The sequence below is a fragment of the Thalassotalea sp. HSM 43 genome, from assembly GCF_004752005.1.
GTDB lineage: Bacteria > Pseudomonadota > Gammaproteobacteria > Enterobacterales > Alteromonadaceae > Thalassotalea_A.
The window spans coordinates 2,189,712-2,247,382 of record NZ_CP038493.1 but is presented as its reverse complement, the minus strand read 5'-3'; the positions used below and the strand labels follow the sequence as shown (position 1 = coordinate 2,247,382).

The following is a 57,671-nucleotide window of genomic DNA, read 5'->3' as shown; positions in this document are numbered from 1 at the left end:
AAGCAGAATGCCAAACTCTACCAATGTTCAACTTATCCGTACCAACAGCATTACACGATGTAGATAGCAATATTCTAGATCCTCGTGATACATACCAAGATGCTGCTGACTGGGATAGTAAAGCGGCAGACCTTGCTGCTCGGTTTATCGCTAACTTTGACAAGTTCACCGATACAGAACATGGTCAAAACTTAGTAGCCGCAGGCCCTACATTGTAAGCGCAGCTTACAACAATAAAACGCCGCGCAATTGCGCGGCGTTTTTGTTTGTGCGTGATTGCAAACGCGCTGTGCCATAATTAAGTGGCTATGGTCAATATTCGGATAAGCAATTGCTCAGTTGTGACTTACACGATTACCTAGAAATCATTTGCCTGTACCAAACCGAGGTTAAGTTAACCTTGCAAGATGGCAATAAAATAATTGCCGTCGCCGACAAGGTAGTGATTAACAAAGATCACCATGGCAATAAACAAGAACATCTCCAAATAACACTTAAAAACAGAACCTTAAGTAGCATTAACGTTGAGCTAATCAAGCTAATTGAGTGCCCACAACAGCCGCGCCCTTTTAGCTACTTAAACCTAAAAACCGGTGAGCGACGTTAGCGCTTGATAAATTCTCAACTACACTAAATTTTACCCCCACAACAATAACAGGAGTTTATGGCGATCATCAGCAAAGGGAGATAAGAATAACGATATGACAGTTGCGCTGCTGTCTGGATTTTGATTAACCATCAAAACATATATGACCATTCTTGATCAGCAAGTATCAGTAAAAAATAATCTGGTATACGCGTTGCAAACACATCGTCTGCTTTGGTTGCTATTATGCCTTACTGCAACATTAGACTACGTTTCAACAATTAATTTTATGACCACTGGAGGAATACAACTGGAAGGAAACTGGGTTATACGACTATTGGCTCAGCAATTTGGTATTTTTAGTGGTGTCGCGTTCGGTAAAATATTACAGATTTTTGCTGCAATGGCGTTTTGCTCATTATCAAAAGAGATGTCACGACCGATACTTTGTATCATTATCATCTTAAACGCTAGTGCATATTACATTAATACCATGTATTAATTTTCAGTTTTATTCGGCAACTGGAAGTTCGACTCGAGCTTCCAGGCCACCACCTCGTCGATTGCTTAATGACACTCGCCCGCCATGACCATCAACAATACGCTTAATGATCGCCAACCCTAGTCCACTGCCTTTGGTACCACGTGCGGTATCGCCTTGAGTGAATGGCTGAAATAATCGTTCAACGTCTTTTTCACTGATACCAGGACCTCGATCCGATACCGTAAAATAAACAACACCACGCTGTTTATCATGGCCTGAGCGCACTTCAACGTCTTTTTCTGAGTACTTATAGGCATTTTGAATCAAGTTAGTTAATACCCTTTTTATCGCTGGGTAAACCATCGGCACTTTAGGCAGTTCACGCAAATCGAGATGCAATTGATGTTGATCGGATTTTTCTAACTCCACCACTTCGCGAATCAGGGTATTCATTTGACAGATGCGTGATTTTTCCATCATGTCATGACGAATGTAATCAATAAATTGGTCGATGATCGAGTTCATATCATCGATGTCTTTCTCGATACCTTCTTTGAGGTAATCTTCATCTTCACTCATCATTTCAGAGGCGAGACGAATACGGGTTAATGGGGTGCGCAAATCGTGTGAAATACCGGCCATTAACAAGCTACGGTCAGACTCCAATTGCTTGATACCCGTCGACATGCGATTAAACGCTTGGGTTACCGACACTATCTCACTAGAACCTTGCTCTTTAAGTGGCTCTGGAAATTTACCTCGACTTACGTCGATAGCGGCTTTTTGTAATGCCTTTAATGGTCTATTTAATTGTCGAACAAACAAATACCCACCAGCGACACTTAATCCACCAATAACCACGAGGTAGAAAATAAGCGGATAAAAGCTCGCCTCTTCTAGCCCATGCAATGGTATTTTCACCCACAATTGCGGCGCTTGTGGTGGCCTGATCCAAAATAAATACTCTTCACCTTGCGAGATACGAACTTCGGCTTCGCCTTCTAGCAATTCGGTCATTTGCATTGAAAGGTATGGATAATAGGCAGCATCCGCCAAGCCAAGCATTAACGCATCTTGTTCGCGGTAAACACCAATTCCGGTTTCACGATGAAACGCCTCTGCCAATTGCGGATTAAAATTCGCGTCACCACCATCGATAAACACCACTTTGACTTGTTTTGCCAATAGTTGGTTGATTTGTTCTAGGTTTGGTTTGATAACATAGATAGCGACACTTAGGTAAGAGACCACCTGATTGATCAGCAATAAAAAGCCGATCAATAACACGGTTTGGCCAAACGCACTTCGCGGAAACAGTTTCATTTAAGGTTTCAATTAACCAGTCATTGGATTAGGCCGGTGAGCCATCAGGAACAAACACATAGCCTAAGCCCCAAACCGTTTGGATATAACGAGGATTCGCTGGGTCTTGTTCCAACATACGGCGTAATCTTGACACCTGTACATCAATGCTTCGCTCTAATGCCGAGTAATCACGGCCGCGTGCAAGGTTCATTAACTTATCTCGAGACAATGGCTCTCTCGGGTGAGTAATTAAAGCTTTGAGTACCGCAAATTCGCCACTGGTTAGCGGCATGGCAAGATCGCCTTTGCGCATTTCACGGGTCGCAAGGTTTAAGCTAAAGTCACCGAATTCGATGACTTCTTCAGCCAACGATGGTGCGCCTGGCGCTTCATTGGTTTTGCGTCGTAATACCGCTTTAATGCGGGCAAGTAACTCACGCGGGTTAAATGGCTTAGGCATATAGTCATCAGCACCCAGTTCGAGGCCGATAATGCGGTCAACTTCATCACCTTTGGCCGTCAACATGATAATAGGTATTTCATTATCGTCTTGACGCAAGCGACGACAGATAGAAAGTCCGTCCTCACCCGGCAACATCAAATCAAGTACAATTAGGTGGAAATTTTCGCGTTCTAATAAGCGATCCATTTGCTCGGAATTGGCAGCACTGCGCACTACATATCCCTGTTCTACTAGATAACGTTCAAGCAACGCTCGTAAACGCATATCATCATCTACCACCAAAACTTTCGGTGTTTCATGTCCCATAGCTGCCTCTCGAAAACCCTATCCCATTGTTTTTATACTTTACTTTATTGAATTTTGGTGATGATTAACAGTTAATTAAGCGTATATTTGTTACAAACTATTAACGCTTATAGCGAATCTCGGTTATTTCCAAATAACGCTCACCATCCGGGGTTTGAACCATCACTTCATCTTCAACCTGCTTACCTAGCAACGCTCGGGCTACCGGTGAATCAATACTGATTTCGCCTTTTTTCACATCCCACTCGTCGGGCCCGACCACACGATATTCAAATTGCTGCTCATTTTCATCAATCACTTTTACCCAGGCACCAAAAAACACTTTGCCTTCTTGCTGTTTTTCTGGGTAAACAATGTTTAATTGATCCAGTCGTTTACTCAGAAAGCGAACTCGGCGATCGATCTCTCGCAAACGTTTTTTACCATAAATATACTCGGCATTTTCACTGCGATCGCCAAGGGCTGCCGCCTCAGATACCGCTTTGGTTACCTTAGGGCGTTCATCTTTCCACAAAAATTTCAACTCTTCATCAAGACGCTGCCAACCTTCACGGGTAATGTAATTTGATTTACTCATAAACCTAAAAATATTGTAATTTAACTGGAATTATTGTCGTCCTAAAGGTATATACTCTGCAACTCCTAATTTTATATTATTAGCGACAACTCATATGCTAAATATCTCGCAAACGATTGCCAACGAGTTAAATGTTAAAGCAGCGCAAATTGATGCTGCGGTAAGATTACTCGATGACGGCGCCGCTGTTCCTTTTATAGCACGCTATCGAAAAGAAATGACCTCCGGTTTAGACGATGGTCATCTGCGTCACCTTGAACAACGTCTAGGTTATTTACGTGAACTGGACGAACGTAAACAACTGGTGCTTAAAAATATAGCTGATCAGGGCAAACTTTCTGATTCTTTACGTCAACAAATTACCAAGGTTGATAATAAAACCGAATTAGAAGACTTGTATCTGCCTTATCGCCCAAAGCGTCGTACCAAAGGACAAATGGCCATCGAAGCGGGTTTACAACCATTAGCCGATGCCTTATTCAATGACTGGCAACTGCACCCTGAGGTCGTAAGTAAAGATTATATCGACAGCCAAAAAGGCGTTGACGACAGCAAAGCGGCGCTTGAAGGCGCGACTTATATCCTAATGGAACGCTTTAGCGAAGATGCGGTTTTGATTCAAAAGCTGCGCCGCCATCTAATCAATAAAGGCCATATAGAGAGTCAACTGGTTAAAGGCAAAGAAGCGCAGGCAAGTAAATACAAAGATTATTTTCAACACAGCGAAAAGCTTAGTAAAGTGCCTTCGCATCGTGCCCTTGCTATGCTGCGCGGTCGCAATGAAGGCGTGTTGCAGTTATCGCTAAATGCCGATCCTGGACAAGAGTTAGCAGAGCCTAGTGCGCAAGCAATGATTCGTGAACACCTGCACTTAAACGTTAATAATCAACCTGCGGCGGACTGGATAAATCGTCTCGTACGTTTAACTTGGCGCGTTAAGCTATCGATGTCTCTGGAAACAGAATTACTTTCACAAATGCGTGAAAAAGCCGAAAGTGAAGCGATTAACGTGTTCGCCCAAAATCTTAAAGATTTATTGATGGCCGCACCTGGTGGTGCCAAAGTCACCTTAGGCATTGATCCAGGCATACGAACCGGCTGTAAATTGGCCATCGTCGATGCCACCGCTAAACTGCTATATACCACCACCATTTACCCTCATGAGCCACAAAAGCATTGGGATAAATCAATTCGTACCCTAACCAACCTCATCAATCAATACAAAATAGAGTTGGTGGCCATTGGTAATGGTACAGGGTCACGTGAAACCGATCGCTTATGTACTGAAGCGTTTGCCAAGCTGGATAAAGCACCCGCAAAACTCATCGTTAGTGAAGCTGGTGCCAGTGTTTATTCCGCCTCAGAATTTGCTGCCAATGAATTTCCCGAGTTGGATGTATCGCTGCGTGGCGCGGTGTCCATTGCAAGACGCTTACAAGATCCATTAGCAGAATTAGTCAAAATCGAACCTAAAGCCATCGGTGTAGGCCAGTATCAACACGACGTTAGCCAAAGCCAATTAAGTCGCACCTTGGATGCTGTGGTCGAAGACTGTGTTAACGCCGTTGGCGTCGATGTCAACAGCGCCTCAATGCCGTTGCTAAACCGCGTTGCCGGTTTAAGCAAAACCATGGCGCAAAATATTGTCGCCTATCGCGATCAGTACGGTCGTTTCGATAATCGCAAGCAACTTAAAAAAGTATCTCGCCTTGGTCCGAAAGCGTTCGAACAAGCCGCAGGTTTTTTGCGCATTACGCAAGGCGATAACCCTCTTGATGCGTCCGCCGTGCATCCAGAAAGTTATAGCGTGGTCGCAGCGATGGCCAAAGATGCAGAGTGTCAAATTGACCAATTGATGACAGATCAACAGCGTTTAAAACAAATCAACGCAAGTGACTTTGTTAGCGATCTATTTGGTTTGCCAACGGTGCAAGATATTATTGCCGAACTGGATAAGCCAGGTCGAGATCCACGACCACAATTTAAAACCGCCAGCTTTAAAGATGGCGTCGAAACCATCAAGGACCTAGAAGAGAACATGATTCTCGAAGGGGTAATCTCCAACGTTACCAACTTTGGTGCCTTTGTCGATATTGGCGTGCATCAAGATGGTTTGGTGCATATCTCTGCTTTAACGAACAAATTTATCAACGACCCACGTGATGTGGTTAAAGCCGGTGACATTGTCAAAGTTAAAGTGTTGGAAGTCGATGCGCCACGCAAGCGCATTAGTTTGACCATGCGTCTTGAAGACGATGCCAACAGTAATCAAGCGCACAGTAAGAAAAGCGCGCCGAAGACAAAAGCCAAGCCTAACCACAAAAATCAAACGAAAAAGCAAAAAGCACCTGCCAATAATATGATGGGTAACGCCTTTGCCGAAGCATTTGCTAAAGCCAAGAAACCTTAATTGAATTAATTTCAACTACAAAAGGGGCGACTATTGTTGCCCCTTTTCATTTTCACAGATACTCTTTAACTGGTAAATCTTATTGATTTAAATCGGGAATTAACGTGAAAGTGATCATCGCTCCAGACTCATTTAAAGAAAGCTTATCAGCCTATCAAGTATGCTGCGCAATTAAACAAGGCATGCAACGGGTATTTTGCGATGCTGAGTTTGAGTTAGTTCCTATGGCTGATGGCGGTGAAGGAAGTGTTGATGCCATGCTCGCAGCAACCGCTGGCAACAAACGATTTGTGCAGGTCCAAGGCCCGGCAGGGGAACCGGTTGAGGCTTTTTATGGCCTAATCGATGCAGGCAAAACCGCTATTGTCGAAATGGCTGCGGCGTCTGGATTACACTTGCTCGGACCACAACAACGTGACGCTCGTTACAGTTGCAGTTTTGGCACCGGTGAATTAATTAATGATGCCCTGCAACAAGGTGTTGAACATATCATTGTCTGTTTGGGCGGCAGCGCCACCAATGATGCCGGAGCCGGTATGTTGCGTGCGCTTGGTTTTAAATTACTTGACGCTAAGCATGACGATGTTGCTCCTGGCGGTATACATTTGTCTGACGTAGTGGCTATCGATGACAGTCATGTTAACCCCCTTTTAGCACAGACAAATATCACCTTAGCCTGTGATGTCGATAACCCATTGTGTGGTCCACAGGGCGCTTCACATATTTTTGGCCCACAAAAAGGTGCAACAGCTGAGGTGATTGAGCAACTCGATGGTGCACTAAAACACTTTGCCGAGCTATTGCAGCAAACATTTCATTGTCAGATTATTGACCGTCCAGGTAGTGGCGCCGCCGGCGGTACAGCAGCGGCATTAATGGCGACAGCGAATGCGCAAATGCAACCTGGTATTGACATGCTAATTGAGCAATTACAACTCGCCGATAGGATCGCAACGAGCGATCTTGTGATCACCGGTGAAGGGCGAATAGATGGTCAAAGTGTGCATGGAAAAACGCCTATCGGTGTAAGCCGAGTAAGTCGTCACTATCATGTGCCCACCATAGCAGTATGTGGTTCAATCGGTGACGACTACGAAAAAGTATATGCTCATGGCATTGACGCGGTATTCAGTATCCTCGACAAGCCGCAATCGTTAGCAGACGCACTAATCGACGCCGAGCAAAACCTCGCCAATACCAGTGAAAACATCGCTAGAGCCCTGAAATTAGCTGGCTTTAAGCGCTAAACCGTTACTTTCAGCTGCATACTGCGAGTTGTTCTTAGTCGCTAAAAATGCGCAAAACGGGCTGGCAATAGGCGAAATCTTGTTCTATTGTAGTTTTTATATTTTTAATTAAATACAAACGCTTATGAGTAAAATACTGGCATTTTCTGGTAGCGCTCGAGATGGCAGCTTCAACCAACAGCTGGTGTCTATTGCGGCCTGCGGAGCACTGAGTGAAGGTAGTGAAGTAACGGTTATCAATTTGGCTGACTATGACATGCCTATCTTTAGCGAAGACTTACAATCGCGATACGGTATGCCAGAAAAGGCTTTGCAGTTTAAGCAGCTCATTGAAGACCATCATGGCATGCTCATCGCATCACCAGAATACAACAGTGCGTGTAGCCCATTATTACTTAACGCCTTAACCTGGGCATCACGAGCTACCAGTGCCGATGAAGTCCCTTTGGCAACCTATCAAGGTAAATTTGCCACCCTAATGTCGGCATCTCCCGGCCCGCAAGGTGGTATTCGAGGCTTGGTTGCTTTACGTATGTTGCTTTCCAATTTAGGCGTTACAGTAACGGCTGAGCAAATTACCGTGGCGAAATCATTTGAGGCGTTTGCCCAAGGTAAATTAAAAGATGTGATGCGCCATAGTGAGGTTCGTAGTTTAGGCGTCAGCTTACATCGAATGTTGGTGAAAATTTGCGCGACGTAAACAGCCAACTAAATAACTAAATAACTAAATAACTAAATAACTAAATAACTAAATAACTAAATAACTAACAATAACCGCTAAACAGCCGTTATTTATAACGATAAAAACAACAATAATGACAAATAACGTACTGGCAAAAATAAAGCTCCCAACAGATACCGAGTTGGAACTTCTCAACATTCTTTGGCAACTTGGTCCGGCAACGGTACGACAGGTGCACGAGAATCTTAGCGACTATCACCCCATGGGTTACACCTCAGTACTTAAATTGCTGCAAATAATGCATACCAAAGGGTTGGTATTGCGTGATGAAGATAATCGAGCCCATGTCTATATGACGGTAGCGAGTCGCGCACAGATTCAAGCGCAGGTTATTGCTGATGTCACCAGCAAAGCCTTTGCAGGTTGTCATAAACAACTCATTTTACAAACGCTTTCACAAATAGATTGCGAGCAAAGCAAAGCCGATATCGTCGATATATTGCGTCAGCAATTGACAGAACCGGCCTAGGATTATTATTCAGGTTCCTGCATTTGCTGCAGGCGCTGCAAATAGACCCGTTTTTTCTGTTGCTGTTTTGCCCGATACCACTGCCCTGCAGCCACGACTACCGTGCTATAAATTGCCAACCAACTGACTATTTTGCTTATTCTCGTCTCTGGAAAGGGATAAAACTGGTGCAGTACGACAAAGCCGATAACAACAAGCGCAGTAAACATATAGGTTACCGCCACCATTTGTATCGCCCCATCGCAACGCATTATCGCTAATTTGAGAATGCTCTTCACATCAAGAGCGTCACTGCCCCACGTCGAGGTTCGCAACCACAGCAAATAGCCGGTGGCGACACTGACGGCGATAATGGTGAACACCCCAACGGCAAAACTTTCCGGTTGCTCATTATCGCGGATCATCAAGCTCGCCCAGATCACCATCACCAACCAAACCAAAAAATCGATACTCATTAACACCAGCATACGCAGCTGGGCGCGTTTAGCCTGCTTAAGCAACTCACCAGCGCTAGTATGTGGCTGTTGGTCACTTTGCCACAATCTTTGTAAATCCTGGTCTTTCATTATTGCTCCTGTTGAAACTTAACCGAAAACTGTTTTTTAAGACGATTCAAAATAACCCCGACATTACTGCTACCCGTACCACATATATCGGCAATTTGTTGATAGCTAAAGCCTTCAAGAAACAGCGTAAAAACCTGACGCTGCAGCAGTGGTAAATCATAAATTAATTTATCAAGCTGTTGTTTACGCATATCATGCTCAATCAAGGTGTGCTTGTCGGTGGTGTGTTGTTGCTCAGAGTAGCCATCATCTATCGTTTGCGTCGCGACTTGCTTAACCGCTTTATCAACGTGACTAATGCAGCGGTTATGAGCTATACGAGCAAAGTAGGTTTTGCTACTCGACTGCCCTTGAAATTTATCAAAGGCGTTAAATATGGCTAAAACCACTTCCTGCATGATCTCTTCGGCGATAGCTGGGTTTGCTTCATAGGAAGCGACAATACGTTCCAGCATTGGTAAGTGTTGCTGTAACTCTTGCTCCAATTTGTTGTTGGTTCGCCATCGTTTAAAGAACAAAAAGTGCCCCTGAATCAATTAAATACATACAATTTATTGTTGTTTTATAACAACTAACGACATTTAGCACCAGTACTAAGTCGCCTCTGTTGTGCATCCGTTTATAACAAAAAAAATGCAACCCTAAACTAGGGTTGCATTAATAGTCATAACACGAGCGGATTTATTACAAATTATTTTCTATTGTTCTGCGCTATCGCGTTTTTGTTTGTGCTTTTGCTTGCGCATTTTGCGTTTCTCTTTGTGCTTTTGCATCATCTGTTCAAGTTCTGCACGCTGCTGCTCATTAAGTAGCTGATACATTTGATGCATAGATTGCGCACGAATCAGCGCCACCTGCTTCTTTTTAGCCGATTTTTCATCGTATAGTTGTTCAAATTTGCCTTGATCAAATGTTTCTTGTTTCATTAGTTCGGCTAATTGCTCACCCGACGCCGACTCACCTTGTTCGTCTTTCAACGCTTTGTAACGTTGCTTCGCATCGGCTTGTATTGCTTTAATATCGGTACGTTGTTGCTCACTCAAATCGAGTTTCTCGACAAAGCGGCCGAGTTCCATACCACGATGTTGACCGTTATGTGGTTTAGCGATTGCGGTAACTGAAACAAACATACATAGTAGTGATACGATCACAGTTTTCTTGTTAACGAGCGCCATAAATGACTCCTATAAACGTTATTAGTTGGGTTAAGCTAATCATAGTCAATCCAACTGCAAGCTTGTGCAAAGGCCATGTAAAGATTTGGTAAATATTAAAGAACAAGGCATTATTGCGGTTAAAATAGGCATATAGACAACCTACAGGCATAGCATATGACACCCAAACATTTGTTGCTTATTGATGACGATCGTGAATTGGTCGAACTATTATCTGAACTATTACAAGCCGAAGGGTTTACCATTAGCACCGCATTTGATGGTGAGCAAGGCCTACAACAGATTCAACAACAACAGTTTGACTTAATACTGCTCGATATTATGATGCCAAAAGTTAATGGTCTTGACGTGTTGCGCGCTCTTGGTGGTCGTCATCAAACGCCCATCTTAATGCTAACCGCCAAAGGCGATGATACCGACCGCGTATTAGGCCTTGAATTAGGCGCTGATGACTATCTAGCTAAACCATACAATCCAAATGAATTACTAGCACGCATTCGAGCCATTTTGCGCCGCGTCGACATTATTAACAATAAAAACAAACAGCTTAATATTGAATTAAATCAGGTGCAGATCAAAGGTGCCAGCCGTGAAGTGTTATGCCAACAACAACAGGTTGTGCTGACCGGTACCGAATATGAAATATTGCATCTGCTGATGTCTTCACCTGACAGCATTATTTCCAAAGAGCAAATTAGTGAACAAATTTTAGGCCGCCCCCTAGCGGCATTCGATCGCAGCATCGATATGCATTTATCCAATATTCGTCGCAAGCTACAGCAATTTGCTGACGATGAAAAAATTAAAACCATACGCGGTGTTGGCTATGTATTTATAAGCGGTGACCAATGAAACGCCTAATCAGTTATTTTTCCATGTTCAGTGTCAAAATGTTCCTTGGCTTTTGGATCATTGCCATCTGCGCCATTTTTGCCACACGCTGGGTGTCGGTAAAGTTTACCGAAATGGAAGAAGTCAGACCGATCCCAAGAGGTGCGATGCACCACTTGAAAAAGGTTAACGATCGACTTATTCAAACCGGAGAGCGTCACGGCGACAAGATTTGGCGTTTAATAGACAACCGTGACAAACGAGTGCCGAAAGAAATCTGGTTAAAATCCGTCGATTCGCACCGAATCGCCAGCAACGCCCGCAAACAAAAAGCGGAAATCAAAGAATATATATTAAACTCACAATTTGACCATCCTGTGGTTCGTGTTTTTGGCAACAGCCAACTACTTGGACCAATCGATTTGGAGTTTAACGACCAACCTTATCAACTGTTTGTATCCCGTCCATTGCATGGCAAGGATTTTGTTGGCCGTATTCATGCCATCCCATTTTGGCTGCGCATTGTCACCACACTATTGGTTACCGGTCTGCTCTCTTGGCTGTTGGCACGATTGTTTATGCGACCAATGAATGTGTTAAAACAAGCCAGTGAAAAATTTGGTGAGGGTGAGTTAAATACGCGTATCCCACAGTTTGATCAACGCATTGATGAATTTGGTCAGCTCGGTCAGGCGTTTAATACAATGGCTGAACGCATCCAAGAATCAGTTAGTTCGCAACAGCGCCTGTTAGGTGATATTTCCCACGAATTACGGTCGCCATTAACCCGCTTACAACTGGCGTTATCACTGGCAAATCGAGTCGATGACCGTTCTGATGAAATGCAACGTTACTTGCAACGCTGCGAAACTGAAGTGGCACGTCTTGATGACATGATAAGCCAAGCATTGCAATTATCTCGACTTGAAAACCAGCTTGTTCACATGAGCTCTGAGCCTGTAAATATTGGCAATCTATGCGGCAAGTTAGTCAATGACTATGAGTTGGTGCTAGCGGAAAAACAACTGCAATTGCACAGCGACATTGCGCAAAACCTTATTATCGAGGGCGATGCGGCAATGCTATCTTCTGCCATCGAAAACTTACTGAGTAATGCGATTCGATACAGCCCAGAACAAGCGCAAATTCAGTTGTCGTGCCAAGTTAATGACGGCTTTATTCATATCGTGATTACCGATCAAGGACAAGGCGTTGAAGTGAGTCAGTTGCAACAAATATTCAAACCATTTTATCGCACCAGTGAAGCGCGGGATCGAATCAGTGGCGGCACAGGTCTCGGCCTTGCCATAGCCAGTCGTGCGATTGCCGCCCATGGCGGTGATATTTATGCGCAACTTGCCAGTAAAAATAAAACCAATCCTGGTTTGCAAGTAACGATAAAATTACCTTATGATGCTACACTAAATAGCTAGATACCTTTATTTATTAGCAATTTACACAAAAAGTTGTGTTGCACATCATGACTCGTTTTCTGACTCTAATAATTTTTATTAAAACCATAATGATAACAGCCCCGACATTAGCAACGACCTACTCATTTAGCCAAGAAGCAAACTTGATCGCCGCTCAACCCAGCATTGGTCAGCTTTGGCAAAAAGGTGTGTTCGCGCACTTTAAATCAGGCGACGGCTTAGATATTCATTATGCTTTATTCAATGTCCATGATGGTGCTGCGACAATCGTAGTTTCACCTGGTCGCTCAGAAAGCTACCTAAAATACAAAGAAGTGGCGTATGACCTGATAAATCAAGGTTATAACGTTGCAATGATAGATCATCGTGGCCAAGGGTTGTCATCACGTGAGCTGGAAGACAGAGAGAAAGGCTATGTTGCTGATTTCCAAAATTATGTCGATGATTTTCATGTTTTTATTAAACAAATAGTAAAACCACAGCTTGGTCAGCGATTATATCTATTGGCCCACTCAATGGGCGGTAATATCGGTATTCTGTACATGCAACAACAGCCGAATACATTTCAAGCCGCCAGTTTATCATCACCGATGATTGCCATTAATGCAGATCCTGCTCCGGCATGGTTAGCCGCGCCGCTGATTCAAAGCTCGCACTTTTTTAATGCTCTGTTTAGCGACCAATCCAGTTATTTTATTGGTCATGGTGGTTTCAAAGAAAAGCAGTTTAGCGACAATGATTTGATGCACTCGAAAGTGCGCTTTGAGATTTTCCAAACACTTTATAAACAGACTAAAAACATCCAATTAGGCGGCGTTACTTTGGCTTGGCTCGATGCTGCCATTGCCAGTGATAAAGCCATTTTTGCCAATATTAAACAACTTAGCACGCCAATCATGGTCATGCAGGCGGAGTTGGACACTGTGGTAAGTAATGAAAAACAAGATGAGTTTTGCCAACAATTGCATCAGCACCATGCCGACTCCTGCATCAATGGCAAGGCGGTGGTCATTAAAGGGGCAAAACATGAATTATTGTTTGAGTCTGATGCGATGCGCAATCAATCGCTGACAACGACGTTAGATTGGTTCAACAAACACTAACCTTGTCTTTACCCTTCCCCTTAACCTTTTAACTAGCGTTGTTGTTCACCTGACAACTCCTGCTTCACCACTGATTGCGGGTCTTGATGAATAAGCACTTGCGCATTAGGAAACTCTTTAACAATGGCTTGCTCAATGTTATCGGCGATACTGTGTGCTTGGTATAATGTAAGGTCGTCCTTGAGCTCAAGGTGGAATTGAATAAACGCAATTTTTCCAGATTGGCGGGTGCGCAGTTCGTGAAAACCTAGCGACTGTTCATTGACACGTATGAGCTCGGTGATGCGCTCGACCTGCTGCTCACTTAATTCATGATCCATTAAGTCATGCACAGCGCGGATGCTAATTTTGATCGCCCCAACCCCTAAGAAAACACCAACCAAAACCGCAAATGCACCATCGGCATAAATAAAGCCGTATTGGCTTAACAGCAAGGCGATAATCACCCCAAGGTTTAGTAATAAATCACTTTGATAATGCAATGAGTCTGCGGAAATGGCGATTGAGCGCGTTTTGTTTATCACGTGGCGTTGAATAGCGACCAAGCCTAAAGTCAGTAAAATGGCGACAATGCTTACCATGATGGCGGCAAAGTTGTGGCTAACAGGTTGCGGTGACACAGTGCGCTCGACACCATGCAGTATAAGCAAAATCGCCGAGCCTAAGACAAAAGAAGCTTGCATCAACGCCGCTAAGTTTTCCGCCTTGCCATGACCAAAGCGATGTTCATCATCTGCTGGTGCCAGCGAATAACGCAAAATAATAAAGCTGGTTAATGAGGCAAAGACGTCGAGCAAGGAATCGGTACTTGAAGCCAACATTGATGCTGAACCCGATAACCACCAAGCCCACACTTTACTGAGTACCAATACCACGGCAACAAAGACCGCCGAGCCGCTAGCAAAGCGCACTAAACTTTCATAACTGTCTTTGTTGTTTACACTCATACCGACCTTGCATCTACTATATAGCTATCATCCATAGTATAATCGCTTTTATTTTTCGCTGTATTTCACTATGTTAGACATTGTTTTATTTGAACCGGAAATCCCACCCAACACCGGTAATATCATTCGCTTATGTGCCAACAGTGGTTTTCGTTTGCACCTTATCGAACCATTAGGGTTTGATATTGACGACAAACGTCTGCGCCGCGCGGGGCTCGACTATCACGAGTTCGCTAATTTAAAACGTCACAAAAGCTTCGATGATTTCATTAACAGCGAACAACCTAAGCGTATTATTGCCTCAACCACTCGCGGTAGCCAACCACACACCGACATCACGTTTGGCGAAGGTGACTACATACTCTTTGGCTCAGAAACTCGCGGGTTACCTGACGACGTTCATGCGCAAATACCACAACAACACAAAGTGCGTATCCCTATGGTACAAGACTCACGCAGCATGAATCTATCTAACTCGGTTGCTGTCCTTGTGTACGAAGCATGGCGCCAATTAGGTTACCCTGGCGCCGACTTGTAAACTCTAGATATTAAGAACTAAGGGCCAAGCAGCGGCTTTGCCTTTGTTAGTTATTGATCCTCAAAGTTATATCGCCAATTTGTAAATCACTGTACTCTGGCACCACCAAACTGACCTGATTATCGTCCAATAATGATTTAATAAAATGATTATCCCTTGGGTTTTTAATGGTGACATAATCCGAATGCCATGCATCGTCCCGCATGCGCCAGAGCTTAGCACTGGTATAACTATTGCGCTCTGTTATTACAAACAACTCCATACTGTCATCGCCATTTAAATCTTTGGCAATAAAGTAAAAATCTTGGATTTCAAATTGGCGAAATTTGTTTTTCTCATATATTTCGTCAATCAAATCATCGGGAAAATATTGTTTTGATGGCCAAAATATAGCGTTAGAAACAAATAATTCCTTATCAAGTGCTTGCTTTTCAAGCTTCTCGGAATACCGATCACGACGGACATCATACTGGGGATACACCCGTTCAAGTTTTGCGACAAAGCTTGGATGTTGTTTAGCCATAGATTGGCGCAATTTCTGGATATGCAAATAGCCAGCACGGCCTAAATGCCGAGCAAAATATTGGTAATCAAAGTCTTCAACGCTGATTCTTCCGTCGTGCAAACGCTCTATTTGACTGTTAGCTGACAGCGATTGGAAGTTTAATAAAGGAGAGTTAACCAATAACATAAACACTAAAACGGTTAATCCCATACGAATATTGACGGTACTTAATGTCTCGAGCCATTGGTCTTTACGTTTGATAATGGCGGCTAAGTAACCGAACGTGAATATCGTCAGTAGCAACCATATTAATACCCCCCAACAGCGCGCTACAGTTAATCCATATTGGTCGATTCTCAGCCACAGACCGTAACAAGCGATTAAACTGTAAACAGGCAAAAAGGCAACGCTGATGTAAATAGCCCTATGCAACATTGCGCCATAAGGACGTTGCTGATTCGCTCCTTGGTATACCGCATTGACAAAAAATAAGGTTAACGCCTGCAACCAAAGGACCAAGCTACTACCTGAACCGGTTGCCCATAGTTTTTGTAAGCCGGTAAACGGTAACGTAGCTAAAAATGCTAATGAGACTAGGCTAATAGCCGGTAATAAGAACTTAAATAAGGTTTGTAATATTTTTGCGATCGTATCGGCGGTATAGGTAATGTTGCGAAAGATAATAACAGCGAAGCCAAAAGCCAGATTTAGGACGGGAATGACAAACCAGTCTTTTTGCAGCAATTCGCGAAAAACATTGATATCCAACACCGCAAATAATGCTGCGCCTAACTGTAAAATCGCGAAGAAGATGCCAGTAAATAGCAGGCTTTCAGAAAAAATAATGAAATTTCGCCAAGAATGGCTAAACAAAGCACTATAGACAATTTTCTCGCCAGCTATCAATTGCTGTAAATACATCAATGCCTTAAAACAAGCTATCGCGCCGGTAAAGCATAAAATGAATATCACATAACCGTTAGTGAATTGTTCTTTAGGTTGCTGTTGCCAGCCAATATAAAACCCTAAGGCTGACATCAACAAGGCGAAGGGCAATATGAAGGCTATCGTTCTCTGTATTTTGTCACGTTCGACGCTGAGCAACAGCATAGGCCCTAAGCAAACCGCAAAAGTGGTAAGCCCGGTTAACCAAACCAGATTCGTGCCAGGCCAAAAATTGTGTTCAGCGCTTTGATATAACAATGTCAGTACAATGCCCTGAATAACAGAGACAATAACCATAAAGCGTTTGGGTAAAAGATTTTCCATAATCATCCAATATTTTTTTTATTATATGCTGCATAAAATACACAGCGGATATTGCCAGTGTATGTAGGATAATTAAGGCAAGTCAATCGTTAAAAACAAAAAGCGCGAGCTATCAAATTGATAACTCGCGCTTTTTTACAAGCTTACAACAATAAACTACGGTCGTGTATATTGCTGAGGCTTTTCTTTATCAAGGTTAAGGTAACGATCACGCAACTTGGTTTGACGAGACTCAAGTTCGATTTCTTCACCATTAATGATGACATTGGTCGGTGCTTCCATCACTTCCAGTGGGTCGCCAGACCAGACCACGACATCCGCTTGCATGCCGGCCTTAATTTGGCCTAGCTTGTCAGCCATACCATAAATCTCAGCAGGTACGGTGGTCAGTGAAGCAAGGCCAGCTTGATATGGCAAACCATTAGCAACCGCATTACCCGCATGTTGCGGGGCAAGGCGAATATTATGGGTATTCATGCCAACAGCAACTTTCACACCCGCTTTGTGCAAGCGAGCAGCGTTTTCCATGGTTGCGCCGTTTTGTTCAAACGCATAAGGTAAATTCGATTCTGGGTTAAGAATCACTTCAATGCCAGCAGCGGCCAATTCATCTGCCACTCGCCACGCTTCTGCGGCACCGACTAAGGTGACGTTTAGGCGCTTAAAGTTTTGCATCATATGCAAAATGCGACGAATATCAGCGGCACGGTGGACTTTAAACAGTACCGGCACATCGCCTTGTACAACCGGAACCATAGCTTCTACGTCGGCCTTAGATAACGTACCGTGCCATTCGGTTTGTGGTGTAAAGGTAATCGTTTGAGCGTATAAGGCTTCGTTAAACGCATCGCGTAAACTTAACCACATAGCCGCTCGTGTGCCGCCCATTTTGTTGGCACCTGAATTCGATACGTCGATGGCCATAAAGGCACGTTTCTTCAATAGTGGATCAACATCGTCACCTAAAGTGATAATCGCACCACGACCATGAAACATGGTATCTGAACTGCTTAATGCTGTTGCTGCGCTGGTAATACCTTCGATACGTGAAATATTACGTAACGTGGTATCTGGGCTGATGGCAACGGTTGCGTCTAACGAGGCTTGGTAGCTGCTTTTCGCTGCCGTTGCATCGACTGTATTAGCCCAAGATGGTACTTCGACTAAACCTAACGATGTGTACGCACCTATAAAGCCAGGGGTGATGATTTTACCTTTGGCGTCAATTACGCGGTAGCTTTCATCGGTGCTCACTGTTTGGTCGATTACTTGAGTAATTTTACCATCCTCAATTAACACCGTACCGTTTTCAATGGTGCCTTTTGTGCCCATGGTATGAATCGTACCACCAACAAGAGCGATTTTTTCAGCGTTTGCGCTAAACGATAATGCGGTTACTGCGGCAAGTGCCGTTAATGTCAAAGTTCTCATTTGCGATCTCCCTCACCTACTTGTCCTAACTCGTAATCGGCAATCGCCCAGGTTTCAGGCTTACTACGATCAAACGCTAAACCACCGTCGATAAACACTAACTCAGCTTGTGCATAAGTAGAAAATGGCTCAGCACTCCATAACACCACGTCTGCATTTTTGCCCGCTTCTAAAGAACCGGTTTGTTCAAAAATACCGAGAGATTTTGCCGCATTTGAGGTTAACCAAGTCCAAGCATCGGCTTTAGAAATGTCGATACCAGCACGACGCCCATCAGACAAGGCTTTCGCCGCCTCTTGGTTTAGACGCTGAATACCTTGGTCAGAATCCGAATGAACGATGGCACATGCTTTCGCTTGGTGAACCATAGGAATATTTTCACGGATACCATCGTACGCTTCCATTTTGAAGCCCCACCAATCTGCCCACATTGCAGAACAGATATTATTTTCCGCCAGTTTGTCGGCAATTTTGTATGATTCAACCGCATGTTGGAACGACGCGATGTGATAATCAAACTCTTTCATCACATCCATCATGGTGCCCATATCATCGGCACGGTAACAATGCATGTGCACTAAGATTTCACCATCAAGCACACCCATTAACGTTTCTTTGTTCAAATCACGTTTAGGTGGCTTAGCATTCTTACCTGCGTTGTAATCTGTTTCATATTTTTCCCAAGCGAGCTTGTAATCCTGTGCATCAGACCACGCTTGGCGGTAACCAGCAACGTTACCCATACGGGTCATTGGCCCGCCTTTTTTACCGTATACACGTTTTGGGTTTTCACCACAGGCCATCTTCAAACCGTAAGGCGCATCTGGGAATTTCATATCCTGGATAACTCGACCTGGTAGGTTTTTAACGGTCACACTGCGACCACCCACTAAGTTAGCGGAACCCGGTAAGATTTGCATTGAGGTTACACCACCTGCAAGGGCACGACGAAAACCAGGGTCTTGCGGCCAAATTGAATGCTCAGCCCAAACCGCAGCAGTCACAGGCTTGGTCATTTCATTACCGTCGGCATGGGATTCTGCGTCTGGCGTCGCGTAAACACCAAGATGACTATGCACATCAATAATACCTGGCGTTAACCATTTACCTGTGCCATCGATGACGTTAACGGCACTGGCTTCGTCCACGTCCTTACCAACGGCAACAATCTTGCCATTTTCCATTAATACCGAAACGTTTTCTGCCATGCCACCAAGGCCATCGTAGATATTTACGTTTGTGATTACGGTTGCCTGACTTGGCATTGGTTTGTAGGTACTTGGGAATGGGTCTTTGTTGATTTCAACAAAGGCAGCCTGCTTTTTATCAACTTTAGTCTCGTTACCACCACAACCACTTAAAATGGCCGCGCTTAGTAAGGAAACTGAAGTCAATAAGACTTTATTGACTGTTTTCATAGTTTTCCATCTTTATGTGTTATTAGAACCAATTACTGTAACAAGTACGATCGCTAAAGTCATCGCAACTTGTCGTAAAAATTACGTTAATCATCGGCAAATCAATGACCATTACTGTTTGATTTTTCTATACATACCGTCAAATAGCGTCGCCCATGTTTTACCGTCATCAAGGCTTTGTTGCCAATGCTGGCGCACGCTACCATCACTATTTGGGGTCCAGCTGATTTTATGCCACAGCAAGGCGCCTTGGGCACTCTTACCACGACCTTTTAGTACCATAGACTGACCTTCTAAGGTGCCCTCAAGTTGCAATAATAAACCGCTGTTATCCGTCCATGTTTGGTGCCAAACCTTGCGCTGTTTATCATACATATTGAGGCTCTTGCCTTTAAACCCGTTTGGCGTTTGATATTCTTCAAGAATGACGCATGAATCGAGAATCGAGCTGATTTTACTGGCCGAGACATTATCATTTTGCTTGTTAGTGACTTGCCACTGCCCTAACCAAAAATCAAATTGTCGGTATTCAGCTTCGCTGCAATTGCCGTTAGCCCATGCATTATTGCTGAGTGTTAACAAGGTACTGATTAATATTATGATTTTTTTCATGACGGTGCCTTAAACGAGTTGCTCATTGCGGTATATACTGTAATCACGTTAAACCGCTTTTGAGCACAAGGCAATCACAATTACCGCCGTCCGTATACGGTTATTGGCGAAGATAAAATACATTGCTTTGCGACGATTGCCGATTGGTATTATAGCCTTTACTGGTTATAATGCCCGCAAATCAATGCAAGATAGATACTATGAAATATAAGGACTTGCGCGACTTTCTCGACCAATTGGAACAAGTCGGTCAGTTAAAGCGCATCACACAACCTATATCGACCGAATTGGCGATGACAGAGATCAGTGATCGTACCCTGCGTGCTGGTGGACCGGCTTTGTTATTCGAAAACCCGATTGGTTTCGATATGCCAGTATTGACCAATTTATTTGGTACGCCTGATCGGGTTGCGATGGCCATGGGCCAGCAAGATGTCGCTGCCTTGCGTGACGTAGGCAAACTGTTGGCCACCTTAAAAGAACCTGAGCCACCAAAAGGGTTTAAGGATGCGCTGGATAAATTGCCGGTATTTAAGCAAGTATTGAATATGCCGACTAAGCGTTTGAAAAAAGCGCCATGTCAGGAAATTATCTATCAAGGCGATGAAGTAGACTTAACCAAGTTGCCAATTCAAAAATGCTGGCCAGGCGACGTTGCTCCACTGATCACTTGGGGCTTAACGGTCACTCGCGGTCCTGAGAAAGAACGTCAAAACCTTGGCATTTATCGTCAACAGTTGTTGGGCAAAAACAAAATCATTATGCGTTGGTTATCGCATCGTGGTGGTGCCTTGGACTTTCAAGAATTTAAAAAGCGTCACCCTGGCGAAAAATATCCGGTATCGGTTGCCTTAGGTGCCGACCCTGCGACCATATTAGGCGCGGTTACACCGGTACCAGACACCTTATCTGAATATGCTTTTGCCGGTTTATTGCGTGGCAGTAAAACCGAGGTGGTAAAAAGTCTGAGTAACGACTTAGAAGTGCCAGCATCAGCTGAAATCATTCTTGAAGGTTATTTAGATCCTGAAGAAATGGCACCGGAAGGCCCTTACGGTGATCATACCGGCTATTATAATGAGGTCGATGACTTCCCCGTGATGACCGTCACGCACGTTAGTATGCGCCAAGACCCGATTTATCACAGCACCTATACTGGTCGTCCGCCAGATGAGCCAGCGATTTTAGGGGTGGCACTTAACGAAGTGTTTGTGCCAATTATTCAAAAGCAATTTCCTGAAATTGTCGACTTTTATCTGCCACCGGAGGGGTGTTCATATCGCCTTGCCGTGGTGACCATGAAAAAGCAATATCCAGGACACGCCAAGCGGGTAATGATGGGAGTATGGTCATTCCTGCGCCAGTTTATGTACACCAAATTTGTCATCGTCTGTGATGACGACGTCAATGCCAGAGATTGGAAAGACGTTATTTGGGCGATGACGACGCGCATGGACCCAGCACGAGATACCGTTATGGTAGAAAATACACCCATTGATTATCTCGACTTTGCCTCTCCGGTATCCGGACTCGGCTCAAAAATGGGCCTTGATGCCACTAATAAGTGGCCGGGAGAAACCGACAGGGAGTGGGGCGAACCAATTACCATGGATGACGAAATCAAGCAGTATGTTGATGGTATATGGGATGAATTAGACATTCTCAATACACCGCCGTCACAAGATTAATTATTAGTAAGAAACAATATGAACAGAATCCGTTGTCAGGTTGCCTCGCTACAACCACTGACAAACACCGTTTTTCAGGTATTACTAAAACCTGAACAGGCTGTCTCGTTTGAGGCTGGCCAGTACTTAAACTTTGTCATGAGTGACGAAGATAAACGTCCATTTTCAATCGCATCAAGCCCGAGCGATGCGCTTATTGAATTGCAAATTGGTGCGTTTGCCGCCGACAGTTGGGCGATGCAAGTTATTGAACGCATCAAAGACAATGACTATGTTGAGGTAGAAATGCCTGGTGGTGTGGCGCAACTGCGCCAAGACAGTAACCGCCCTATCGTACTATTAGCTGGTGGCACCGGTTTTTCTTACATTAAGTCGATTCTCGGTGAATTGGTTGCGCGTAATTATCAACAACCTGTATTGGTATACTGGGGCTTGCGGGAGCCTGCGGCCTGTTATCAATTAGCAGAAACGCAAGCAATGACCGACAAATTGGCACATGGTCAATTTATCCCTGTGGTCGAGAGCGCCGATGAACACTGGCAAGGTCGTGTCGGCAAGGTACACGAACCGCTGTTAAAAGACGTGGTCTCGTTAGAGCCTTATGATCTTTATATGGCCGGTAGATTCGATATGGTCGGTTTTTTACGCAACGAATTTATCAATCATGGCGCGCTATCCGAGCACATGTTTGCCGATGCTTTCGCGTTTATTTAAACGCCTTAAAAAGCTTAAATAACTTGTATAAAAAACGGGGTCATTACGACCCCGTTTTGTGTTTTGGCGTTAAACGCGTTTAGTTTTCTTTAGCTATCGTCCATAGGTAATCGCTGTGCGACTTACACATCTTACTGAATTCTTGCGCCGGCTTTTCATTGGCTTTGTCTGAATAAAGCTGCTCTAAAATGACTTCTCGAGCCGCTAACAAATCTTTGTAACTGGCCGCCGTCATGGTTGCTAATTTACGATACTTGCCACCGACAACATGGGTATTCCAACCCCAAGACGTTAGTTTACCCTCGCCGACATTGGCATTATAGACTTTGGCAAACGTGGTTTTGACGATCTCATCAATTTTCTCATCTGCGGTAATATCACAGTAGAAATACACCGACATTGACGCTGTACCGCGATCAGCAGGACCTTCTGGGTTAGAGCCTGTGACATATTGCCAAATATAATCTTCATGGGTTGTACAACCTTTAGATAAAGCATCGGGTCCATCGCCTATGGCCTTAGTGAGCTTCTCACCAATGACCTCTTGCGCGTCCAGCAAAGCGTTTACATCGGCTGCTGTGTGGTACAAAATCCGACGCCATTTACCACCGGTATGGTGTTGTAACCACCCCCAGCCTAAAATCGCGCCCTCTTTTTTGGCTTCATCATATGCTTTGGCATACGTGGTGGTCACCAATTCATCAACATCAGCTTCACTGGCAGGTGAACATTGAAAATAACTGGCGTATGAATACGGCATGCTTTTTTCTTCTTCTGCGGCATGTGCTGTGGAAAAGCAAAAAGCGAGACAACTAAATAGGTAGAATATGGACTGCTTGTTCATCGTGTGCTCCTTTATTTTTTGTTAGGACACCCGGATACAAAGGCTGAATATACTGCGAAATATTCTTGTACAAAGGTCAAATTTACACGCTAAGCATAGTCTATTTCAAAGATGCCACAACTTTTCTCTGCCACCTATCCTTCTATTAAATTCAATTAGTTAAAAGTCATACGCATTGTATGGTTGCACTAGAGTGGCGATTGGTTATAGTTAGAGATGATTAAAAAAACAACAAGAGCAGATCATGATAAAAACGGTTATGCATACTTTTCTGGCAATCCTTGCCAGCCTTATGATCAGCACATCGGCGAATGCCAGCGTGTTGATGAAACCCACTCCTTTACCCGATGCCGAATACCCTAGCCTGTTTAGCGGCAAGTACCATCAAGACATTAGCAAACCGGAAACGGTTCTCGGTTTTTCTGCCGGTGAACGCACCGCAACCCCGGAGCAGATAACGCAATTGGTGACCCTATGGGCTACGCAAAGTAAAAAGGCCAAACTGGTTGAATACGCGCGCAGCTATGAAGGCCGACCTTTGCATTATTTGATTGTCAGTAGTGAACAAAACTTGGCAAACATTGACACCATTAAAGACAACATCAGCCAACTCGGTGAACCAAAAAGTTTGGCTCCAAACAAAGTAAATGAGTTAATCGACAGCACACCGGGTACTGCTTGGATGGCCTATAGCATTCATGGTAATGAATCCTCAGGTGCCGACGCTGCCATTGCCTTGCTCTATCATTTGCTCGCCAGTGAAGAGAGCGATGTCAGCGATTTGCTCGATAAGTTAGTGATATTTATCGATCCGATGATGAATCCGGATGGTCGCGCGCGCTTTACCAAACAACTCGAACAAAACCGTGCAACCAGTCCCAACTTTGATGTGCAATCAACATTACACAGTGGCATTTGGCCGTTCGGGCGCACCAATCATTACGGCTTTGACCTCAACCGCGATTTTTATTACGCGGTTAACCCAGAATCACGCGGTCGCATCAAAGCCATCAATCAATGGTTACCGTTACTGATGATTGACGGTCATGAGATGGGTGCCTTAGATACTTTTTTATTTGGTCCTCCGCGGGAACCGATTAACGAGCACATCGCCGATAGCATCAACCGTTGGAGCAAAGTGTTTGCCAGCGAACAAGCCGCGGCATTTGATAGTAAAGGCTGGCCATACTACACCGGTGAATGGTTTGAAAACCTCTATCCGGGTTATTCTAATTATTCAGAATACAAAGGCTCCATTCATATTCTTTACGAACAAGCCCGTACCGCAGAAGATGGGGTGCGCTTGAACAATGGCCAGATTCGCAGTTATAAAAAGTCGGTTCATCATCAATTGCTGAGCTCGATTGCAAACTTACAAACCTTGGCAAATAACAAGCAAAAAATCTTTGCTGATTTTGTCAAAAACCGTAATTCACATATCTCCGCCAAAGGCCCTTATGCCAATAAAAGTTGGGTGATATTACCGAGTAAGAACCAGTCTCGTTTACATAAGTTTCTTGATTTACTCGACCTGCAAGGTATTGAATATTATAAAAATGAAAGCCGTATCAGTGTCCGTAATGCGGTCAATCAATTAGGTCAAAAGCTTAGTAGTCAAATGATTGAACCCGGCGCAATTATCATCCCAAATCGCCAATATGATGCGCCGTTAATCGCCGCCATTCTCGAATTTGATGCCAACATAAAAGACTCTGTATTGCTTGAAGAACGACAAAAGGTGCTGCGTGATGGCAGTTCCGTTATGTATGATTCTACTGCTTGGAACCTTACCATGATGTATGGTCTTGAAGCGTTAGAAGTCAATCAAAACCTCAGTTCTGGATTGGACGCCTACCAAGCAAAGACATCGTCATCGTTTTCGGATATCGATAATGCCATCGCGTATTTAGTCGATGGCGCCAATGATAATTCGGTTGGCTTTGCCGCTCGCTTATTGGAATTAGGGGTGAATGTTCGCGCCTTAGACAAACAAGGTGAATTTAACGGCACCAGCTTTAGTCGCGGGTCAATTGTGGTCAGCAAGCATGATAATACTAACTGGCAACAAATTGTCGATACCGTAAAACAAGTGGCGCAAGATACCAAGGCACAGGTTATCGGTATTAACCAAGGACTTGGTGATGGTGACTTACCGGATATCGGTGGTGACCACTTTAAATTGCTGCAACGTCCGCAAATCGCCCTATTAAGCCACGCTGGCATCAGCGTATATGAGCATGGTCATATTTGGCATATGTTGGATACCGAGTTAGGTATTCGTCACTCACATTTAAATCAAGAGCTGCTAAGCAGTATGGATTTACGTCCATATAACGTATTGATCGTTCCTGGTCGTTGGTACGGTAAATTATCCGCTGGCAATATCAACGTCATTGATACCTGGGTAAAAGCCGGTGGCACCCTAGTGGTCACAGGCAATTCAGCCAATCAATTCGCCAAAGCCAAAGACTTTGTTAAAACCGTGACCCTTGACGATGCCTTTGCTGATATGGAGCAATATAATGTTGCCTTATACCGAGAATGGTTATCGCAGCAGGCCAGCATATCGAATCAGAAATTGACTAAAAACCATAAAGTCAGTGAGCAAATATGGTTTCCATGGCAAGGATTGGCAGATATGAAGCCAATGAACAAAGAACAGCTTAAACGCTGGAACACATGGACCGCGAACTTTATGCCATCGGGTGCACTGGTTGCATCCCGCACTGATCAAAAGAGCTGGTTAACCTTCGGCGTCAACGAGGTGTTACCGGTATTGACCGACAACCAACCGTTGTTGATGAGCAAATCACCAACGTCAGCGGTGGTGCGTTATGGTGTGCTTAGTGACAATAAAAAAGCCGAAGAACGGCTGATAGGTTGGTCAACCATACCTGCTGGCAAAGATCTGTACTTACGGATGAGTGGTTTGTTATGGCCAGAAGCTGCGCAACGCATCAGTAATGCTGCGTATCTAGTGCGTGAAAGCAAAGGCCATGGTCAGGTCATTCTATTTGCTAATTCGCCTAACTTCAGGGGCGCAACCAAAGGCACGGCGCGATTATTATTAAATGCCATCGTCTATGGTCCAGGTTTGGGCAGTAGAGCCGCACTTAACTTATAAACTGATAAGCACAAAAAAGGCGGTAGCAAATAATATGCACCGCCTTTTTTATTATGTGTTAACGCTAATCTTTGCCGATTAACGGACCACCATCATTGACGCACTTTTTGGGTTTGCCAACAATTCAGCAAACACTTGCCAACGTTTATCTACATCGCCGCCACTTTGATACTCAACGTAATCTTTAACCAGATCCTGACCAAGGTTATAGTTGATAACGTATGCGCGGTAACGCTCAATAAAATCAATGCGTTGCTTTGACTTTTTCTCGTTACTCAAAGCATATTTCATCAGAAATGCCACCGCCTGTGGTTTATCTATTTGACCATCGAGATAGCGCTTTGCTGCGACATTACCGGCATAAGATAACTTGCCTAAAATGGCTTGCACTTGGTAGTAGAGTTCGACTTTACTGGCGTCAAGACCGGCTAATGTAAACAGTACCTGTTTTTCAAATTGCAGGCGTTGCTGCTGCGGAAACGCAACCTCAATACCGTAATTGGCACTGCCTTCTGCCAATAAAGATAAAGGCGAGTACAGTGGATAAACCGAGTACTCAATCCAGCCTTTACCATCAACCAAATGTTTTTCCATCAGTGAATTGAACACGTGATGACCAGGGTAGCCTTCATGACTGGCCAAATCGATAGCACGATCAATTTGAATCGGTAAGTCAGTATTAACTTGAATCAGACTAAAGCTATTGCCTTTATACCAGTTATAGCCACTCCAAGGTTTGTCAGTGACATACTCAATGGTAAACGCTTCGTTTTCTGGTAATTCAATCATCGCCTTGGTACGTTTTTGCGCTTCTTCTATGGCAGCAACAAACACTTTACCAAGCTTATCCTTCGGGATAACAAACTCACTTTGAAAGGCATCAAGACGACTATTAAGATCGCCCTCACCTGGAATTAAGCCATCCAATTCAAGTAATGCCTTGTCAAAATCGGCTTCGCTTAAATTAGGCGATTTTGCGTCATACAGTGCCATCGACTCATCATCGAAACTAAAGGTTTTACCGTTTAACTGTTCAATAAACGCCATCACCGAGCGCGTTTGCACCATAAGCATATCTTTGCGCAATACTTCGGTCTCTAACGGCTCAGCCTTATCAATGTCGTCAATTAAACTCTGTGCCTGACTTTGTAATTGCTCAAGCGGCAGTTTTTCCGCCTGTTGCTGCCATTCACTCGGCCCATAGTAAGCGTCGATGTAATAGTCTTGATGTTTACCGACCAATAGCGCCAATTTAACGTAACGTTCAGCTAATTGATTCATACCATCCTCGCTTGGCGGTTCGCTATTATCGGTACAAGCAATAACGCCAATACAGCATAAAGCGACCAGCCATTTATTAAATCGTGTCAACATTGTGATTATTCCTGTTCCAGACTAAAGCCCGCAAAGTACTCTGCTAAGGCCAACATATCTTCATCGTTAAAACGCACCATCATGGTTTGCTTTATATCGTTTTTTAAACGGCGGTACTTATAATTTTGCATCTGCTCAAACAAGTAGTCTTGGTCATGGCCAGCAAGATCAGGATAAATCGCCAGTGCACCTTTACCATTACCACCATGACAAGGGGTGCAATAAGCAACATTCTGCTTCAGCTTTTGCTGTGCCAATCGTTCGGCTTTTAACTCTTGCTCAGCAAATGCTAGGCCTTGTTCTAGTCGTTTATCGACAACACTTTGCTCGATAACATCCATACTTAATTGAGACGCTTGGCTTTGCCCTGTCAGCCATAACAAAGCACAAAGGCTAAAAATTCGTTTATTGTTTACCATAATACATTTTTGGATATTTAAAAAAACTGGTAAGATTTTGTTTCAGCTATAAAAAAAGCGCATTAACATGCGCTTTTTTACAGAATCTATTTGGCTTATTTCAAGCTAGCGTAATATGCAGAAAGATTAGCAATATCTGCATCAGTCAAAGGCATCGCCATTGGAGCCATAACTGGGTCTTTACGAGTACCAGATTTGAAGTCTTTAAGTTGCTTAGCGATGTAAGCTTCTTTTTGACCTGCAAGGTTTGGGTACATTGGTACAGCAGAGATACCTTCAGCACCGTGACATGCTGCACATACAGCAGCCTTGGCTTTACCAGCTTCAACATCAGCAGCCATTGCAGGGGCAGCTAAAACAACAGATGCAGCTAGAGCTAGAGTTAATTTTTTCATAGTCACTACTCTTTCTTGTTTAATTAAATATTTGAACACTGTGTTGATTATATGGAAAAAAACTGAACATGTCTGTGGTTTTTTCGCAAAAACATATATCTTTGTTCTATCTCAAGTAAAATAACAGTGTTGCTCACTAATCAAGGCCATTATGCTCGAATTTCAAAACAGCTATTTAACATTAGGTTCACAATTTTACCAAAATATTGTTCCGGCGCAACCAGACAAACCTACAACCTTGTTATTTAACAATAAACTCGCGCAAGAGTTGAATTTTCCTGACGCTTTTATAAATGATAAATCAGCAGTTAGTAAACTGTTTTCTGGTGACCTCAGTGGCCAGCAAATCACACCAGTTGCATTGGCTTATGCCGGTCATCAATTTGGTCATTTCAATCCGCAACTCGGCGACGGCCGTGCGCACTTACTTGGCGAAATAATTGATCAACATAATAAGGTACAGGAAATTCAGTTAAAAGGATCAGGTCAGACACCGTTTTCACGCCAAGGTGACGGCAAATGTGCACTAGGACCGGCGGTTCGAGAATACGTTATGAGCGAAGCCATGTTTGCGCTCGGTGTGCCTACCAGTCGGTGTTTAAGTGTGGTGCGCACCAATGAAGTCGTGTTTCGCGAGCAAGCATTACCCGGTGCCGTTGTTAGCCGAGTAGCGAGCAGTCATATACGAGTTGGCAGCTTTCAATATTTTGCCGCTCGTAACGATTTTGACAGCGTAAAAACCTTAGCCAACTTTGCCATCGAGCGCCATTATTCACATATCGACATAAGCAATGAAGATTATCTACTTGAATTTTTAGCGGCGGTTATCGACAAACAAATTGAATTGGTGGTGCATTGGCTGCGAGTAGGCTTTATTCATGGCGTAATGAATACCGATAACACTGCGATTAGCGGCGAGACTATTGATTATGGTCCATGCGCCATGATGGCGGACTACCACCCGGGTACCGTGTTTAGCTCGATTGACCAAAATGGCCGTTATGCTTATGGTAACCAACCGGCTATTTGTCAGTGGAATATGGCACGTTTCGCGGAAACATTATTGCCGCTGATTGATGCAGATAGCGAGCAGGCTGTGGCAAAAGTGAAACCGATAATTATGGCATTTAGCGATAAATTTAATGACGCTAATAATGCCATGATGGTCAATAAAATTGGCTTAATCGATGTAAACAAGACGACGCTGCAATTAGTTGAACAACTGCTGAACATCATGCAAGAAGAGCAGCTCGACTATACCGCGACGTTTGTTCAGCTCGAGCAATCGTTATCTGACCAGCAATTGGCACAAGCGGTACCGCAGGTTTTGCAGGCATGGCTGGTAAGTTGGCAGCAACAGATAAATGATGTGCAGCAAACCGTTGCCTTAATGCGCAAAACTAACCCACTGGTGATTCCGCGTAACCATCATGTCGAGGCAATCATAACTCAAAGCTATGACAATGCCTTACAGCAAGTAGATGATAGCACCCACATTGACGAGTTTTTAACGGTGATGAGTTCACCGTATCAGCAGCAACAAGATACAGGAAAATATCAGGATTTACCGGCCGATGGTGATCGTCATTACCGCACCTTTTGTGGCACCTAACCACAAAGCGGTAAGCGGCATGAGCTACAAAACATAGCGAATGCAGTAACAACGGAAAAAACGATAAAGACGCCAAGCATTTTGAAGAAAATAATGAAACTAACACAGATTAACAGTCATACAGTTCGCCTCGATTTGGCTAACCAATGGGACCAAGAACAAGCTCTTTCCTTAAGCCAGGAGATCCTCGGCAAACTTGGTGAACATCAAGTCATTGAAACGATAGCCGGAGCCGATCGTTTCGATTGTCGTTTTCGCTTTGCCGAGCAAGACTTTGTCTTACACTTCGAGCACTACAGTGAATCATGCTGGATAGAGGCCGACGATGAGTTTAATGAGCTTGGTATTGCGCCGCTTTTGCCTGTTTTAATCAAACGTTAGCAATACTTTGCCATCACTTTTGTGTACAGCATAATGCTCTAACGCCGACAAAAATTGTTGTGGCTTAAAGTGGCCGTAAACATCGGTCTCAAAAATACCGTCACTGAACAGCTTTTGCACTTTGCGCGATAAAGCCAAGACCTGTAATGGGTTGGCTTTACCAATATAAGTCGCTAGCCAAAAGCCTTCGATGTGCTGGTCTTTAAACAATAAATCCGATACCGAGAAGTAACCACCAAAAGGGTGTAATGTTTCTGTGAGTCGACCATAAACAATCGCCGTTGCGCCCTTGCCCATTTGTGACATTACTCGCGGTGTATCTTTATCGGCAACAGCGTCAAGAAACACACTCGCTTTTAGGTCAATGCAAGCTTGTTTCAATTGCGCTTTAAAGTCACCATCTTCAGCCAACAGTACTCGATCTGCGTCTAAATCCTTTAAAACGGCAACGTTTTTTGCTGAACGTACCGTGGCAATGGTTTTGATTCCTTGCAATTTTGCATAGCGAATAACGCCTTTACCGACTTGGCTTGCTGCGGCGTTTAATACGATCGCTTTAGCACCCAATTGTTTAGCGCGTTCAACCAAACACACCGATGTACATGGGTTAACGATCAGGGTTGCCGCTTGCGCATCGGTCAACTCTTTGCGAACCGGTAAACAGTAGTTCGCGTAGGTAATAGCGTATTTACCCCAAACCCCGTCGCCGCCCGGCGCTGCCGATAAAGCGACACGTTTACCTTTTAAATATTTGCCATACAATCCGGCGTTGGCATCAATAACTTCGCCACAACCTTCGAATCCAGCGTATGCACCATCAACCGGTGGCAAGCCATATTTGCCCATCAGGTAGACTAAATCAGATGGATTGATTGGTGCTGCCAACATTTTCACCAACACTTGCCCAGGCTTTAGTGCTGGAATTGGTTTTTCAATTAATTCTAAGCGTTGTGATAATGGCGTTTCGACATCGTCGATTAATTTAAGGGCGAAGCCCACATTGGTGTTAGTCATAGGTGGTCTGATCAGTAAATGTTGACTTTATAATGCCATATATAGCAAAGCCTTACCACTTGATAAGGCTTTGACCATCATTAATTTAACCGACCTCTGTGAGGCAATATTAGCGGCTTAGAAAAACGCCATTCGAGCAGCTTGCCCTATCTCAATGCCACTGACTTGTGCACGTTGCAATAATTGCCAGTAATAGCGATAGGTCGCACGATCGTGCAGTTCACCTTTATGTTGAATCGGTCCCCAAGCATTTTGCTGCGCCGCCAATAAAATCGCTTCGGCGTCTTCAACTTCTTCATAGTTTGGTTTCATCGCGTCAACGATGGCTTGAATTTGTGTTGGGTAAATGGACCACATGCGCATAAAGCCGAACTCATTACGAGCCCGCTTGGCATCATCTAATGTCTGCTGCACATTTTTTAAATCTAAGGTGACATTGTGGGCGGGTATTACGCCATGGGCTAACGCGGCTGCGACCATTTCAGTTTTTGCACGATACAACAACGCATGGTCAAATTGTCCCGGGCTGCGCATACAACTCGCTGGAATCGCACCGTAATGACCAGATACAAAATCCATCATACCAAAGTCCAATACCTGCACCCATGGCGTTGCCGCAATTTGCCAGACATCACGCAAGGCACCGTGGGTTTCAATTAACACATGAATGGGGATTTCACGGTCGATAGAATGGTATTCACATAGTCCTTGAATATATTTAACCATCTCTTCAATTTGACTGCCCGCAGTACACTTCGGCAAGGTAATGTAAGCAACTTTATGACCACAAGCTGGGATCAGAATTTCCAGGTCTTTCTTCCAATGTGGGTGCGAATAATCATGCACCCTTACCCCCAACATAGCGAACTGATTGTCATCAGAGGCAATCAGTCGCGCCACCATTTCAGCGTGTTGTTGTTCACTGCCAGCTGCTGCGCCATCTTCACAATCACAAGTGATATCGAAAACCGGTCCAAGCTGTTGTTGCATAGCCATTGCCTTGTTGATTAGCTTTTCGCTACCAGCAAAATGCTCACACGATGGGATCACTGGAAATGGTTTCTCCGCTTCAAATAAAGCTTCGTTTGGGTGAACAAGAGCGCTCATAAAAATCTCCGCTATTTTAATATTAATGGCGTTGCCATTATGTAATTTTATTACATTTTTAATGAAAGTTAGACATTTACACAAAACAAGCCATGATTAGATTATGTGCTTAACCCTGTCTCCGGGCAGTCATTGGCGACAAAGGTTTATACTGGCCACTAATAATCAAATATCGCCTTTTTTACTCAAACAATGCCCTCTAAAGACCTTTAGCGTCAATACGTTGGTGAGTAAATAATCAACTTGTTGTTTTTTACCCTAGCCTCTGCGCAAAAAAAATTCAAACACTTTTTTAAAACATTTGATTGAAATAATTACTCTAATAGTGTAATTGTTAATAAAAGCTTTCAATTTTTGATCGAGGTCAGACCAGAAGATGTTAGCAACAAAGCGCTTAAATAGCTCAAACAGGGGAGAGAAAATGAATTACCACAATGAATTTTTAGAGCAGGTAGATGAGCAAGATGTACTCGGTGGCTTTTGGCCTGGCATTCAATTGTATTATCCGCCGGTTAAGTATTCTCCTAAAGATGGCACCTATGAATCGATGCAACAAGCCAGCGAACGTATTCGCAAGCACGCTCATAATTGTCAAGCGCACACGCTATTGTTCGACTTAGAAGATGGCTGTCGTCAGAAAGCCATGAGTCGAGAGCTATTGCTTAATGAGCTGCCTAAGTTTCCGCAACGAGATTTTCAAATTGCCGTGCGTATCAACCCCTTTCGCACCGAAGAGTATGAAAAAGACTTGGCGATGATTATGCAAGTGGCTGAACATATTGATGTCATTGTTCTTGCCAAGGCCGGCGAAATGTATGGTGCCGCTGAAATAAGAGATTTATCCGCCTGGTTACTCGGTGTTAACCCTGATATCGAAATTCAACCGATTATTGAGCACCCGCGTAGTTTGAAAATCGCCGCGGAACTCATGGCATTTCCATCGGTTAAGCATGTGGTGTTTGGTATCCACGATTTCTCTAAAGCGATGGCAATTCATCTAACCCCTGAAGGTTGGATTGATGAGTTATTAACTTACCTACGAAATTTACTGCTGGAAGCGAGAATTGCCGGTAAAGGGGTTATCGGTGGTGTTGAAGTATTAATTAACGATACACCGATGCCAGAGCATTTTATCGAACCAGACGATGTTCGACGTTGGCTCGATTTGCATGGCGATCATGAATCTCATGTCGTCCATGACCATGCGATGGTAGAAACCAAAATGGGCTTAACCGGTAAGCAGTTGATTCACCCGTATCATATTCATTTATGTAAAGTGGCGTTCACCCCTTCTCCAAAAGAAATCAAACGCAACGTTGAAATATTGCAGGCAGCAATTGATGCCGATGCCTTACTCGGTGGTGCCATCAAGTTTGAAGGTGAAATGCTCGACCCGCCAATGTTTGGTAAAGCATTACAAACACTGCTGCGAGCCTACGCATTAAAATCTCTCGATGATAAAGACAAACAGTTTGCCATGGACGTGCTTAAACGCCTGCCTATCACGGTGATTCGTGAAAACTGGCCATACGGTCGCATATAGGAGGTCGATTATGAACTATGCAGACTTACTTACAGAAACGGATCACGGCTGGCAATGGCATATCCCTGAGCATTTTAATATTGCCCACGCTTGTGTGCGTCAACATGTTGAAGCCGGTAACGGCGCGAAAACGGCTCTGATAGTCGAAGATGATTGTCTTGGTAGCAGCGAGCTAAGCTATCAACAGCTTGACCAACTATCAGGGCGACTGGTTTATGTGTTGCGTCAATTGGGTTTGCAACAGGCGGACCGGGTACTTATTCGGTTGCCTAACTCGGTAGATTATCCAACCAGTTTTTTCGGTTGTTTAAAATACGGTGCCATTGCGGTGCCAACCTCAACCTTGTTATCCGCGGCAGAAGTTGCCTATTTAGCACAAGACTCGGCAGCGAAAGTACTGATTACAGCCAAGTCGATGTGGCCAGAGTTAAAAGACATCGCCAACAGCGACAGTCAATTACGCACCGTGTTGCTTACCGGCGACGGTGAGATGCCAGTCAATGACAGTAATTTAGAGCTCATCGACTTACAGGCCTTGCTAACACAGGTGCCGGTTGATGACAGCATTGTTGCCAGTAAACCCGATGATGCCGCGTATCTGGTATATACCTCAGGTACAACCGGTTATCCCAAAGGTGTGTTACATGCGCATCGCTCGCTGATAGGTCGCTTACCCGCCAGTCGTCATTGGTTTGATTTTAAAGACGGCGACCGGATCATGCATTCTGGCAAATTTAATTGGACCTATGTGTTGGGCTCGGCGTTAATGGACCCGTTATTTCACGGCCATACCGTGATTGTTCATGAGGGTAAAAACGATGCCTCAACATGGCCAAGACTGATAAAAAAACATAACTGCAGTATTTTCATTGGCGTACCAACCATTTATCGACAAATCATCCAAAAAACCGACTTTGATCAGCAGCAGGTACCTAGCTTGCGTCACTGTATGAGTGCTGGCGAACACCTTAGCGATGAGATGTTAATCGCTTGGCGCGAGCGTTTTGGTATGGATGTCTATGAAGCCATTGGCATGAGTGAATTCTCTTATTACATCTCTCAAAACAAACGTCGCGCAATTCGCCCAGGAGCCGCAGGCTTCGTGCAACCGGGTCATGAGGTGGTGCTGTTAAATGAGCAAAATCAGCCGGCCAAACCTGGTGAAGAAGGCATGATTGCCATAAAAGACAATGATCCGGGACTGTTTTTAGAGTATTGGCAATTGCCTGATGAAACGGCAAAGTCTCGACACCACGGTTACTTTTATACAGGCGATTACGCTCGTATAGACGATGACGGTTATATTTGGTTTGTCGGTCGTAAAGACGACATCATTAACACCTTTGGTTACCGCGTCTCACCACATGAAATTGAGCGCGTGATCAAAACCCACCCCGATGTCGCCGATTGCGTCGCCTTAGGCCAACAATTGGAAGGCGAGAAAACCTTGGTGAGCGCCTGTGTCATATTGCAGAGCAACGTCAGCACCACCGAACAAGATATTATTAACTTTGCCAGTGACCGATTAGCCAAATACAAAGCACCCAAGCTGGTGCATTTCTATCAGGACTTTCCACGCACTAAAAATGGCAAAGTACTGCGCAAACAAATGCTAAACGATTTACATAACTCAAACCAAAAAGCCGTTTAATGCTGGAGAACACGATGACTTGTAATACTCACCCTACGTACCGCCCTCGTCGCAGCGCGCTGTATGTGCCGGCACACCACCAACATTACATCGAAAAGTCTCGAGACTTAAATGCCGATGTGATCATCTTTGACTTGCAAGAGTCGGTGCCACCGGCACGCAAAGAGCAAGCACGTCAATTATTGGTGCAACAATTAAGCGATTATGATTTTGGTTATTCCGAAAAAATCGTTCGAGTAAATCGACTTGATTCCCCATGGGGTAAAGAAGATATCGCCGCCATCGCCGCGCTCAATATTGACGGTGTGTTATTCCCAGATATTGAAAGTGAAGAACAGTTGGCCAACAACATCGCCATATTAAACCATCACGGTGGTCACAAGTTGTCGGTGATGGCCAATATCGAATCGCCATTAGGGGTGTTGCGCTGTGAACAAATTTGCGCATCAACGGACAGACTAACCACCATAGTCATGGGCACAACCGATTTGGCTAACTCATTGCGCATCAATATGACCCTCGACCGCCAAGGTTTATTGACCTATCTATCGATGTGTATTCTTAGCGCGCGAGCACACAATAAAGCAATTATCGACGGCCCTCACTTTAACCTGAAAGATGCCGTGGCCTGTGAATTTAGCTGTCGTCAAGCGCGCGATTTAGGCTTCGACGGTAAAGCGGTCATTCACCCAGTACAGCTTACCTATACCAATGATGCTCTAACACCCAAAGCGGAAGACATTAAAAAGGCAAAAGACATCATCACGGCCATGGAATTAGCCCAACAGCAAGGTCAATCGGTCGCGGTTATTGACGATAGACTTATCGAACCCTGTCTTGAGCAATGGGCGAATCGAGTTATTTGCCTCTACAACAAGGTCAGTGAAATGGGTCAAGATGAATTGTTTGGTAAACCCTGTTAATTGAAGCGTGAGGAGTACAGATCATGGATACCCAAAATCAAGGTATGTTTTTTGAAGATTTCTATATTGGTCAACAGATCAAACATGGCGTGCCACGTACCATAACCTATGCTGATTGCAGTATGTATTTAGCCCTAACCGGCTCTCGTTTTGCCTTGCATTGTGCTGAACCTGTCGCCACCCGAGTCGGCTTTCGTACCACCCCCGTGGACAACTTTTTACTGTTTAATATTGCCTTTGGTAAGACCGTAAACGATGTATCTCGCAATGCGGTTGCTAATCTTGGTTACGCCGAAGTGCAGTTTTTTACTACCGTATATCCTGACGATACCATTTACGTGTGCAGTGAAGTTATCGGCAAGAAAGCCAACTCCAATGGTGAAACTGGTGTGCTATATGTGCACTCCAAAGCCTATAACCAACGCCAACAGTTGGTATTGCAATTTAAACGCTGGGTGATGATCAACAAGCGTGATCCTTTGGCAAACGATAGCAGCGATACGGTACCAGAGTTACAATCTGAAGTTGAAGCCAGTGGCCAGTTGATCCCGCACTGTATGAACCTATCTCGTTGGCAAGATTATGTCAGCGATAACCAATTACGCGCCTCACAATTGAATGTCGGAGACAGCATTTTTCACCAAGATGGCGTGACCTTAAACGATTCTGATCACAGTATGGCGACTCGTCTATATCAGAACAACGCCAGAGTTCACTTTGACCAGCACTTAATGCAATCACAAAAGCATGGCCAACGCTTGGTATATGGCGGGCATATTATCAGTGTTTGTCGGGCGCTAAGTTACAATGGTTTAGCTAACGGTCTCTATCTGACTGCGATTCACTCTGGTAAACATACCAATCCGAGCTTCGCCGGTGATACCATTTACGCGCAAAGCAACATTATCGCTATAGACCAATATAGTGACAGAGACGATTTGGCGTTGGTGAAAGTACAATTACTGGGCTTTAAAAATAATCACCCGTCATCGATGCCTTTTGTTAAGGATGTCGATAATGGCCGCTATCATCAAGATGTGGTACTGGATATGGAACTCAGCTATTTGATGCCTAAATAGTATTGTGAGTAAGGCTGGTACAGTGATGTAAGTAATGACGTGACCAGTTGCTTAGGCGATACCTAAGCAACTGATTGGTTTTTTAGCGTGATGCGATAGCGGTGCTATTGTCTAGAATGGCCTGTGCTGCCAAGCGTTGTTTCTTCTCAGCGTAGCGGCTTAGCAATGCGGTTGTCTCAACGGCGTAATTGCTGGCTGCAAATTCGGTGATGCTCATATCATTACAACGCACGTTATCGACAATGTGTTGCTTGCCATAAGGCTCGATGCGCAGTAGGCGTTTTAGCGCCGAGACATCATTGTTCGCTGCAGCTTCACAGGTTTTCACATAACGAATACTGTTGTTTTCTTTGAATTCACCGGCTTGGGCAGTGATAGCGAAGACGCTCGTCCAAATACCTACCAAAATTTTTGCTGTTAAAGTCATCGCGTTTTCCTCAAAAAAATAATCAATCTTGACGACCAATACGAGGTGCGGTTGAACAATGGATCAAACAAAATAAAAAAAAGCAGACCGAAGCCTGCTTTAAATCGTGAGGGAGATTGTATTTAGAACCTGTAAGTCGCCGTTACGCCGAACTCACGACCGCGAGGAGGAGCAATTGGAAATGCTCGTGAACTCAAGGCAAAGCTTTGCGCATCGATATAACGGAATACATAGGTAGGCGTATCATCGTCAGTCACGTTTTTACCCCATAACTGGAAGCGCCAGTTTTCACTTTGTAGACCAAGGTTAACATCGACACGGGTACGGTCGCCTGTTTCAATAAAGTTGTGCACGTGTGCATAACGTGATGAATCATAGTTCACGCTTACACGGCCAAACAAGCCCCAATCATCAAACACTTGAGTATTGTAGTTAAGTGCAACAACACCTTCTTTTTCAGGAACTTGCGGCGGTGTATTACCAGAGATATCACCAAATTCACGTAACGTATCTGGGTCGCCACAGGCAGAATTTGAACCGCCTTCAACAAAGAAACGACAGTGATTTCGATCAAATGCTTCGGTAAATTCTGCGTCGGTATAAGAGAAACCAAAATCTAAATCAAAGTTTTCAGAAATGTTCCACTTACCTTGCAACTCAATACCTTTGATTTCAGTTTCACCAGCGTTTGAGGTGTAAGAAATCGGCACGCCACCACCTTCAGGTATGTAGCTGTCGGTTAATTGTTGCTTATCCCAGTCCATAAAGAATACCGCCGTCGATAGGTACACATCACCATCAAACATGGTGGTTTTCCAACCGGCTTCATACATCACCATTTCTTCTTCATCGACAACGATCAACTCAGTCGGTAACAATTCATTATTGTTAAAGCCACCTGGGCTATTACCTTCTGAACGAGTCACATAAAGTAAGTCTTCGTCGGTAAGGTTATATTCAGCGATGAAACGTGTTGTGGTGCTATCAAACGTATTATCGACATCATAGCCTGCGTCACGCAGCGTGTCGTAAGATGCTGTTTCAATCTCATCTTCAGAACTACGAATTTCACCCGAGATGGTTAAATCATCGGTGACATCGTATGAAACTGACGCCATAAATGCGGTGTTATCACGCTCTTCTTTAAACGAGCCAACTGCGCCTGGTTCGTCTTCATAGTGCCAAATGTAGGCGCCAACGGACCAATATAACCGATCGTCAAAGGCTGTCGATGAAAAGCGAAGTTCATGACTGTATTCTTCATCTTCACTGGTATCAAGGCTATGCCAACCATCTGCAGGGGCAAAATAATCTGCCGGATCGAAGGTAAAGAAGAAACCAAAATTAAAGACTTGTTCGTAACCAGCGTAGGTTTGATCAAGACCACCGGTCGCTTCATAATCGTTCATACCACCAATGTACGTTAACGTACCAAAATCAAAGGTGTGATCGATGCGCAAACTAATATGAGTGCTTTCGGTTTCTAGACCATAATCACTGTTATCTAAAATGCCACCCATGTTAATCGGCAAATCTTTTTTCGCTTCGCCACAGTAATAGGCACGGGTATCAAGGAAACAGTTGTTGTACGATGGGTCTTGATACATGAACGGCTGCATTTCATCGTCTTGCTCGTTGTAAATATACTTTAAAGCAATATCGGTGTTGTCACCTGGGGTAAAGTACAGGCCTAACATGTAAGACGTGGTTTCTTCACCACCTACCGACGGGCCGCCTTCTTTTTCATTGTCCCAATCGCCGTCGTATTCGTCTGTCGATACCGACGCTCTAAATCCAAACCAGTCGGTCACTTCACTTGAGATACCACCACTCATCGCTAAATAACCATTTTCACCTGCAGACGCTGTCGCGTAGCCCGATAATTCTTCTGTTGGTTTTTTAGTAATTAAGTTAATGGCACCTGAAAACGTACGACGACCGTACAGAGCACTTTGTGGGCCTTTTACCACCTCAACTCGCTCTATTAGATCAAGCGGTAATGACTGAATTGAACCACCATAGTAGACACCATCAATGAAGTACGATGCTTTTTGTGAACCAAAACCAGGAATCCATGACACGCCGCGGATAACCGGAATATCCGATTGACGACCAAAGGTTTTTTCCATTGAGAAACCAATCGCATTGCTAGCAATGTCATTGATATTGGTCATACTGGCATTTTCGATATCTTCCGAACTGAAAGTCGAAACCGATAAAGGAATTTTATCTAACGACTCTTTACGATGACGAGATGTGACCTCGATATGTTCAATACCTTCTGCATCTTCAACTTGCTGTTGTTGTGCTTGCTCTTGAGCATATGCCACTGGCATTGCCATGACCGATGCAACTAAGGCTAGCTTAACCGCTTTCCCTAAATGACTTGGTGCAAATTTTGTTTTCATCTCAAACCCCTGACATGGATTTATTATTTATTTAATGTGAGCTAGTTATTATTTTTTGTATCTGCTCATGACGTTAATTTTCGTGTTTTGCGTTTACACAAATGCAACACTCGATTAATCCTTACACAATTTATTCATTGATATAATCCAGTTGCCCTACGCTTTTTGATATTTATCAAATAGCGCAGAACTGGCAAATAAACGCCCAATTAGGTGCTATTTTTTAATCAACTCAAGTTTTGTAAGTGGTTGTTTTTTAACTGAAGGTGTGGCTATGACTTGCCATGTCGCGCCGTCTGGACCGGATAAAACAAACGCCTTTTCAGCAAATTCGTTTTCGCTTATTTCGGTGATTTTAAGCTGCTCTTTTTGCGCCAGCTGATGAATCATTTCTACCTTGTCGGTATAGACAGAATGCAAGGTGATTCCGGCCTGCCCGGGAGCTTGATAGGCACTTCTGTCTGGGCGCTTATCTGGATTGACAAAAAATTTTAATTTGCCTGAAATATTATTAGGACTGACAAATCCACGGTACCAATGGCTGCTGCCATCGGCCATATTAAACACGGTTTTCGGCCCTTGTTGCCAGTCACCGTCAAGCACAACATCGCCTTCCGGTTTAAAACCGAATACGTCGCGATAATAGTTTGTTTGGCGCAGCATATCTTCACGACTATGGCCCGATAAAATAAAATCGTTGTGGGTTATTTCACTACTCGCCAATGGCGAGCCAGCGTTTATGCTGCCATACCCTGGAATGGTGTAACCATATCGCTGATAAAACACCAAATTAACCAACTCGCCATAGACCCCCATTTCACGTACACCAACACGACGGTTAATGACATTAAGTTCGCCATCACTCATACCATACAGATCATCATAAACAGGTGGCGTTGCCAGCCATGGTTCGCCAGATTTGCGCGCATCGCTAAAGATATCGTGGATAAAGAAAACATCTTTGGTACGCATCACCATCATGCGCTGGCCGATGGTTTCAGGTTGCGCATAACCAACCCCTGCACCTTGCAAATTATGCCAATGCAAAACACGTATTAAGCCATGGCTGTCGATGTCATGATTCTGCAATCGATACGAGGTTAAGCGACTATCTACGCCATACAGAGCCTTGGCTTGGGCCTGACTAAAATCGCCTTTATTTATTTGCGAGAAGCCAAATTGAGTAAAAAATTCAATAACTTGTTTAGGGTTGTCGGTGCCTATCATGACTTCGTAAACACCACTCACACCGGTATCAGGTGGTAGCTCGTCGTTTGCCTGTAACGACGCACAAAATAAGCAGAACATAACAAACAGAGTATTTGATAAATGTCTAATCATCGAAATTAAATCCTTGGATATATAGCCTTGGCTGTGATTATTATTTGTTCTATTAATAAGTTGCTAACCAGGCTTTGTAAAATGAAAAACAATCTATTAACGGTGATTTTGATATTTGTCATGACAACCGTGAACATCAGCTCTGCGCTTGCTGAGTCAAATGACAATAAAGACGCCTTGGCGCCAAAGAGCTCGACCTCCGAGGCACTGGCGTTGCCTTTACATACCGCCACAATTGCCACCACATCACTGCAACAAAGCTTATTGTTTTATCAAAAAGGCATGGGCTTGAGCGTTAAAGGTCCTATTGCAATCGATCAGAAAACCAAACAATTACAGCGAGATTTATGGCAAATACCAGACGATATCGACTGGCAAACCTACCACTTATATCGTCAAGGCGTAGAGCAAGCGATCAATATTCAATTACTGGTGCTAAACAAAGCCACACCGAGCATTCATCAAAGCTGGGATGGACGAGAGCTTGGACCGTTTTCGTTGGGTTTTCCAAATGACAATACAGTGGCACTCGATAAACAAGTGAGAGCGGTTGGGTTTGGCTCGCTTAACGCCTTGGAAAGCTACCCAATTCCGCGTACCGATGGCAGTAGCTATCAAATTGATGAAACCATTTTTAATGGCCCAGATTTTGTCCATGGCGTTGCTATAACTCGCGGCAATGGTATGCCTCAGCTTGGTCCATTAGCTGCAGACGGAATGGGTGGACCTGCGTATTCAGCGATGGTTATTGAAAATTCAGAGCAGCACCTGACATTTTATACCGACGTGTTAGGCATGGAAATCCGTTCCGACCGTGAGTTTAAAAGCGCAGGTGATAAAGGCGCGATGAACTTACCTAACGGCACCGTGTTTCGTTTTGCCATCGTCTACAGTAAAGGCGCAACGACGGGTCATATGTTGTTTGTCGATTATAGAAATATCGAACCTATACGCCCTAAAACTCAGCCGAGTTTGCCAAATTTAGGTTTGGGGATGTGGACGTTTCCGGTCACCAATATCGATACCGTGCTAGCGAACGCCAAAACTAGCGGCACGCAAATTGTTCATGATAAAACCAGCATCAACAGCCCAATATATGGCAAAGCAGACGTTGCTACTTTACGCGCGCCAAACGGCTTTCTTATCGAAGTATTTCAAGCGAACTAGGGACAGAATATGAAGTTATCGGCACGTTCCATTGCATTATGTTTACTTATCGCGATTTTTTCACTGGCAAGCTACAGCAGTTATGGCGCCGATGATAAACCGTTGCCATTTAAAGTGTCAGGCTTTAATGAAGCGGTGCTTATCGTTGCCGATATCGATACCGCAACACAACAATATGTTTCCTTATTTGGTTGGCAGGTTATTGATCAATCACCGGTTGATGACAATCTAAAACACTTATGGGGGTTGCCCGATAACGCCAACGTTACACAACGTTTGTTGGCAAATATAGGCGAAGACAAAGGCTATATGCGCCTGCTACAAATATCGGGTGTAAAGCAAGATGTGATTCGCGCCAATACCCAAAGCTGGGACACCGGTGGTATTTTTGACTTAAATGCCCGCGTCGCTGATATGCAAGGCAAGCATCAACAATTGATGCAAGCGGGTTGGCATGCTGATACCGCACCAATTCAATTTAGTTTTGGCCCATTTGTGGTTAAAGAATGGATTGCTAAGGGGCATGATGCCGTCGCATTTGCCTTTATTGAACGCATTAAACCGCAACTCGAAGGTTGGCCAAACCTGAAACAGGTGAGTCGCGTCTTTAACTCAACCCAAGTCGTAAAAGACATAGCCAAGTCATTGGCCTTTTACCAAGATATTCTTGGCTTTAAAATGTATCTTGAACATCGCGGTGCGAGCAAAAGTGAAGGTGCCAATGTGTTAGGCCTGCCCCACAACCTAACCACACAAATCGAACGCAGTGTGTATATTCTCCACCCAGACGGCATTAATGAAGGCTCAGTCGAGCTGCTGCAATTTCATGGTGCGCAAGGTAAAGACGTGAGCCATCTGGCAAAACCACCGAACCTTGGCGTGGTTACTTTGCGATTTCCGGTAGACAATATTGGCGCCCTTAAAAAACATTTACAAAAAAGCGCGGTTGAAGTGATAGCAGAAACGCAATTACAGTTGCCACCATACGGTTTAGTCGATATTCTTGCTGTCCAGACACCAGATAATAATTGGTTAGAATTCTACTCTCCGCGCTAAACCAAGCCTTGCCTAAGGCAGCGCTTTCTCCCACTCGGATGTAGGTTCTGCCACGTAAGGATAATAAAAAATGTCTTTAGATATTAATAAAGTAGCAATAAAAACATCCCTTGCTTCTTTCTTCGGTAGCCACCAGCAAGACATGGAAGGGTTAAGTGATTTTTTCGATGATCTTGCGCAAAACTCTGAAGAGTTGACCCTTAATGGGCAAGAATATTTATTTGAAGAAGGTGACGCTAACGAATTCGTATACATCCCTGTATCCGGTGCCATCATGCTTGAGCGCGCCACCTCAACCGGTTGTCGTCAGGTGTTTTCCTTTCTCCTAACGGGCAACATCCTAGGTGTATCAGAGCACGCTCAGTATAGCTTTAGCGCGAAAACATTAACCAATGCAGTGGTCATTAAGATAAGCCAGTCATTAATGAAAACCATTTTTGACAAATACCCAGCTGTTGCACAACGGTATCAGGAAATTACCAGCCACATTTTGGCGATGATTCTTGATCAACTGTTTATCATGGGTCAACGTACGGCACATCAGCGATTGGCGCATTTTTTAATGGATATGCAAACACGCTTGGGCCACGGTACCAATAAATTCCATTTACCGATGAGTCGTCAAGATATTGCCGATTACCTCGGCACCTCACTTGAAACCACAAGTCGTGGCTTTAGTAAGTTAAAATCGGACGGCATGATTCAAATCGAAAATAATTACCAAATTACCGTACTTGATGCCGAGGCTCTACAAACCTACGCCAACAAATAACCTATTTTCAAGGGGTCAGTACACTTGAAATAGTGCTGGTTTCAAGTGTTCTGACCCCTTGAAAAATTAGCTGACCTTAACAAGAGTTTTACCAACATTCTCACCGCGCATTAATTTTGCGAACGCCTCTGGCGCCGCGTCGATGCCCTCGGAGATATCTTCCAGCATATGCAGTTGTCCGGACTCAATCAACGGCATACAAGCATCAATAAACTCCTGTCGCCTTGGTTCAAAATCATAAACAACCAAACCATGCACTGTGGCTCTGGCTTTTATCCAATACGCCGGTTCAGGGCCAAAACTGCGTTCGGTCTGATTGTACTCAGCGATCAAACCACACAAAATAACGCGTGCACCTATTGCTAAGCGATGTGATGCGGTGTGCAGCATGTCGCCACCGACCAAGTCAAAATAGATATCGATGCCATTAGGGCAAAGCTTATCTAACTGTGCCGCAACGTCCTCGGTCTTGCGGTTAATACAATGGTGATAACCTAGCTTATCGACGGCAATTTGGCATTTCTCATCGCTACCCGCTATACCAATCACGGTACAGCCGTTGGCTTTAGCCAGTTGACCGACTGTTGCCCCGACACCACCGATAGCTGCGGGCACAACGACCACATCGCCTGGCTTAGGTTGTGCCTGCCACATAAGACCGGCATACGCCGTCAGACCAGGCATGCCTAAAACCGATAATGCATATGACTGATGCGGATGGGCCACTTTGACTAATGCACTAGCGGGCAAATCAGCAAACTGCTGCCAGCCACCAAAACCGCGGACAACATCGCCAACCTTAAAATCTTGATGATTCGATGCTATCACGTCACTTATGGTTTCCCCTTGCAAGACATCGCCAGGGTTTATGGCTTGGCTAATATGACGGCCGCTTATTTGACTGCGCATATAAGGGTCGAGAGATAAATAGCGCGTTTTGCATCGCACTAAACCATCAGCCAGCTCGGTTACAGGAACCTGTTTAAAGTCAAAATGCTCCGCCTCAGGCTGGCCTTCTGGTCGACTTTTCAATATCACTTGGGTGTTCATTAGCTTGCTCATAAATCGCAACATCGCTCTTGTTATCGGACTATGTCATGCAAGGTAGCGATACGATGTTGCATATCGCCCTCAACATGGTGAAAACGAATATGATTGGCAAAACCATATGCTGCCAATCGCTGACAATATTTGTACACTGGGCTGCCCCGCCAGACGACAATATCTGTGGCGCAATGTACCTGCGCTAATTGCTCGGGTTTTTCATTTAACATCGCAGCCTTGTAGGCACGCGCGTAATCTTTACCCGCACGCAAATATTCATTCATGGTCAACTGTAATACCTCGGCAGAGACTGTTTGATGTGAAAAACGAGCCTGTTCACGATTATCGAACCACGGAAAGTGAGTAAACAAACGTCGACACATATCCGCGATACACTCGATATGGCGGCCATCATCTGTCGGTGTTAAATCGGGAAAATAACGGCTCATCAACTGCTCGACTTCATCGTCGTAAAACCAGCATGCATTCTCTAATAATAATCGCTGACAATATTGAGGTTGGGCTTTGCAAAACTCTATGGCGATCTGCGCCCCGGTGGCGTTGCCATAAACCGCAACTTTAGGTTGCGTTATCACCGCCGCTGCCGTTAAGGCATCAATAAACGCTGTTAACACCTCGACATAAGGCTTTAATCCTTGCTCTGAACTGGTAAGCGCATCGGATTGACCATAGCCCGGTGAATCCGGGGCAATAACCAAAAAGTGCTGACTCATTTCGATAATCAATGCCTGCAAGAATGCCGATGATAATGGTGAAGGATGTAACATCATCAATACAGGCTTGTCTTGCTCTCCAGCCTTTCGGTAGTGAATTTGTCCTGCAAATACAGAGCAGCTGACATCTTGATAGTGACGGCTAATATTGCTCATGCCTGTGCTACTCGTCACCATGAAATCCGAGACTGCCGGGGTTTATGCGATTATTAGGATCGAGTTGCTGCTTAATCTGACTCAACAAGCGATAGTTGCTTTCATGGACACCTTGCTTAAACTGATAACTCTTGCCCAGTTGCATATGGATGGCACCAAATTCATTGTATGCACTAACAAGCTCTTGACGAATGCGAGCCACCGCCTGCCGCGCCTCAATATTTGCAGCAAAGCCAGGTAACTTAGCAAGATAATCAGACTCTATTGCCTGTTGATGCAGTTCATTAAGCTCATCAGGCCAAAAGAATACCGGTTCTAGTACAAACACATTGGTTGACACCGTCGACACTAAATAGCCAACACCTATCTGGTGTTTTTCTATGTCTTGCTGGTGCTTGGTAAAAATCGCTTCCGTCAACTGATACGCTTGTTCCGCTTTAGAATGAGGTATTAAGGCATGCACAGGAACCCAGCGTTCACCTTTTGGGCCGACCATATTATTGACCGGTGCAAATGGGTGCGCAGTTAACACCTTAGGTATGGTATTTTCGATTTGCTCTGCATCATATTTAGCGGCAATTTCGGTGATTTTTGCCAATCGAGCGGCAACACCTGCGGCGGTTAAATCTTCGACAAAAAAGTGAACAGACCATTGATGTTGATCCGAAAAGTTACGACCCGCAAGTGCCATTTTAGCGCCATCTTTCAATGCACCAAGCATTGATTTGGATTGCTTCATAACCCCTAGTAACGATTTTACATCGCTGCTTAAGCTTTCCCGCTGCATGCGTTGTGCTTGCAAGAATGGGTCAAAGCCACAAGTTTCACTCGCCAAGCCTTGCCTTGCCACTTCACTCATTGCGCTTGCTTGTTGCTGAAAGGTTTTGAAGTTAAACGACAATGAGCCTTTTTCTGGCATTTTCGCCACAAGGCGCAAGGTGATTTCTGTTTTAATTGCTAACGCCGCGGTATCACAGGTGAATAATCCGGTCAGATCGGGACCATAGTGACGCATAAATGGCGAGGCATTGCTTTTACTCGCTGAACCGGTTTGCAACATTTGACCATCCGCCAAGATGACTTCCATCGACAACACCGAGTCAGCAGCAAAACCATGTTGTCCTGAACCCCAGAAAATCGCATTTTGTGAGACCCCACCACCGACGGTGGCAACACGTCCGGATAATGTGCCCCAATAAGGGGTACGATAATCGCTATCTGCAAGTGCTTGATGCAATTGTTGCCAACTGCAGCCCGCCTCCACAGTCACATACATGTCGGCAAGGTTTATTTCGACAATGGCATTTAATGCTGACATATCGACCAATAATGAATTATGTTCTTGCGGCACATAACCTTGGGTGTATGACATACCACCACCGCGAGGGATCACCGCAATACCGAGATGGGTTGCACATTGCACCGCTTTGGCCAATTGTTGTTTATTGTCCGGCTTAAACACCAAACCGGCAGGCTTGGCTTTTTCATAGACATCTTGCGCGTACAACGACAATTCATGATCGCCAGTTACGATACAGTGCGCCGGAAATAGCTGTTGTAACTGAGCACGTAGTTGGCGCAAATTGGCTGTGCTGGCATTTGCCTGGTTTGGGCTGCCTTGTTGTTGGCTATCGTCGACCATAAACTACCTATTAAACGTATTATTGTGAGCAAATTTTCTCGATAAACTCCAACCAATTGCCGGCTGGTGTTCGCAAAGCCAATAACTTGACCTGACCATAGGGTGACAAATTTATTGCATCACTCCAATGATATTTCACATTGTGTGTATCCAGTTGTTGCTGCAAATGAACAAGACTGTCGGTTGCAAACCTTAAGGTGGTGATTCCAAAGTTATAGGGCTGCACTTTTTCACTGACGTCATTACCATCTAAATCGGCAAAGCTAACGATCTCAATGGTACCTTGCCGACCACCATCGGCCGACAGTAATGAAAGGCGCTGTTGTGAATTAGGTAAATGATTGTGCGGCATGGCGAAGACATTGGCTTGCTCTTCACTAAATACATTATCCTGATCAATCAAAATGGTAAAGCCTAATACCTGGTGAAAAAAATCCAATTCAAGGTGATGATCTTTAACAATAAACGAGGCATTAAATGGGTCACTTATCAGAGACTTACCTTGAGTTTTTGACAATGCATCGGGTAATGGTGGGGCGATGCGCTCGATCATGGCAACGGTGATTGCTCCTGGGCATTTCGCCAGCCACTCTCTAACTTGGTATGGGCCAAAGTACATATCACACGGGTCACTGGCGCCAAATACGTTTTGCTTGTGTAAGTCTGCGGCGAGCTGAGTTAGTTGTTCAACTCGAACATTAAAATCAAACACACCACCGGTGTCCCAAATTTGATTATTGGCACGTATAAACACCTGTTCAACACCCAGCTCAGCAAGATTATCAAACTGCACCAAGCGCAATAAGGCGGCACAGTTTTGATTGTTTTCATCGGCGACCGCAAGTACCGTTTGTTTATATCGCACCGCTGCTGGCAGCTGCCAAAACGCCAATAAAGCCCCATCTTGTTGCCATACATCATCTTGGTCAACAATGTGCATGCCGAGTGAAACAAAGAAGTTGCCACATAGCGTTATGTCATTGACGACACAAACCACTTCATTAAACCCGGACGTTTGCATAGCGATACCTGCTGTGTTGGTTATCTAGTCAGATTAAAATCCAAAGTGAGGGTTTTGCTCTTTCTCGGTTAGCCCGGCTTGTAACCAGCGCAAATTAATACCGAGTTTTTCATTTATTCTGTCACTCCAAATATAAGTAATAGTCTTACCTGTGGCATCGTCAATGATGCCGAGCTTTAATATTGGATTTTTAGTGTTTTGGTAGGTCAATTTCGCCAACTGTATTGAATAGCCGGTAGATTCACCGGTTTTATCATCAATCAAAGGCCAAATTTGCCCTTCGTTGTGGATCATGATGTTACGTGTAAAGCCCCAGCTTTTCTCATCTTCACCATCAGGGCCACCTAATTTGTTGCCACCCCAACCGGTAAAATAGGTCACTTTGCGATTAATATGTGGAATGCCTGCTTTGTTACCGAAGACATAATTGCCATCTTCGTCATGCGCGACATCGGCGATCCAGATTTCATTGTCGGTCAAGCGTAACGTGTCATTAAAGTAAATCATTTTACCTGAGCGGCGCGATTTAATGGCGCATGCATTCTGCTCCATGCTGCCTTCAAAATAATCACCTGCAGATTGATCTTGTTTATAGGCCCAATACACTTCACAACCAGGATAAGTTGTCACCTCATCCATAGTAAGCGTTTGATAAGCCTCAGGGTTTAGATGCGCATCTTGGTATTTTTCTTCGTCTTTAAAACGATAAATATTTAATTGAATTGCACCCTTTTGCTCGTTGCGAATAAATTGGTATAAGCGTTGTCGATAGACCTTATTGCTGTCGCCATCCATATACTGCTTAACGAAATAGGTTTCCCCTTCCATAGCCGGGGTTGGCAGTGGTGCAAAGACATGATGAATGTGCTCATGTACTTGCAGTTCAGGATTGTCTTTTTTATCGATAGAGTCTTGCCAATGCTGTTCGTGGTTATCAAATTCTGCCGCAAACCAGCTATGAAAAAGCTGCTCTTTTAACGGGTCTTCAACAGGCACTGCTGTGGTACTTTGGCTATCGGCTTGACTTGCGCAACCGGATAGCAAGATGGCAGATACTGCCAAAGCCATTAACTTTCTCATTTATACTTCCCTACATATTACCGAGACTAACCGCTTGTTATTAGCGGTTTTTCGCTGTTCTTTATCGATAGTGACTAACTTGCCAACAAAAAAAAATGACACATATCAAATCGTGCCATTTTTATATCACAGAAACATATTACTGAAACGTGTCTTGCAGATAATAAAAATCCGAAGGCGCTTAGGACACCTTCGGATCGTATCGCCAATAACAAAACAATTAACTTAAAAAGGCTTTGTCTGCCGCCATCGCCGCAATTTGTGCATCACTATAGCCAAGTTTTTGCAGTACCTTTTGCGTATCTTGGCTAAAGCCCGGTAGCTCAAAGTTTGGTTGCGCCGGTTCATTTTGATACTTAATTGGCACGCCTAAGTGATGATTGCCATCGGCATCCGTAAGCAACATTTGCCGCTGTTGCAAATGTTCATCACGTATTGCCTCGTTCAAGCCGCGCACCGGTGCCCAGCAAACATCGACATCGGCCAAAAATTGTTGCCAATACGCCAATGGTTGCGTGGCAAAGGTTTCCCTGAAAAACTGCGTAACGGGCTGCTGCGCCTTACCTGGTGGCTGAGTGCACAGCTCATATAAATCCAAACGTTCAAACTTGCTTAATAGGTTATGGGCGAATTTAGTCTCGCTGCCACCTAAGGTTAAGTGCTTACCGTCACTGGTTTGATAAATATTATACATAGCCGAACCACCCCAGCTGCGCTCATCTTTTACAACAGGTGAACGGTTTTCTGCAAAGGCTGGCCCCATGACGTTAGCGTACCAAGCGATCAGCGAGTCTTGCATGGAAATATCAAGATAATCACCAACACCGGTTTGTTGCTTACGATACAACGCCATTAATATGCCGGAAAATGCCATTAAACTGCCCGCCATATCGGCCACCGGCATAGCCGGCTGTGCAGGTTGGCCGTCCAGGCCTTCATTAATAAACACCGCACCCGAGTCCGCTTGAATGCTCAAATCATGAGCCGGAGCTAAGCGCTTATTACCGGTTTGGCCGTAGGCAGAAATCGAACAATAGACAATACCAGGGTTGACCGCCTTTACCGCCTCATAGCCGATACCAAGTCTATCAATCACACCAGGACGAAACGCTTCAACAATGATGTCGACGTCTTTGCAGAGTTCAAAAAACGCCTGTTTACCCTGGTCATTCTTAAGATTAAGGTTAATGCTTCGTTTGCCACGAAACACGTTACGAAACCAGACACTGTGCTGATCTTGTTTAAGGCCAACTTGACGTACGGGTTCGCCACCCGGTGGCTCTAATGCAATCACTTCGGCACCGTGATCCGCCATCATCATGGTCAAGTGTGGCCCTGGTAAAAACATCGATAAATCGAGAACTTTAACACCTGAAAGTTTCATCGCGCCCCCTATTAATGCTGCGTTATATCGCACCGTTAGATTTAAGTTCGGCTATTGCCTGTTCATCGTAGCCAAGATCAGCCAATAAGGCGTCGGTATCGTGACCCATCTCTGGACATGCTTTGCCAGTTAGGCGCTTACCATCAATCTTTATCGGGTTAGCAAGTACTTCCATACTAGGGTTGCTCGGATGAGCTACTTGTTGCACCATGCCGATATCTCGAATATATGGATTTTGCATTGCCTCAGTCAGTGAATACACCGGAGCGCATGGGATTTTTCCTTCCAATAACGACAACCAGTGTTGAGTGTCATGTTGTGACATCACTCGATCGATTTCCTGAGTCAGCAGATCGCGCTGTTCGCGACGTTGTGCGACAGTGGCAAAGCGTTGCTCGGCAATAACCTCATCTTGTAACAACTCAACCAATACCGCCCAAAATTTATCGGTCATCGCCATCAAGAAAATATAACTATCTTGAGTTTTGTATAATTGACAAGGTACCGTCGCTGGATGCGCTGAACGAGGTGTGCGTTCGGTAACATGAGCTTCGTTTAGGTACCAAGTTGCGGGATAGGACAACTGATGTAATGCAACATCAAACAACGAGACATCGACGTCTCGTCCTTGACCTGTGCGATGCGCTCCGAGCATAGCAGCAGTCAGTCCTAATGAGGCGACAGCTCCGGTCATAAAATCGACCATAGACACACCAAAGCGCGCTGGTGCTTGTCCCGGCTCACCGGTTAATGACATTAAACCGGCTTCAGCTTGCATCAGATAATCGTAACCAGGCCAAGAAGCTCGGTCATTATCACGGCCATAGGCACTCAAATGACCGCAAACAATCTTCGGATTTATGTGCTTAAGACTGTCATAGGTTATGCCAAGTTTGGCCGGCTGATCACCACGCAAGTTATTGGTCACCGCATCGGCGGTTTTCACCAACTGCTCAAATACCTTGCGACCTTGTTCCGACTTTAGGTTTAAAGTTAATGACTTTTTGTTTTGATTAAAGGTCTGGAAGAAATAGCTATCATTTTCACCAAGAAAAAACGGCCCGGTTTGACGCGACACATCACCACCGATTTTTGGGTTTTCAATTTTGATAACTTCGGCGCCCATATCAGATAAATACATGGAGCCATACGGGCCCGCACCATATTGCTCAACGGCAATTATGCGAACACCTTGTAATGGTAAATTACTCATTTTAGATCCTAAAAGTACAGAGCCAGTGAGCTGGCTCTGTTCGCTGTCTGGGCAAATTAGATTTTGTAGCGTTCAACGAGTTGCTTGGAAATAATAATACGTTGCATTTCATTGGTACCTTCGCCGATACACATCAACATCGCATCACGGTAAAAGCGTTCAATATCGTATTCAACCGAATAGCTGTAACCACCAAAGATACGCATCGCTTCTTGAGCGCAAAATACCCCGGTTTCAGAGGCGAAATATTTAGCCATGCCGGCTTCCATATCACAGCGCTCTTCTGCATCGTACTTAGCCGCAGCTTGTTCAATAAGCAGCATCGACGCCTCGACTTTCGCGGCCATTTCACCAAGCTTTAATTGTATCGCTTGGTGGTTGCATATTGGCTTACCGAAGGTTTCGCGTTCTTGCGCATAACGCACCGCCAACTCCATCGCACCTTTGGCTATACCGGCACCACGGGCGGCAACATTAATTCGACCAAGCTCCAAGCCACCAACTGCCTGTAAAAAGCCTTTGCCTTCGACACCGCCAATCAAATTTGACGCTGGTACGCGAAAATTGCTAAACACCACTTCACAGGTATCAATGGCTTTATAACCAAGCTTTTTCATCTTGATAATTTCGATACCTTGTTTGACATTACCGTTTTCATCTTTGGTTTCGACAAAAAATAAGCTGGTGCCTTTATGGCGTGGTTGAATGTCATTATCGGTTTTTACCAATACCGCTAATGAATTACCGTTAAGAGAATTGGTTATCCATGTTTTCGCGCCGTTGATAATATAATCGTCACCGTCGCGCACCGCTGTGGTGGTAATAGCTTGCAAGTCAGAGCCGGCGTTTGGTTCTGTTAAAGCAATACCACCGCGCACTTCACCGGTCGCCATGCGAGGTAAAATACGTTGTTTTTGCTCTTGCGTGCCACAGCGTTCAATCGCCGACGCTTGAATAAGGTGCGAGTTAAATATGCCACCGGGCGCCATCCAAGCAGAAGCGACTTTAATAACGATTTTGGCATAAATAGAGGCCGGTAATTGCATGCCACCCCACTCGGTGCCAATGGTGGCACCAAACAAGCCAAGCTCTTTCATTTGTTCAACTAATTGATGCGGGTATTTATCAGCGTGGTCATACTCTTTAGCAATAGGCGCGACCTCGTTGTCGACCCATTTATTGATCATATCCAAGATTGCCAATTCATCTTCTTTTGAATAAAGTTCTGACATGATTAGATTCTCCGAAAGCGTTCTAAGGCGCTGTTAATAATTGACTTTATCTTCAACGCTATGGCCTTCTTTGGCGATTAGCATCTTACGAATAAAACTACATACCAGCTTGCCATCTTGATTAAAACCAGAGGTACGAATGGTGACAATACCGGCTCCTGGGCGAGATTTAGATTCGCGCTTTTCTAATACTTCCGACTCTGCCGTTAGTGTGTCACCTTCAAACAATGGGTAAGTCATTTTAATGTCGTCCCAGCCTAAGTTAGCGATGGCTTTTTGACTGCAGTCGGTGACGCTCATGCCAACCATTAATGCCACCGTAAATGGCGAGCAAACAATGCACTTACCAAATTCACTTTCTTTGGCATACTCATCGTCAAAGTGCATCGGGTGTGTATTCATGGTCAGTAGCGTAAACCAGGTGTTATCTGTTTTGGTGATGGTACGACCCGGACGATGTTCGTAAATATCACCAACATGAAAGCCTTCATAATGACGACCAAAGGTTTCGCGAAAACGATTTTCACCAACTTGCTTAATATTCTGAACCATAATAATTTCCTAACCTTACTGCTTAATTCGTGTTTAATACTGTTTATTCGTCGACACCGGCAGCTTTTGCCAATGCCATTGTTCTTTTCGCCGATAAGATTATCGGTCGGTCGATCATGCGACCATTCACCACTAAAACGCCGGCATCATCACTGGTTACTGCGTCAACGATGGCTTTGGCATCGCTGATCTCTTCTTTACTCGGTGTAAATGCATTATGAATAGCGTCTAATTGCTTAGGATGAATCGCCGATTTAGCGGTAAAACCTAAGTCTTTTACTTGCATCGTCTCCTGATAACACTGCTCAAGGTCTTGCATATTGATATGAGGTACATCGATAAGTTGTATCGCTTTTGCGGCTTTTGCTTGGCATAACTGCATGCGTGCTAGCAACAATGGTTGATAACCAAAGGCGCAACCAATTTCAGCACTGTAATCAGCGCCGCCAAACATCAATGCTTCAACTCGCTCAGAGGCACAGGCTATAGCAGCAGCGTTTTGCACGCCTGAGACGGTTTCCAACAGGCCTATCAAGGCGATACCTGTGCCTGACAGCAGTTCATCTGCAACGGCAACTTCTTCACTGTTTGCGGTTTTTGGCAGCATAATCGCCGCAGGATGGCGATTATTTGCCACAATAGCTTTAATGTCAGCAACCCCGGTGTCACTCAGTAAATGATTCACTCTGATCACCACATCAGACACTCGTGCGCCGTTGTTCAAATAATCAATGACCGCCTGTCGAGCAAGACCTTTATCGCTTGGCAGCACCGCGTCTTCCAAATCAATACATATTGCATCTGCACCTGCCCCATGGGCTTTACTAAACCTGTCTGCCCGTGAGCCAGGCACAAATAGTAGGCTTCGTAATAACGGTAATGAGTTAGCGGTTGCCATATTAGTTGGCCTCCGGCTTAACGCTGTGCTCAATGAAGTGACGAGCGATGTCTTCACGCGTTGCATACCAAACATCGGTTTTGCTGCTGACGTATTTGAAGAATTCTTCCAAAGCCCATATTCGACCTGGACGACCAATAATTCGCAGGTGTAAGCCTAGACTCATCATACGTGGCGTATCAGCGCCTTCTTGATACAACACATCAAAGCTGTCCTTGGCGTATTTTAACCAGGCTTCAGGGGTATAAGACGGTGCCACCCACATTTTCATGTCATTTGAGTCCAGTGCATATGGCACGATAACCATAGGCTCGTCGGAACCATTTACCGAATCCCAAAAAGGTGCATCGGCGCTGTAATCATCCATGTGATACAGATAGCCTTCTTGTTGCAACAGACGACGAGTATGTTCGGTCAATAAATAACGTGACAACCAACCCTGCGGGCGTTTACCTGTGGTTTTTTCGATAGAATCCGCCGCATCGCGAATAAATTTGCGCTCTTGCGCTTCATCCATTCTAAATTGGTGAATCCAACGGTGGCCATGGGAACAAGCCTCGTCACCACGACGGCGAATAGCCTCGGCTAAATACGGTGCACGCTCTAATGACACGGCAGCCGCCGTCCATGTCGCACGGACATCATATTTATCCAACAACTTGATGATGCGCGGTCCGCCTTCATTAATACCGTACTGGTAATTCGATTCGTTACCATAATTGCGCATTGGTTTTTTCAAATGCACTTGTAACTCGTCGACTGGCTCCATGCCTTTATCGCCATCTTTTACATTGTATTCAGAGCCTTCTTCAACATTAACCACAATCGATAATGCTAAACGGGCGCCATTAGGCCATTGATAATTACTCATATTGCTACCTGCTAATGATATTCTTCGCCACCGGAAACATTCATACATTCTCCGGTAATGTATGAGGCCTGCTCAGAACATAAAAATGCACAGGCTTTGGCGATATCGTCTTGCAAACCAGGACGTCCCATAGGAATACGATCTCGCATATCTTGCATATATTTGTCGTAACCTTTGCCAGTGACTTCACTAAAATGGTCATTTTGCCAAGCGCCTAAACCGGTGGTGACATGGTTCGGACAGATTTGGTTTACATTAATATTATGCTGACCCAATTCTTGTGCCGCGACACGTGTGATGCCGTTCATACCATGTTTTGAGGTGGTATAAGCTGAGGCGTGAGCGAAGGCCGACTTTGATGCTTGCGAGCCAATATTGATGATTTTGC

General features: G+C 44.5%; 54 protein-coding genes (2 of these 54 cut by a window edge). 22 read left to right on the top strand and 32 right to left on the bottom strand.

The window, feature by feature from the left end; translation table 11 throughout:
• A protein-coding gene (gene pckA, locus E2K93_RS09615) for a phosphoenolpyruvate carboxykinase (ATP) (protein ID WP_135438893.1) crosses the window boundary here: on the top strand, positions 1 to 218 show its final stretch. 1,411 nt of this gene lie to the left of the window's left edge; the window shows 218 of its 1,629 coding nt (coding positions 1,412-1,629); its start codon lies off the left edge, out of view; it ends in the stop codon at positions 216 to 218.
• A gap of 113 nt (positions 219 to 331) precedes the next feature.
• Positions 332 to 607: a Rho-binding antiterminator gene (locus E2K93_RS17890; RefSeq protein ID WP_135438892.1), complete on the top strand. Its 276-nt coding sequence runs from the start codon at positions 332 to 334 to the stop codon at positions 605 to 607.
• A gap of 490 nt (positions 608 to 1,097) precedes the next feature.
• Here E2K93_RS17890 and envZ read toward each other — a convergent pair whose 3' ends face one another.
• From envZ to greB, 3 genes are all read right to left on the bottom strand, one after another.
• Positions 1,098 to 2,393 carry a two-component system sensor histidine kinase EnvZ gene (gene envZ, locus E2K93_RS09605; RefSeq protein ID WP_135438891.1) on the bottom strand — a complete coding sequence of 432 codons (1,296 nt, stop codon included), beginning with the start codon at positions 2,391 to 2,393 and terminating at the stop codon, positions 1,098 to 1,100.
• Between the two features lie 28 nt (positions 2,394 to 2,421).
• Positions 2,422 to 3,144, bottom strand: coding sequence for a two-component system response regulator OmpR (gene ompR, locus E2K93_RS09600; protein ID WP_135438890.1), 723 nt, complete (start codon positions 3,142 to 3,144; stop codon positions 2,422 to 2,424).
• A 100-nt stretch (positions 3,145 to 3,244) separates the two neighbouring features.
• Positions 3,245 to 3,721, bottom strand: coding sequence for a transcription elongation factor GreB (gene greB, locus E2K93_RS09595; protein ID WP_135438889.1), 477 nt, complete (start codon positions 3,719 to 3,721; stop codon positions 3,245 to 3,247).
• 94 nt (positions 3,722 to 3,815) lie between these two features.
• On the opposite strand from greB, the gene E2K93_RS09590 reads away from it, so the two are divergent.
• The 4 genes from E2K93_RS09590 (at position 3,816) to E2K93_RS09575 (ending at position 8,589) form a co-directional block, all read left to right on the top strand.
• Positions 3,816 to 6,131, top strand: coding sequence for a Tex family protein (locus tag E2K93_RS09590; protein WP_135438888.1), 2,316 nt, complete (start codon positions 3,816 to 3,818; stop codon positions 6,129 to 6,131).
• 104 nt (positions 6,132 to 6,235) lie between these two features.
• Positions 6,236 to 7,378 (top strand): glycerate kinase, encoded by a 1,143-nt coding sequence (locus E2K93_RS09585; protein WP_135438887.1) that lies wholly within the window; start codon positions 6,236 to 6,238, stop codon positions 7,376 to 7,378.
• A gap of 124 nt (positions 7,379 to 7,502) precedes the next feature.
• Positions 7,503 to 8,078, top strand: a complete 576-nt coding sequence (locus E2K93_RS09580; protein ID WP_135438886.1) for an NADPH-dependent FMN reductase — start codon at positions 7,503 to 7,505, stop codon at positions 8,076 to 8,078.
• 115 nt (positions 8,079 to 8,193) lie between these two features.
• Positions 8,194 to 8,589 carry a BlaI/MecI/CopY family transcriptional regulator gene (locus E2K93_RS09575; RefSeq protein WP_135438885.1) on the top strand — a complete coding sequence of 132 codons (396 nt, stop codon included), beginning with the start codon at positions 8,194 to 8,196 and terminating at the stop codon, positions 8,587 to 8,589.
• A 5-nt stretch (positions 8,590 to 8,594) separates the two neighbouring features.
• Here the strand turns inward: E2K93_RS09575 and E2K93_RS09570 are convergent, their stop codons facing one another.
• The 3 genes from E2K93_RS09570 to E2K93_RS09560 form a co-directional block, all read right to left on the bottom strand.
• Positions 8,595 to 9,155, bottom strand: a complete 561-nt coding sequence (locus E2K93_RS09570; protein ID WP_135438884.1) for a hypothetical protein — start codon at positions 9,153 to 9,155, stop codon at positions 8,595 to 8,597.
• Positions 9,155 to 9,673, bottom strand: coding sequence for an RNA polymerase sigma factor (locus tag E2K93_RS09565; protein WP_135438883.1), 519 nt, complete (start codon positions 9,671 to 9,673; stop codon positions 9,155 to 9,157). The genes E2K93_RS09570 and E2K93_RS09565 overlap by 1 nt, the downstream gene beginning before the upstream one ends.
• A 180-nt stretch (positions 9,674 to 9,853) precedes the next feature.
• Complete coding sequence (locus E2K93_RS09560) at positions 9,854 to 10,330, bottom strand: Spy/CpxP family protein refolding chaperone (protein WP_135438882.1); 477 nt, start codon at positions 10,328 to 10,330, stop codon at positions 9,854 to 9,856.
• A 156-nt stretch (positions 10,331 to 10,486) separates the two neighbouring features.
• Here E2K93_RS09560 and E2K93_RS09555 point away from each other — a divergent pair, with 156 nt between their 5' ends.
• The 3 genes from E2K93_RS09555 to E2K93_RS09545 all read left to right on the top strand — a co-directional run bounded on the left by E2K93_RS09555 (position 10,487) and on the right by E2K93_RS09545 (position 13,697).
• The gene (locus E2K93_RS09555) at positions 10,487 to 11,182 is read left to right on the top strand and encodes a response regulator transcription factor (RefSeq protein ID WP_135438881.1); all 696 of its coding nucleotides are present in this window, start codon (positions 10,487 to 10,489) and stop codon (positions 11,180 to 11,182) included.
• Positions 11,179 to 12,594 (top strand): ATP-binding protein, encoded by a 1,416-nt coding sequence (locus tag E2K93_RS09550; RefSeq protein ID WP_135438880.1) that lies wholly within the window; start codon positions 11,179 to 11,181, stop codon positions 12,592 to 12,594. Before E2K93_RS09555 ends, E2K93_RS09550 begins: the two co-directional genes overlap by 4 nt.
• Before the next feature lie 89 nt (positions 12,595 to 12,683).
• Positions 12,684 to 13,697 (top strand): alpha/beta fold hydrolase, encoded by a 1,014-nt coding sequence (locus E2K93_RS09545; RefSeq protein ID WP_189637739.1) that lies wholly within the window; start codon positions 12,684 to 12,686, stop codon positions 13,695 to 13,697.
• 32 nt (positions 13,698 to 13,729) lie between these two features.
• On the opposite strand, the gene E2K93_RS09540 is transcribed toward E2K93_RS09545, so the two are convergent.
• Positions 13,730 to 14,644, bottom strand: a complete 915-nt coding sequence (locus E2K93_RS09540; RefSeq protein ID WP_135438878.1) for a cation diffusion facilitator family transporter — start codon at positions 14,642 to 14,644, stop codon at positions 13,730 to 13,732.
• A gap of 70 nt (positions 14,645 to 14,714) precedes the next feature.
• Between E2K93_RS09540 and trmL the strand changes: the two genes are divergently transcribed.
• Positions 14,715 to 15,182 (top strand): tRNA (uridine(34)/cytosine(34)/5-carboxymethylaminomethyluridine(34)-2'-O)-methyltransferase TrmL, encoded by a 468-nt coding sequence (trmL, locus tag E2K93_RS09535; protein WP_135438877.1) that lies wholly within the window; start codon positions 14,715 to 14,717, stop codon positions 15,180 to 15,182.
• Positions 15,183 to 15,228: 46 nt separating this feature from the next.
• Here the strand turns inward: trmL and E2K93_RS09530 are convergent, their stop codons facing one another.
• From E2K93_RS09530 to E2K93_RS09515, 4 genes are all read right to left on the bottom strand, one after another.
• Positions 15,229 to 16,956 carry a DUF4153 domain-containing protein gene (locus tag E2K93_RS09530; RefSeq protein ID WP_135438876.1) on the bottom strand — a complete coding sequence of 576 codons (1,728 nt, stop codon included), beginning with the start codon at positions 16,954 to 16,956 and terminating at the stop codon, positions 15,229 to 15,231.
• Positions 16,957 to 17,112: 156 nt separating this feature from the next.
• Complete coding sequence (locus E2K93_RS09525; protein ID WP_135438875.1) at positions 17,113 to 18,387, bottom strand: amidohydrolase family protein; 1,275 nt, start codon at positions 18,385 to 18,387, stop codon at positions 17,113 to 17,115.
• Positions 18,384 to 19,805 carry an amidohydrolase gene (locus tag E2K93_RS09520; protein ID WP_135438874.1) on the bottom strand — a complete coding sequence of 474 codons (1,422 nt, stop codon included), beginning with the start codon at positions 19,803 to 19,805 and terminating at the stop codon, positions 18,384 to 18,386. Before E2K93_RS09520 ends, E2K93_RS09525 begins: the two co-directional genes overlap by 4 nt.
• A 111-nt stretch (positions 19,806 to 19,916) precedes the next feature.
• Positions 19,917 to 20,417 (bottom strand): hypothetical protein, encoded by a 501-nt coding sequence (locus tag E2K93_RS09515; protein ID WP_135438873.1) that lies wholly within the window; start codon positions 20,415 to 20,417, stop codon positions 19,917 to 19,919.
• Positions 20,418 to 20,617: 200 nt separating this feature from the next.
• Here E2K93_RS09515 and ubiD point away from each other — a divergent pair, with 200 nt between their 5' ends.
• Positions 20,618 to 22,105: a 4-hydroxy-3-polyprenylbenzoate decarboxylase gene (ubiD, locus tag E2K93_RS09510; protein WP_135438872.1), complete on the top strand. Its 1,488-nt coding sequence runs from the start codon at positions 20,618 to 20,620 to the stop codon at positions 22,103 to 22,105.
• An 18-nt stretch (positions 22,106 to 22,123) separates the two neighbouring features.
• On the top strand, positions 22,124 to 22,819 hold the full coding sequence (gene fre / locus E2K93_RS09505) for an NAD(P)H-flavin reductase (RefSeq protein ID WP_135438871.1): 696 nt from the start codon (positions 22,124 to 22,126) through the stop codon (positions 22,817 to 22,819).
• A gap of 79 nt (positions 22,820 to 22,898) precedes the next feature.
• Here fre and E2K93_RS09500 read toward each other — a convergent pair whose 3' ends face one another.
• On the bottom strand, positions 22,899 to 23,663 hold the full coding sequence (locus E2K93_RS09500; RefSeq protein ID WP_135438870.1) for a hypothetical protein: 765 nt from the start codon (positions 23,661 to 23,663) through the stop codon (positions 22,899 to 22,901).
• 244 nt (positions 23,664 to 23,907) lie between these two features.
• Between E2K93_RS09500 and E2K93_RS09495 the strand changes: the two genes are divergently transcribed.
• Positions 23,908 to 26,787: a M14 family metallopeptidase gene (locus tag E2K93_RS09495; protein WP_135438869.1), complete on the top strand. Its 2,880-nt coding sequence runs from the start codon at positions 23,908 to 23,910 to the stop codon at positions 26,785 to 26,787.
• Positions 26,788 to 26,865: 78 nt separating this feature from the next.
• Here E2K93_RS09495 and E2K93_RS09490 read toward each other — a convergent pair whose 3' ends face one another.
• The 3 genes from E2K93_RS09490 to E2K93_RS09480 all read right to left on the bottom strand — a co-directional run bounded on the left by E2K93_RS09490 (position 26,866) and on the right by E2K93_RS09480 (position 28,975).
• A complete protein-coding gene (locus E2K93_RS09490; RefSeq protein WP_228445251.1) occupies positions 26,866 to 28,161 on the bottom strand; it encodes a hypothetical protein in 1,296 nt (431 codons plus the stop codon).
• Positions 28,162 to 28,166: 5 nt separating this feature from the next.
• Positions 28,167 to 28,580 (bottom strand): c-type cytochrome, encoded by a 414-nt coding sequence (locus E2K93_RS09485; RefSeq protein ID WP_135438868.1) that lies wholly within the window; start codon positions 28,578 to 28,580, stop codon positions 28,167 to 28,169.
• A 95-nt stretch (positions 28,581 to 28,675) separates the two neighbouring features.
• Complete coding sequence (locus tag E2K93_RS09480; protein ID WP_135438867.1) at positions 28,676 to 28,975, bottom strand: c-type cytochrome; 300 nt, start codon at positions 28,973 to 28,975, stop codon at positions 28,676 to 28,678.
• 151 nt (positions 28,976 to 29,126) lie between these two features.
• On the opposite strand from E2K93_RS09480, the gene E2K93_RS09475 reads away from it, so the two are divergent.
• Together E2K93_RS09475 and E2K93_RS09470 are read left to right on the top strand one after the other, a co-directional pair.
• Entirely contained in the window at positions 29,127 to 30,587 is a 1,461-nt protein-coding gene (locus tag E2K93_RS09475; RefSeq protein ID WP_135438866.1) for a protein adenylyltransferase SelO, read from the top strand.
• Positions 30,588 to 30,680: 93 nt separating this feature from the next.
• Positions 30,681 to 30,968, top strand: a complete 288-nt coding sequence (locus E2K93_RS09470; protein WP_135438865.1) for a DUF3630 family protein — start codon at positions 30,681 to 30,683, stop codon at positions 30,966 to 30,968.
• Here the strand turns inward: E2K93_RS09470 and E2K93_RS09465 are convergent.
• The gene (locus E2K93_RS09465; RefSeq protein WP_135438864.1) at positions 30,954 to 31,982 is read right to left on the bottom strand and encodes a zinc-binding dehydrogenase; all 1,029 of its coding nucleotides are present in this window, start codon (positions 31,980 to 31,982) and stop codon (positions 30,954 to 30,956) included. The two genes, E2K93_RS09470 and E2K93_RS09465, sit on opposite strands and share 15 nt — an antisense overlap.
• Positions 31,983 to 32,099: 117 nt before the next feature.
• Positions 32,100 to 33,089 carry an HpcH/HpaI aldolase/citrate lyase family protein gene (locus tag E2K93_RS09460; RefSeq protein WP_135438863.1) on the bottom strand — a complete coding sequence of 330 codons (990 nt, stop codon included), beginning with the start codon at positions 33,087 to 33,089 and terminating at the stop codon, positions 32,100 to 32,102.
• 421 nt (positions 33,090 to 33,510) lie between these two features.
• Here E2K93_RS09460 and E2K93_RS09455 point away from each other — a divergent pair, with 421 nt between their 5' ends.
• From E2K93_RS09455 to E2K93_RS09440, 4 genes are read left to right on the top strand one after another with little or no spacing between them, the layout of a single operon-like run.
• On the top strand, positions 33,511 to 34,632 hold the full coding sequence (locus tag E2K93_RS09455) for an HpcH/HpaI aldolase/citrate lyase family protein (protein WP_135438862.1): 1,122 nt from the start codon (positions 33,511 to 33,513) through the stop codon (positions 34,630 to 34,632).
• Between the two features lie 10 nt (positions 34,633 to 34,642).
• A complete protein-coding gene (locus tag E2K93_RS09450; RefSeq protein ID WP_135438861.1) occupies positions 34,643 to 36,283 on the top strand; it encodes an acyl-CoA synthetase in 1,641 nt (546 codons plus the stop codon).
• Positions 36,284 to 36,297: 14 nt separating this feature from the next.
• Positions 36,298 to 37,206, top strand: a complete 909-nt coding sequence (locus E2K93_RS09445) for an HpcH/HpaI aldolase/citrate lyase family protein (RefSeq protein ID WP_135438860.1) — start codon at positions 36,298 to 36,300, stop codon at positions 37,204 to 37,206.
• A gap of 23 nt (positions 37,207 to 37,229) precedes the next feature.
• Entirely contained in the window at positions 37,230 to 38,285 is a 1,056-nt protein-coding gene (locus E2K93_RS09440) for a MaoC family dehydratase (RefSeq protein ID WP_135438859.1), read from the top strand.
• A gap of 82 nt (positions 38,286 to 38,367) precedes the next feature.
• On the opposite strand, the gene E2K93_RS09435 is transcribed toward E2K93_RS09440, so the two are convergent.
• The 3 genes from E2K93_RS09435 to E2K93_RS09425 all read right to left on the bottom strand — a co-directional run bounded on the left by E2K93_RS09435 (position 38,368) and on the right by E2K93_RS09425 (position 42,461).
• Positions 38,368 to 38,712 (bottom strand): DUF3718 domain-containing protein, encoded by a 345-nt coding sequence (locus E2K93_RS09435; protein WP_135438858.1) that lies wholly within the window; start codon positions 38,710 to 38,712, stop codon positions 38,368 to 38,370.
• Positions 38,713 to 38,834: 122 nt separating this feature from the next.
• Positions 38,835 to 41,120, bottom strand: coding sequence for a TonB-dependent receptor (locus E2K93_RS09430; RefSeq protein WP_135438857.1), 2,286 nt, complete (start codon positions 41,118 to 41,120; stop codon positions 38,835 to 38,837).
• A gap of 216 nt (positions 41,121 to 41,336) precedes the next feature.
• Positions 41,337 to 42,461: a hypothetical protein gene (locus E2K93_RS09425; protein WP_228445249.1), complete on the bottom strand. Its 1,125-nt coding sequence runs from the start codon at positions 42,459 to 42,461 to the stop codon at positions 41,337 to 41,339.
• Positions 42,462 to 42,542: 81 nt separating this feature from the next.
• On the opposite strand from E2K93_RS09425, the gene E2K93_RS09420 reads away from it, so the two are divergent.
• The 3 genes from E2K93_RS09420 to E2K93_RS09410 all read left to right on the top strand — a co-directional run bounded on the left by E2K93_RS09420 (position 42,543) and on the right by E2K93_RS09410 (position 45,456).
• Entirely contained in the window at positions 42,543 to 43,628 is a 1,086-nt protein-coding gene (locus E2K93_RS09420) for a VOC family protein (protein WP_135438856.1), read from the top strand.
• Between the two features lie 9 nt (positions 43,629 to 43,637).
• Entirely contained in the window at positions 43,638 to 44,684 is a 1,047-nt protein-coding gene (locus E2K93_RS09415) for a VOC family protein (protein WP_135438855.1), read from the top strand.
• 70 nt (positions 44,685 to 44,754) lie between these two features.
• Positions 44,755 to 45,456, top strand: a complete 702-nt coding sequence (locus E2K93_RS09410) for a Crp/Fnr family transcriptional regulator (protein WP_135438854.1) — start codon at positions 44,755 to 44,757, stop codon at positions 45,454 to 45,456.
• A 66-nt stretch (positions 45,457 to 45,522) separates the two neighbouring features.
• On the opposite strand, the gene E2K93_RS09405 is transcribed toward E2K93_RS09410, so the two are convergent.
• From E2K93_RS09405 to E2K93_RS09350, 12 genes are all read right to left on the bottom strand, one after another.
• Complete coding sequence (locus E2K93_RS09405; protein WP_135438853.1) at positions 45,523 to 46,518, bottom strand: NADP-dependent oxidoreductase; 996 nt, start codon at positions 46,516 to 46,518, stop codon at positions 45,523 to 45,525.
• Between the two features lie 20 nt (positions 46,519 to 46,538).
• On the bottom strand, positions 46,539 to 47,390 hold the full coding sequence (locus E2K93_RS09400; RefSeq protein WP_189637738.1) for an alpha/beta fold hydrolase: 852 nt from the start codon (positions 47,388 to 47,390) through the stop codon (positions 46,539 to 46,541).
• Between the two features lie 7 nt (positions 47,391 to 47,397).
• Positions 47,398 to 49,032: an FAD-binding oxidoreductase gene (locus tag E2K93_RS09395; RefSeq protein WP_135438851.1), complete on the bottom strand. Its 1,635-nt coding sequence runs from the start codon at positions 49,030 to 49,032 to the stop codon at positions 47,398 to 47,400.
• Positions 49,033 to 49,051: 19 nt separating this feature from the next.
• Positions 49,052 to 50,053, bottom strand: a complete 1,002-nt coding sequence (locus tag E2K93_RS09390; protein WP_135438850.1) for a VOC family protein — start codon at positions 50,051 to 50,053, stop codon at positions 49,052 to 49,054.
• A gap of 33 nt (positions 50,054 to 50,086) precedes the next feature.
• Entirely contained in the window at positions 50,087 to 51,133 is a 1,047-nt protein-coding gene (locus tag E2K93_RS09385; protein ID WP_135438849.1) for a chromophore lyase CpcT/CpeT, read from the bottom strand.
• A gap of 220 nt (positions 51,134 to 51,353) precedes the next feature.
• Positions 51,354 to 52,517 carry a CaiB/BaiF CoA transferase family protein gene (locus E2K93_RS09380; RefSeq protein ID WP_135438848.1) on the bottom strand — a complete coding sequence of 388 codons (1,164 nt, stop codon included), beginning with the start codon at positions 52,515 to 52,517 and terminating at the stop codon, positions 51,354 to 51,356.
• A gap of 22 nt (positions 52,518 to 52,539) precedes the next feature.
• Positions 52,540 to 53,730: a CaiB/BaiF CoA transferase family protein gene (locus tag E2K93_RS09375; RefSeq protein WP_135438847.1), complete on the bottom strand. Its 1,191-nt coding sequence runs from the start codon at positions 53,728 to 53,730 to the stop codon at positions 52,540 to 52,542.
• 56 nt (positions 53,731 to 53,786) lie between these two features.
• The gene (locus E2K93_RS09370; protein ID WP_135438846.1) at positions 53,787 to 54,962 is read right to left on the bottom strand and encodes an acyl-CoA dehydrogenase family protein; all 1,176 of its coding nucleotides are present in this window, start codon (positions 54,960 to 54,962) and stop codon (positions 53,787 to 53,789) included.
• Positions 54,963 to 54,995: 33 nt separating this feature from the next.
• Positions 54,996 to 55,514 carry a MaoC family dehydratase gene (locus tag E2K93_RS09365; protein ID WP_135438845.1) on the bottom strand — a complete coding sequence of 173 codons (519 nt, stop codon included), beginning with the start codon at positions 55,512 to 55,514 and terminating at the stop codon, positions 54,996 to 54,998.
• A 43-nt stretch (positions 55,515 to 55,557) separates the two neighbouring features.
• Complete coding sequence (locus E2K93_RS09360) at positions 55,558 to 56,412, bottom strand: HpcH/HpaI aldolase/citrate lyase family protein (protein ID WP_135438844.1); 855 nt, start codon at positions 56,410 to 56,412, stop codon at positions 55,558 to 55,560.
• Between the two features lies 1 nt (position 56,413).
• Positions 56,414 to 57,283 (bottom strand): polysaccharide deacetylase family protein, encoded by an 870-nt coding sequence (locus E2K93_RS09355; protein ID WP_135438843.1) that lies wholly within the window; start codon positions 57,281 to 57,283, stop codon positions 56,414 to 56,416.
• A gap of 11 nt (positions 57,284 to 57,294) precedes the next feature.
• Positions 57,295 to 57,671: the 3' portion of an SDR family NAD(P)-dependent oxidoreductase gene (locus E2K93_RS09350; protein WP_135438842.1), read on the bottom strand. Its footprint extends 466 nt past the window's final position; only the last 377 of its 843 coding nucleotides appear in the window; its start codon lies beyond the right edge, outside the window — the gene reads right to left on this strand; its stop codon occupies positions 57,295 to 57,297.

Excerpts from the sequence above, each read along its gene's own strand:
- E2K93_RS09560 (WP_135438882.1), bottom strand. The coding sequence starts at position 10,330 with ATGGCGCTCGTTAACAAGAAAACTGTGATCGTATCACTACTATGTATG.
- E2K93_RS09485 (WP_135438868.1), bottom strand. The coding sequence starts at position 28,580 with ATGGTAAACAATAAACGAATTTTTAGCCTTTGTGCTTTGTTATGGCTG.
- E2K93_RS09360 (WP_135438844.1), bottom strand. The coding sequence starts at position 56,412 with ATGGCAACCGCTAACTCATTACCGTTATTACGAAGCCTACTATTTGTG.
- E2K93_RS09380 (WP_135438848.1), bottom strand. The coding sequence starts at position 52,517 with ATGAAACTTTCAGGTGTTAAAGTTCTCGATTTATCGATGTTTTTACCA.
- E2K93_RS09555 (WP_135438881.1), top strand. The coding sequence starts at position 10,487 with ATGACACCCAAACATTTGTTGCTTATTGATGACGATCGTGAATTGGTC.
- E2K93_RS09575 (WP_135438885.1), top strand. The coding sequence starts at position 8,194 with ATGACAAATAACGTACTGGCAAAAATAAAGCTCCCAACAGATACCGAG.
- E2K93_RS09410 (WP_135438854.1), top strand. The coding sequence starts at position 44,755 with ATGTCTTTAGATATTAATAAAGTAGCAATAAAAACATCCCTTGCTTCT.
- E2K93_RS09455 (WP_135438862.1), top strand. The coding sequence starts at position 33,511 with ATGAATTACCACAATGAATTTTTAGAGCAGGTAGATGAGCAAGATGTA.
- E2K93_RS09415 (WP_135438855.1), top strand. The coding sequence starts at position 43,638 with ATGAAGTTATCGGCACGTTCCATTGCATTATGTTTACTTATCGCGATT.
- E2K93_RS09515 (WP_135438873.1), bottom strand. The coding sequence starts at position 20,417 with ATGAAAAAAATCATAATATTAATCAGTACCTTGTTAACACTCAGCAAT.
- E2K93_RS09540 (WP_135438878.1), bottom strand. The coding sequence starts at position 14,644 with ATGAGTGTAAACAACAAAGACAGTTATGAAAGTTTAGTGCGCTTTGCT.
- E2K93_RS09490 (WP_228445251.1), bottom strand. The coding sequence starts at position 28,161 with ATGTTGACACGATTTAATAAATGGCTGGTCGCTTTATGCTGTATTGGC.
- E2K93_RS09450 (WP_135438861.1), top strand. The coding sequence starts at position 34,643 with ATGAACTATGCAGACTTACTTACAGAAACGGATCACGGCTGGCAATGG.
- trmL (WP_135438877.1), top strand. The coding sequence starts at position 14,715 with ATGTTAGACATTGTTTTATTTGAACCGGAAATCCCACCCAACACCGGT.
- E2K93_RS09440 (WP_135438859.1), top strand. The coding sequence starts at position 37,230 with ATGGATACCCAAAATCAAGGTATGTTTTTTGAAGATTTCTATATTGGT.
- E2K93_RS09445 (WP_135438860.1), top strand. The coding sequence starts at position 36,298 with ATGACTTGTAATACTCACCCTACGTACCGCCCTCGTCGCAGCGCGCTG.
- E2K93_RS09550 (WP_135438880.1), top strand. The coding sequence starts at position 11,179 with ATGAAACGCCTAATCAGTTATTTTTCCATGTTCAGTGTCAAAATGTTC.
- E2K93_RS09470 (WP_135438865.1), top strand. The coding sequence starts at position 30,681 with ATGAAACTAACACAGATTAACAGTCATACAGTTCGCCTCGATTTGGCT.
- E2K93_RS09370 (WP_135438846.1), bottom strand. The coding sequence starts at position 54,962 with ATGTCAGAACTTTATTCAAAAGAAGATGAATTGGCAATCTTGGATATG.
- fre (WP_135438871.1), top strand. The coding sequence starts at position 22,124 with ATGAACAGAATCCGTTGTCAGGTTGCCTCGCTACAACCACTGACAAAC.
- E2K93_RS09500 (WP_135438870.1), bottom strand. The coding sequence starts at position 23,663 with ATGAACAAGCAGTCCATATTCTACCTATTTAGTTGTCTCGCTTTTTGC.
- greB (WP_135438889.1), bottom strand. The coding sequence starts at position 3,721 with ATGAGTAAATCAAATTACATTACCCGTGAAGGTTGGCAGCGTCTTGAT.
- E2K93_RS09420 (WP_135438856.1), top strand. The coding sequence starts at position 42,543 with ATGAAAAACAATCTATTAACGGTGATTTTGATATTTGTCATGACAACC.
- E2K93_RS09590 (WP_135438888.1), top strand. The coding sequence starts at position 3,816 with ATGCTAAATATCTCGCAAACGATTGCCAACGAGTTAAATGTTAAAGCA.
- ompR (WP_135438890.1), bottom strand. The coding sequence starts at position 3,144 with ATGGGACATGAAACACCGAAAGTTTTGGTGGTAGATGATGATATGCGT.
- E2K93_RS09580 (WP_135438886.1), top strand. The coding sequence starts at position 7,503 with ATGAGTAAAATACTGGCATTTTCTGGTAGCGCTCGAGATGGCAGCTTC.
- envZ (WP_135438891.1), bottom strand. The coding sequence starts at position 2,393 with ATGAAACTGTTTCCGCGAAGTGCGTTTGGCCAAACCGTGTTATTGATC.
- E2K93_RS09355 (WP_135438843.1), bottom strand. The coding sequence starts at position 57,283 with ATGAGTAATTATCAATGGCCTAATGGCGCCCGTTTAGCATTATCGATT.
- E2K93_RS09385 (WP_135438849.1), bottom strand. The coding sequence starts at position 51,133 with ATGAGAAAGTTAATGGCTTTGGCAGTATCTGCCATCTTGCTATCCGGT.
- E2K93_RS09520 (WP_135438874.1), bottom strand. The coding sequence starts at position 19,805 with ATGAAAACAGTCAATAAAGTCTTATTGACTTCAGTTTCCTTACTAAGC.
- E2K93_RS09405 (WP_135438853.1), bottom strand. The coding sequence starts at position 46,518 with ATGAGCAAGCTAATGAACACCCAAGTGATATTGAAAAGTCGACCAGAA.
- E2K93_RS09425 (WP_228445249.1), bottom strand. The coding sequence starts at position 42,461 with ATGATTAGACATTTATCAAATACTCTGTTTGTTATGTTCTGCTTATTT.
- E2K93_RS09375 (WP_135438847.1), bottom strand. The coding sequence starts at position 53,730 with ATGAGTAATTTACCATTACAAGGTGTTCGCATAATTGCCGTTGAGCAA.
- E2K93_RS09530 (WP_135438876.1), bottom strand. The coding sequence starts at position 16,956 with ATGGAAAATCTTTTACCCAAACGCTTTATGGTTATTGTCTCTGTTATT.
- ubiD (WP_135438872.1), top strand. The coding sequence starts at position 20,618 with ATGAAATATAAGGACTTGCGCGACTTTCTCGACCAATTGGAACAAGTC.
- E2K93_RS09460 (WP_135438863.1), bottom strand. The coding sequence starts at position 33,089 with ATGAGCGCTCTTGTTCACCCAAACGAAGCTTTATTTGAAGCGGAGAAA.
- E2K93_RS09475 (WP_135438866.1), top strand. The coding sequence starts at position 29,127 with ATGCTCGAATTTCAAAACAGCTATTTAACATTAGGTTCACAATTTTAC.
- E2K93_RS09570 (WP_135438884.1), bottom strand. The coding sequence starts at position 9,155 with ATGAAAGACCAGGATTTACAAAGATTGTGGCAAAGTGACCAACAGCCA.
- E2K93_RS09430 (WP_135438857.1), bottom strand. The coding sequence starts at position 41,120 with ATGAAAACAAAATTTGCACCAAGTCATTTAGGGAAAGCGGTTAAGCTA.
- E2K93_RS09365 (WP_135438845.1), bottom strand. The coding sequence starts at position 55,514 with ATGGTTCAGAATATTAAGCAAGTTGGTGAAAATCGTTTTCGCGAAACC.
- E2K93_RS09400 (WP_189637738.1), bottom strand. The coding sequence starts at position 47,390 with ATGAGCAATATTAGCCGTCACTATCAAGATGTCAGCTGCTCTGTATTT.
- E2K93_RS09545 (WP_189637739.1), top strand. The coding sequence starts at position 12,684 with ATGATAACAGCCCCGACATTAGCAACGACCTACTCATTTAGCCAAGAA.
- E2K93_RS09435 (WP_135438858.1), bottom strand. The coding sequence starts at position 38,712 with ATGACTTTAACAGCAAAAATTTTGGTAGGTATTTGGACGAGCGTCTTC.
- E2K93_RS09465 (WP_135438864.1), bottom strand. The coding sequence starts at position 31,982 with ATGACTAACACCAATGTGGGCTTCGCCCTTAAATTAATCGACGATGTC.
- E2K93_RS09525 (WP_135438875.1), bottom strand. The coding sequence starts at position 18,387 with ATGAGAACTTTGACATTAACGGCACTTGCCGCAGTAACCGCATTATCG.
- E2K93_RS09390 (WP_135438850.1), bottom strand. The coding sequence starts at position 50,053 with ATGCAAACGTCCGGGTTTAATGAAGTGGTTTGTGTCGTCAATGACATA.
- E2K93_RS09480 (WP_135438867.1), bottom strand. The coding sequence starts at position 28,975 with ATGAAAAAATTAACTCTAGCTCTAGCTGCATCTGTTGTTTTAGCTGCC.
- E2K93_RS09395 (WP_135438851.1), bottom strand. The coding sequence starts at position 49,032 with ATGGTCGACGATAGCCAACAACAAGGCAGCCCAAACCAGGCAAATGCC.
- E2K93_RS09495 (WP_135438869.1), top strand. The coding sequence starts at position 23,908 with ATGATAAAAACGGTTATGCATACTTTTCTGGCAATCCTTGCCAGCCTT.